This window comes from Paenibacillus aurantius (genome assembly GCF_032268605.1).
GTDB lineage: Bacteria > Bacillota > Bacilli > Paenibacillales > NBRC-103111 > Paenibacillus_AO > Paenibacillus_AO aurantius.
This window is the reverse complement of record NZ_CP130318.1, coordinates 1,140,238-1,197,908: the sequence shown is the minus strand read 5'-3', so window position 1 is coordinate 1,197,908 and position 57,671 is coordinate 1,140,238. Positions and strand designations below refer to the sequence as shown.

The following is a 57,671-nucleotide window of genomic DNA, read 5'->3' as shown; positions in this document are numbered from 1 at the left end:
TTTTCATAAGTGACCCGCCGAAGATCCTGAAGCGTTGCTTTCACGCTAACATTTCGGCTGTAAGCTGTATCAATCAGTTCTGATACATAAAGCGGAAGACGCGGCTTATCCTTTGGTGTATATTGCAGAATCTCGTAGGCAGGCCCGTCCACCATCACGATTCTTCCATTCAGCGTGTTTTTGGGGTCCCGCAAATATGGCTCCAGCAATTTAAACCAGCCCTTATGCTGTGTCACGCGTTTTCCGATCAGCAGAACCTGTGTTTTCCCCCCGGTTGTCAACGCCATGAAAGTTTTGTCGTCTTCATCCCTTGATTTTCGCAGCGTCGTCGCCGGTGATGTATACTCTTCCTCCTTGATTTTCGCCTCTTGGCTGAAAACCGGGCTGGATGTCGAAAATATCAAGTTATTTTCTTCATCGAGATCGATGCCAACCAGAAGCGATAAGGACAAGTTTTCGATATTGATTTTGTCCTTGCACCCTGCAGTCAACAATGTCAGAGCCACCAATCCGATGAGCATCCTCCTCATCCGGCTCTCCACCTCCTGTATTTTTCAAAGCCCGAGGCATAGACAAGCAGCAGAACCGGCAACACGTACAGGACGACCATCCCGGCGTTGCTAAGCAATGTTACCCATTGGTCAGCTTGGTTCCATGTTGGCTTAACCACATAGGCACATCCGATAGCCACTATAAAATAAATGAACGTGTGCGAGCTGTGATCCTGCTTTCTTAGCAAGTGACAGGTGGAGAAAACCGTACAATAAATGTATGCACTCCATGCCCTGGACACCACAAACAAATAAATGGCTAGGAAAATCATGTCGACCCGTTCCAGAAAACGAAATTCGATTGTCTTGAGCAAGCTCAACACCGGTTGGTTCAAAGACGTGATTCCGTCGGGAGTGTAAAAAACGAAACAAATGACTGTGACGTACAAATATAGAAGTATCGTTAAGGTGTTAGCGATCAATAAGCCATGAACGGCGTATTGCTTCTTTTTCAGAAATGGGTAAACAAAAAAGAGAATTTCATTTCCGGCAAAAGCAAACACCGTCTTCTTCACTCCTGTTATAATGGGTTCCCAACCTTCCTTGAACAATGGAAGCAGATGGATCCAATGTCCGTACTCCAGTGTTAGCAGAAAGATTAATGGTGTCAACAGCATCATGTAGAAGACCAACTCGGCGTATCGAGCTAGCACGCGTAATCCGTGACGAACGATAAGATAACCTGGAATGGCAAACAGAAGCACAATCCAATATTCCGGCGTCTTTGGCAAAAACCATGCTTTGATGAAGAGCATCGAATTGGCTATAATCACCCAGCCATAAGAAGCAAAATAGGCGATTAAAGGAAGGAGAAACAGTTTTCCGAGCCATTTACCGAACAAGTATTTGAATAAGTCCGGCAAAGTAAAATCCGGATACTTTCGGAGCGTCAGCAGGATGATCCAGCCAGACGCAAAATTGATAATCCCCCCAAATAGGATGACTATCCACCCATCCGTTCCGCTCTTTTCAGCGAGCACCCTTGGGAGTGATAACATCCCAGTGCCCACTTGAGCTCCCTGGATCAGAAAAATGTACTGCATCAGGGTGATCTCATTCAACGCATATTTTTTCATGAATCGTCCCCCTTCGGCCGTTTTCTGCCAAATCGCATGTCCTGAATCGGTCTGGCGCTTTTGGGACGATTGAACATGTTCCATAAAGGAAGCCGTATAAATGTATCTTTCATATCTGACAGGCGAAAAGGAGCCAATGGGCTTCCGTAAGGGGTCCCGAGCGATTCCAGAGCAACCAGATGCGCAACCAGGGCCATGAAACCGATAACGATTCCGATGAACCCGAACATTGAAGCTATGAACATCATCGGAAAACGAAGCAGCCTGACAGAAGCCCCCATATCGTAACTGGGAAGAATGAAGGATGCGATTGCCGTCGATGCCACTACAATAACCATAATGTTGCTGACGACTCCTGCTTGTACAGCCGCCTGTCCCACGACAATCCCCCCTACGATGCCGATCGTTTGTCCAACTGGCGCAGGGAGCCGAATTCCAGCCTCTCTCATCATCTCCAATGTAACTTCCATCAGCATGGCTTCCAAAAGCGGAGGAAACGGTACTCTTGCTCTCGATTCGGCAATAGAAAGTAGCAATTGAAGGGGTATGACTTCGAAATTAAAGGAAATAACCGCAATGTAAATGGCTGGCAGTAGCAATGCGATCATAAAAGCGATAAAGCGAAGAAGGCGAATAAACGACGCGATTTGCCAGCGCGCGCTGTAATCGTCCACACTTTGGAAAAAGGCTGTAAAACCGGCTGGAGCAATGATCACGCTGGGAGAACGGTCAACGATAACAATGAAACGCCCTTGCAACAATTGGGATACTGCTGAATCCGGACGTTCCGTCGTAATTAACTGAGGGAATGGTGAGTACGGATTATCTTCAATATATTGGGCCAATTCCCCCGAATTGATCACCGCGTCCACATCTACTTTTTCGATTCTTGTTTCTAATTCCTGAAGTACTTCTGGATGGGCGACATCTCCCAGGTACATAATCCAGATTTTAGATTTCCCACGTCGGCCTACCGTATGTTCCACGATACGGAGTTCCTTATCCGGAATATATCGTCGTAGGAGAGCGATATTTTGCATTCCGGTTTCCACAAATCCTTGATGCGCGCCTTTAAGCGAGCTTTCCAACTGCGGATCTTCGATGGCGCGCTGGGGCCAACCTTGCGTATCGTAAATCCATGCCTGCTGCCGACCCTCAATGAACAGCGCACTTTCTCCAAAGAGAATGGCGTTTTCCACATCGACCCATGCCGAAATCGTACGGACCCCGCCGATTGTAGGTACCGGAAAGCCTTGCTTCACATCTGGAGTACCGTACATCATCGGGCGCAGAATATTGTTGTTTACTGAGTTTTTATCCGTCAAACCGTCAAGATACAAAAGAGCAGCCGGTGTCTTCTGCGGACCTGTGACAAAACGGTAAATGACCAAATCAGGTGATGCCGGGAATAATCGTTTGGCTTCCTCGATATTTTGAGACAAATCTTGATTGAGTGAATGGCTTTCCACAGTTTGATTCCTCGGTTGGCTCAATTTTTTGGGGTATTCCCTTTGGGAATAACGTTTTCCTTTAAAGAGTCTGCCGAATAAAAACATGAGTAACTATCCTCCATTGCACAATGGCTCCTTATCCTAATTATTGGTATCAAATGTTATTTTAAACGTCCCTTCCCTGAGTAATTGGACATACTTTCAAGTAAACGGGAGATGACCAATTATGCAAGAAGCCTATGATAGAGTAGTGAAAGAGCTAGCGAAAGACTTGCCGCTTTATCGAAGACATCCAAGGAAAGCTGCGTGACCTGTACGGGATTGAAGTTTCCCCCATTATGGTCAGTAAAATCACGGACAATTCAAGGTCCGCCAGGACAGCCGAATCGCCAGCAAAGCGGCTTACAGCGTCATGGGGATCAATCTTGCGGGGCAGAAGGATAGATTGGGCATCTGGATTGGAGAGAATGAAAGTGTCAGCTTTTGGCTGAATGTATGGACGGAGCTGAATAATCGTGGAGTGGAAGACAGCCTCATTGCCTGCAAGGATGGGTTAACGGGCTTTTTCGAGGCGGTGCTGAGCGTATTTCCTGGAACGGAAATGCAATGGAGGCTAAAACGAAGACAGCCTATCCGACAGATGATGCCCTTCGCAAAATCATCTACTTAGCGACATGGAAGCCATAATAAGCCTAGGCCTGCTGATCAATTTATCAGCAGGCCTTATTCCTTCGAAGGTTCTCATAATTACATATTGAACACCATTTTGCTGGAGCAAACATGGACTCTTTCTTAGAACTTGGACCAATTGGCTTCGTTTTACTTCTGATTATAGCGGTCCTCCTCTTATGTCATGGTATCACAAAAAGTGGACAGCTCTTTTTACCATTCTGGTAAGCGGGGATAGACAAGATCAGTAATAAGTTTCGTAGAAACTATGATTTTTGAGAGGGAGAATTATGACTAAAAAACAGGTATTGATTAGGGGTATCCTTCTCATTGCGATTTTAGATAGTGCAGTACTACAAAGTGTTAATGCTGAGCGGCTAAAATGCAAGGTTGAAATGCAGCGCCAAAGACGGAATTCAAATATACATCCATTTTGGTATTCTGTTTTTAATGGTCCCCCATGGCTCCGGTTTGTTCACTCCCCGGCATGCTGATCTCTCTTTTCGTCGCTTCTTTGTACGGCAATGTTGTGATAATCGTCGCTCCGACGAGGAGAATTCCGCATAAGATGACCCGAACCGATGCAGCATGGCCCAACAGGAAATAATCCAGCACGGCTGTCGCAGCAGGCTCCAGGCAGAACAGAATGGATACCGTCACCGGCGGCAGCCGGCGTTGGCCGAAGACCTGCAGCAAATTGGCCGCAACAGAGACAAAAGCAACCATATACAAGACTCCTGCCATCGTCATCGGCTGGGCCAGCAAGGGCCGCAGAGCCAAGCCGCCCGGATGGAACCAGGCATAGACAAGGGCCGTCACGGTAAAATAAACGGCACAACCCGCCACGGCAAGGAAGGACACCTGGATAACCGATGCCCGTTCCGTCAGGAGCATCCGATTGGTAATAACGATGGAGTAAGCATAGCCGAGCATACCGACGAAGGCGAGACCGTCTCCCAGCTGCAGGGCGCTGTCCTTCGGTTCCACCAGCAGCGCGATGCCTGTAAGCGCAAGGACAATCGCCCATTTTTCAACGCGAACCGGCTTGTCCCCGTCATGGAGCCATCTCAGCAGCGGAACGACCCCGATGATCAAGCTGTTGATGACTACCACTCTGGTCGGGGTCGTATACTGCACCGCATAGATGGAGAATAAGCTCAGAACAAAATTGGCCAATCCGTAGGGCAGCAGCCCGATCCTCCAAAGCGAAAATGGAATTTTCTTTATCGAACGATGGAAGCAAACGGAATAGAGGACCGCCACGGCGGCATACCTCCAAAATTGGAAGAGCACCTGGGGATACTCCGTTGCTGCCGCTTTCATGACGATATAGGACAGGGCCCAAATCAACACTGCGCCAAGCAAAGCCGAATAACCGATCAATCTACACCCCTTGCCCGCCGTTACGGCAGCCTTTAATGAAAAGTGCGTGAGAGCAGCCGCAGTAAGTCATCATCTTTTAGCAGCCTCGTCCTTCCGTCAAGCCGGAACGTATCCGTCTCATTATAATAATGGGCATCCGCCAGGCTGGTATTCATGTAGCTTATCTTCATTTCATAGGGACCCGGGATCGAATAGGCGCTGCACTCTTTTCTTCGTCTCACGGCCTCTCCCATAACCCCCCCGATTTCCGCGTAGACCCGTTTAGGCGCCTTAAGCAGTCCGGAATGCCGGCCTGTCGCTTTTTTGGTCTCATAGGTAAACACCGAACCCAGCTGGCGCTTCGCTTCGGCACAGGTTTTATCGTCACCGGAAACAAAAATGACCGGGACCCCGTGCAGCCCAAACAGAAGGGCTTCAAAGCCGATTTCGCCGATTGGCGCACCATTGAGCTCGAGGCCATAAATGTCGGCAAAGCTCCAGGAATGATCCAGTATGGCCTCCTGGGTACCCGCCATGGCGTGATACCCGATCAGCACGGCCCCGTCGAAGGTGGCATCCAAACCGGGGAAACGATTGGCCATTACCGCCGGACCCAGGACATAGGATGCCGAGGGATGCAGGCGGTCATATAAGAAGTTTAAGCCGGTGGCGTGAGCATCCTTGACGATGATCTCCTCCGCTCCTGCTTGGACTAAGGCTTCGACTACGGCGTTAACTTCATCGGTGAGCAGCTGCCGCGATTCCGGGTACAACAGCTCTCCCCGTGTCGTTTGTTCCTTGTAAGCGATTCCCGCTATTCCTTCCATATCTACACTGACGTAAATTTTCATCCTTCCCATCCTTCCTGCCTAATCGTTATGTACCTAGAGTGACACAGGTTCGACCCCTTCACCATTAGAGAGAATTGTCTTTTGCCGAGTCAATTCATTCCTGATGAATCCCCCCATTGTGCAAAGGAATAAGGCGGAATATGATTCCTATAAGCCCAGCAAAACATGGGCAAGACATGGGCAAGACAAGGAGACAAGACATGAAGCTGCTAATCCTGTCCGATGTACACAGCAATGTCGGTTCGCTGGAAGCGATTATCCGGAAGGAAAAGGATTCCGATCTGATTTACTGCGCCGGAGATTTGGTGGATGTCGGCTTCTATCCGCAGGAAGTCATCGATTGTGTTCGGGAAAACAAAATCATTTCCGTCAAAGGAAATCATGATGAACTCGTCATCCAAACGTTTCGCAGTGGCAAGCATCTCGAAGATCTTCCGGATGACCAGCTTACGTGGCCGATTGTCAACGCCAGAAAGATAAAGGAGTCCTCTATCGCTTATTTGGAAACCTTACCGAAGCAAATCGATTTTCAGCTCGATGAAGTCTCTTACAGCTTGCAGCATCTCTACAAAGGCTATGAAACGATCGGCAGCTTACAGGAGTTTATGGGCTTTTGGAATCAACAAACCAAAGAGCATCGCCCCAAGAAGAGGTTGATTTTCGGTCATACGCACATCCCTTCCGTCACCTATCTAAGTAACGACTGCTTATGGATGAATCCGGGCAGCGTAGGGTATAACCGTCCCGAAGATCCTTCTCTTGCGGCTCATTATATTACGATAACGAACGGTACGATTGAGCTAAAACAGGTGGAGCACGAAAATCGAATTGGGCGGTCGGAGCTGAGCCGTCTTTTTGCTGAGCGGTATTATGGGAGCCGGGGATGAAAGGGTAATCGTGAAAAGGGCCGTTTCCGAAGCAGCTGCCTGCTTTGCGGAACGGCCCTTTTTTCTCGCTTTTTACTTCTTGAGGGTTTTCAATGTCTCCTGATAAATGTCGGTGACGTCTTTGTTTTGTTTATCCAGCCCTTTAGCCTTCAAGGTCTTCTCCAGATCCGCCCAGATGCCGTCCAGCTTAGACGCATCCTTCTCAAGAATGAACTTCGGCAGCGCTTTGCCCCACTCCGCAATGGCTTCCGTATTGAATTTCTTGATGTCGTCCGTCCATTTGATCGTCGATTCTGCGAATCCGTAGTCCTTCTCCGTTCCCTTGACCAGAAGATCAGCCGGTGTTTTCGCGCCGTATTTCGCAAGCGTTTCAACGGAAACGGCATTCATGTTTTTGGAAATCCAGCTTTGTGAGCTCTGCCACATGGCATAATCGCCATCCGACAAAGTAAATCCGGAAGCATAATTGGTCGATAGAGGACGTGCATAACCCATACCCAAATCTTCCCAGAAGGTATCCGGCTTGTTCTTATATTCGTTAACCAGCCAATCCGTCACGACCCGTTTGCCGTTTTCCACTTTATAGTATTTTCCTTCGATTCCCCATCCCACTAGGATCTGGTTCTCCAATTTGTACATATCGTCGTAGAATTGAATGATGCGTACCGGGTCCTTGGCGTTCTTCGTAATCGACAGCCACATGTCCCCGCCCCTGCTAGGGTTCGTGCTAGGCTTCACGATCAATTTTGTTTTTCCGGGAGCGACGATATCAAACGACACGTAGGTACGGTCCACCATATTGTTTTTTTCCAGGGAGCCGTTGCAGTTTCCGCCTCCGCCGAAGATAACGAGCACGCGGCCTTGGTTGCATTTCGTCGTAAACTGCTCCTGCGTTTGGACCAGGGATTCGGGATCGAAAAGTCCTTCCGCATTCACTTTGTTGAAAAATTTAAAGAGGTCGGTATAGCCGGGCTCAAAGAAACGAAGACGCGCGTTGTTCTGATCGTCGACGAAGTATTGAGCGGTCGTTGGCAAGCCTGCATAAGAACGGGCAGCGGTATCGAATACATTATACAGCTGGTTAGCGGCTCCATAGTTGGAGAATCCGATCGTCTTGCCGCCTCCGATCTCCGGATATTTCTTCATATAATTGGCGACGAGATTGCGGACGTCATCCAGTGTCTTGATGGGAGGATAGCCCGCATCCTTCAGGACAGCCGATTGAATGGCAATCCATCCCGCTTGGTTGAGATTTTCGACCTTCTTCGTTGGAGGCTGGAGAAGCCCGTAAATCTTTCCGTCCGGCTGCTGTAAGATGGACAGGTCGTTATTGAAGGCCTTCATGATGTTGGGGGCGTGCTCCTTGATCAGCGGGGTCAGATCGAGAACGGCTTTCGCCGTAATGTAGGACTGCAGCGTGTTATCGTGGATATTGATGACTTCCGGATAGTCGTTTGCGGCAAGCCAAACGTTCATTTTGGTACGGAAATCGCCGGTAATGACATCCCACTTGATGGTGGCGCCGGTACGCTTCGTAATTTCCTGGGCCACTTCATTGTTCCAGTTGATCTTCGGATTGTCCGTGTTCATCGTGAAAGTAAAGGGCGTTTTGGCAGGCGGTCCCGATGCCGTAGGGGCGCTGGAAGGAGACGGTGAATTCGACGGGGCTGCATCCTTCGAACACGCGGTAGCCATTAAGCTTCCGGTCAATAACACAGCGGCTAACAGATTGATTTTTTTTCTTTTTAGCATTCGTCTGTGACCTCCGATTCTTTATCGTTCCATTTATTTCAGACTGTCTCCGCGTAAGGCCGGTTGACGGAGCAGCCGTGAAATCAATCCTTCATAGCCCCTAAGGTCAGGCCCTTAACGAAATATTTTTGCAGGAAAGGATAAACGAACAAAATGGGGAGCGTGACAAGAATGGTCAGGGTGGCCTTGATCGTCATAGGTGAAATGATTCGAGGGCCATTGTTATCTCCGGAATCGGAAGAATTGGTCTCGACGGTTTGAATCATTTTTTGCAATTCATACTGCAGGACCGCCAGCTTCTCGTTGCGGCTGTTGTACAAGTAATTATCGAACCAAGAATTCCATTCGTTTACGGCGACATAGAGGGCTACGGTTGCGACGACCGGCAGGCTGATTCTTAAAATGATCAGGGTGTAAATCCGGAAATCATTCGCTCCGTCAATATAGGCGGATTCCACCAGCCCTTCGGGCAGCTGCTCGAAAAATGTCCTCATAACAAAAATGTAGAAGGCGCTTACAATGCCCGGAACAATATACACCGCGAATGTATTCATTAGCCCGAGGCTCTTGATCAGTAAGTAAGTGGGGATTAGGCCTCCGCTGACATAAATGGTGATCACGAGTATGAAGCTGAACAGTTTCCGAAAGATAAAATCCCTCCGGCTGAGGACGTAAGCAAGCATTCCGCAGCAGAATACGGACAGCACGGTTTGAATCACGGTACGGAGCACGGAGTTGATCGTCGCTCTCACCAGCTTATCGTTCTGGAACACATAGAGGTAGTTCTCGAGAGTAAATTTACGCGGCAGCAGATAAAGGCCGCCTTTTAAGGCATCCGTCGTTTCGTTCAGCGACAGGACCAGCAGATAAAGAAAGGGGTATACGGTAGAGATGGCCGCCACAGTCAGAAGCGCGTATAACAAGGCATCGAAGATCCGTTCTCCCGCGGTTCGGTGTTGAAGCATAGTCGAGATCTCTCCAATCTTTAAAAGAGGTTGGCTTGGTATCTGCGGGCGATCGCATTGACGATCAGGACCAAGGTAAGGCTGACGACCGAGTTGAAGATCCCGACTGCCGTACCGAAGGAAAAGTCGCCTTCGTTAAGCCCCAGCCGTAACGCGAGGATCGAGATCACCTCGGAATATTCCGCATTGATGACGTTCCCGAGCAGGAACTGCGATTCGAAGCCGCCGGTCATCAGGTTGCCGATGGACAGGATCAATAGCAGGATCACGGTAGGCATAATGCAGGGAATGATAATGTACTTCACGCGCTGCCAACGGCTTGCTCCATCCACCTGCGCCGCATCGTATAAGCTCGGGTCGATTCCCGCGATGGCCGCCAGATAGATGATCGCCCCCCAGCCGAAGCCTTTCCAGGAGAGAATAATCGTATGCAGCACCCAAAACCATGTCGCTTTCCCGAAGAAGAAGATCCCTTCTTCCGCCCAACCCCACTTGATGAGCAATTCATTGACGAGGCCGTTGTCCGGGGACAACAGCATGACGAATATATTCGCCACGACGACCATGGAAACGAAGTGAGGCAGATACGTCATCGTCTGGACGATGCGGACGAATGTTTTGCTCCTCAGTTCGCTCAGCACGACGGCTAGTCCTATGGAGGATAAAGTTCCTACTAATAGCTGCATGGTGTTCATGGCAAAGTTGTTGCGGAGAGCCTTGATAAAATCGTCATGTCCGAGCAAAGTTCGGAAATGCTCCAATCCTACCCATTTAGCTTCCCACAGGCTTTGTCCGATATTATAGTCCTTGAACGCCATCAGCCATCCCCACAGGGGGACGAACTGGAACAGCGCAAGGTGCAGCATGATCGGAACGGACATCCACAGCAGGATATGCTGTTTCCTTACCCGTTTCCAGAACCGAGATCCCCGCACCGCTGTTATATTCGTGCTGGGCCTCATCGTTTCCATGTCCGTCATGGTATTTGTCTTCACTTCCGATTCGCCTCCGTCCTGTTTGTCATCATTATATCTCCTCCCCACGCCCACTTTGTACCTCTCAAAGTTATTCTTTACTGGGTGATTATTAAACTTTGCCGTTTTCCGCTTACGCAAAGGATTACAGAACAAACCGGGATCCGTATAATACGGGTAAAGGGGGGCGAGCTAATGAAAGCGGGAAGGTTTGGAATTATCGGCTGCCAGCATCCGCATATCGGAAATTTTATTAGCGGGATGCTGAAGCTGGGGTATACTTGCGCAGGCATTTATGAGCAGGAAAATGGGGAGCTTGCCGGAAAGCTGTCGGAGACTTATGGGGTACCGCTTGTATCCGACCCTGAATCTCTGCTATCCTCACCGGAGGTTGAAGTGATCGGATGTGCTTCGATCAACGCGGAGAAGATCGATGTCATCGAGTGGTGTGAGAAGCACGGCAAGCACGTAATGGTCGACAAGCCGGTCGTGACGACCGACGAAGGCCTTTCCCGGCTGAAGGGCGTCATGGATCGGGGGCGCATCCAGATCGGCATGCTGGTCGCGGGCCGTTTCAGTCCGCTCCTATATTCCCTGAAGAAGCGGATTGACGCGGGGGAGCTGGGCCGTCTTCTCTCGATTACAACGCGCAAGCCCCACCGCCTCCATCCCGCCAGCCGTCCGGCCTGGCATTTTTCCAAAGAACGGAACGGCGGCATTATCATCGATCTGCTCATTCACGACATGGATTTGCTTCGTTATTTGACGGGCAGGGAGATTTCGGATCTGGAAGGCTTTATCGCGAAAAACGGGTTTCCGGAGTACCCGGATTTTTACGATTCGGCCGGGGTTCAGGTGTATATGGAGGGTGGTATTGCCGCCCAGTTGTATGCCGACTGGTATACAGCCGGCAGCAGCTGGACATGGGGCGACTGCCGAATTTTCGTAACCGGCACCAAGGGGAGTGCGGAGCTTAGGCTTTCGGGTGACCCGCTTATAGCGAAGGAAGGGTTGCTGCTGCTGGTGACGGATACGCAGGCTCTGCACAGGGTCGTGCCCGAATCGCCGCCCGTCACGATCCTGGAGGATTTTATGGGCAGGCTTCAAGGACATCCCGCCTTACAGACGCATGAGGATATTCTCAAAGCCTCCCAAGCCGTTATTCGTGCGGATCGGCAGGCCAAAGTCATCAACCGTACGGCACCGCTTTAAAGCATATGGCTTACCCAACAAAGTTACCGGATAAGGCACTAGGATGATCCCGGGCAACGTCGGGGGGAATCACCGTTTGGCTGTTATTCTTTTACGTTCGCTTTCGATCTTGTCCAAAAAGTCTACCGCACAGTCCACCGTCAAATCGAGCAAGCGGCGGCCTTTGTCCGCTGTCGCTTCTTGCGGAAAGCCCCAGTATCCGTCTGCTGTCATTTCCGTCACGTCGAAATAATCCATAAAATCCTGCGGCACCGCGGTAGGCTCCTCCTCCGGAATGATATCTTTAACATGTTCCGGGCAAAGATAGAGCATAAGGGACGTTTCCTTCTCTCCGGCATGCAGGTCGCCCTGCACATGCTTGGCAATCTCATGCAGCCGGTTCAACGCGATAGTGGACGGGATCAGGATCAACTCCATCTCTTCGCCTCTCTCCCGGAAATCCCGGTTAAGCTGGCGGATCGTGGGCTTCAGGATCCAGTTGCCGCCGTGTCCGCTGAAGAGGACCAACCGCTTAAAGCCCGTATACCGGAGCGATTCCGCTATGTCCCGGATAACCAACGCTAAGGTATCCGCTTTCAGATACACCGTTCCCTTGCTCTCTCTATGCTCGATCGATGAGGAAATGCTCACGCAGGGCAAGAGATAAGCATCCAGCCTTTCCGCCAGGCGGGACGCGATTTCCTCTGCAATGATCGCATCGGTCCCCACCGGCAGATGGCTGCCGTGCTGCTCGATCGCCCCAACCGGCAGCACCGCCGTAAAGCACTCTTTCGTTTGAAAATCCATTCTGGTGCTGAACATATTCAACATTTTGTAACCCCTCCCTTTTCCAAAGGAACTTATGGATGCGCCTCCAAGTAATTTATCGCTATCGCGGCAAGCAGGGCCGAACCGAACGGCATGGCGCTTTCATCAAGATCAAATAACGGATGATGCAGGGGATAGGCGGTCTCTTCCCCGCCGCAGACGCCCAAACGAAACATAACGGATGGCACTTGCTGCGCGACAAAGGCAAAGTCTTCCCCTCCCATGGTAGGGTTAATCAAATCCCAGCTTTCCGAACCCATGACCTGCCCGGCTGTTCTGGTAAAAAGCTCGTACATGGAATCATCATTCACCACGATCGGATAACCCTCCCGCAGCTCAAGCTCGTATCCGGCACCGAACGCTTCCGTAACTCCCTTGACAATGGCTTCAACCTTTACCCTCATCTGCTCCCGGAGCTTGGGGTTCAGCGTCCGGACGGTGCCGAGAAGCTCAACCTCCGACGCTATGGCATTTACCGCATGCCCGCCGTTAATCTTGCCGATCGTGACCACGGCCGAATCGAGCGGGTCCACCTGCCGGCTGACAATTTGCTGAAGCGCGGTAATCACTTGAGCCGCGATCGGAATCGAATCTACCGTATGATGGGGACCCGCCGCATGTCCGCCTTTTCCGATAATTTTGATCCGGAGGGAGTCGGTGGCCGCCCAAGCCGGTCCCTTGGAGACGGTTATTTTGCCGACGGGGCAAAAAGGCGAGACGTGAAGCGCAGCGGCCGCATCGACCTTCGGATCCTGCAGGACACCGTCCTCCACCATCGCTTTCGCTCCAGCTCCTCCTTCTTCGGCAGGCTGAAACATAAACTTGACATTGCCTCTCGGCAAGCCCCTCTCCGCCAGGAGCTTGGCCGCCCCCATCAGCATAGCCGTATGGGCATCGTGTCCGCAAAGATGCGCTTTTCCCTGTACGGTCGAACGATAAAGCACCGGTTTGCCGTCGGGGATCGGCAAGGCATCCATATCCGCCCGCAGCAGGAAGGTGGGTCCCGGTTCCTGACCGCGCAAAAGTCCGACTACCCCCGTCTTCCCGATTCCCGTACGGGTCTCCAAGCCCAAGCTTCGGAGGTGATCGACGACAATGCCTGCAGTCCGATGCTCCTCATAACCCAATTCCGGATTACGGTGAAAATCCCTTCTCCACTCCGTCAGCTGCCCGAGCCAGGATCTAGACGTTTCCAACAAGCGGTTATTATCCAACGCAGTTCCTCCTTCATTCTTTCCCCATCGCTGAGATTCCTTATAAATGCGGATTACGCCTCCAACTTATCATATATTGTAATAGTTAACTATGTTTTCTAATTGACCAGCGTAAGGATTTAACTTGCGTACCCGTGGGACCCGGATCCCGGGAGCAAAAAAAGTATGAATATAAAAACACAAAACCCGGCTAATAAACGCCGGGTTTTGTTAGGAAGATGCCATTTGCAGGTAGAGAAATCAACTCAGACCCGCTTTCGTTAATCCAAATGCCGCATCAGCAGAACCCGGCACCGTCTGGAAGGCGACGTTAACGCGGTTCCAGGCATTGATCGCCATGATGGAGAAGGTCAAATCCGAAATTTCTTTCTCCGACAACTCCCTGCGAACACGATCATAAAGGTCATCGGACACCCCATGCTCGGGTATTTTTGTCAAGATCTCGGTCCATTCCAACGCGGCTCGTTCCCGCGGGCTAAACAGAGGCGATTCCCGCCAAATCGAGATATGGTAGAGGCGCAGCTCGCTCTCCCCATGGATCTTGGCCTCTTTCACGTGCATATCCAGGCAGAATCCGCACCCGTTGATCTGCGATGCCCGGATATGAACAAGAAGACGAATCTTCTCCTCTATCGCACTATTCTTCTCGGCGCTGCTGAATTCCATCAGCTTCTTAAAAAATTCCGGGGATTGCTGCATATAATTTAGACGTTGTGTCATGAACCGCACCTCTTTGTACTAGGATAAGGCGTTTGGCCTTTCAAAGATATAACGACGCTCCGATGGATTCTGTGACAATCACGCTCTACGGTGTTTCTTTATGCTGCCGATTATCCATAAAATCAAAGGGATCCCTATGTAGACAACCGGGTAGAAGAAGCCGATAAGCAGCATGTTCTTGAGCGTATTGGAAATCCGGATGTTGTGCGGGCTGTAGATGACGAACGCCAGCCAGATGACCGCTATGATGCAGCCGATCAGCTTCCAATTTTTGAAGCCGGTCCACTCGGATAACCCGTAACTTAGGATAAACAAGCATACCGATACTTTTATAAAGGCCCCGAAAATCCAAAGCGGAATGTAAAAAGCATCGATATTCTGAACGAAATTCAGGATGGATACAAACTTCGTCATGGAATACACGGGGTAGACCATTTCAGCGGCAAGATTCGGTCCGGTAACAAAAAGAACAACCAGTGTGGCCAATACGCCCCACCCCATCGCAACCGCCGTTCCCCATAGGATCGCACGCGAGACCGTTTGCTTGTTCTCGGCGAAAAAGAACAGCATGAGAATGATCGAAGGATCGACCATATAATTAAACGATCGAAAAGCGCCCTCCAGAATAGAAAACCACCCGGAGTCGGCATAAACAGGCAAAATCCTCTTCATATCCATGTCTTGAGGATTCAGAAACAGCTGCACATACAGCACGGTCACGAAAAAGGGGCCGATGATTTCCGCGCAGCGGCTGATGGCCGTAATTCCCCCTTTATACACCGCATAAGCAACGAGAACGATCAAACAGAATAAGATGACGAACATTGGCGTGTTATGAAGGATAACCAAATTATGGAAATCCGCTGTTCCTTTTGCTAAAAAGGACATTTGCATGAACCAATGCAGAAAATACACGGTGACGATGATTTTGCCGAGCAAGGTTCCCAATAGATCCTTCATGAAACCGACTAACGTTTTTTCCTTGTTCTGCTTGCATACCCGGAGAATGAGCCAGGTAACGGCCATCATGATCATGCTCCCCAGCAGAATGGAAATCCAACTATCCTGGTGAGCTTTCTCAGCGGCTAATTTGATGGGAAGATAGGAAAACATGATCATGGAGGAGATGCTAATCATCCAGAACATCTGATAACCGCTTACTTTCACCCGGCATCCCTTCCTCTCCGTATTCATTTCAAAGGTGCGCCGCTCACTCCGGTGGATCGGAGCAGAATATCCGCTTTGACGCTAACGTCTATATTCTTAAATTTTTCATCCCAATCGTCTTCCTGGGATTTCCACCAATAAGGGTTTTGGCGATGAAGGTACTCGCCGATGCCGAATACATCTGGCCCCCACCGCTGGACTTTATCTATCGTACCCTGCAATTCCTTTTGGATTTGCTCGTTAATTCCCTTCTGAAGCTCGACCATGTTATCGGCCTCGGACATGTCCCGTTGGGATGAATTTTCCAGAAGGTAAGCCTGCGCCTTCACGGTTAAAACGATGCGTTTCGGATCCTGGCCGGCAGCGGAGGAAATCCGGCGGTGAAGTTGGGTTAAACGCAGCGATACTATGCCATTTTTCCATGGGACCGTTGCCCCATGATAGGTGCCTTTTCCCATCATCCAGAGGGCTCCGGAGCCTTCCTCGACATCCAATAATCCTTTGATTTTAAGATTATGGTCCAAAACGGCGAAACCGGATAAGAGGGCAGTCGGATCGGTTTTTTTAGGGCTCCTCTTCAAACTTTCGATTTGGAGGACCGGGATCAGAGGCCGGCTCCCTTTCAAGAAGCTATCGATAAGGAATTGCCTCGAGGAGAACCCGCTCATCCCGTTAATCTGCAGCTCTTTTGCAGCGCCTATGCTGGAGAGAGATTCTATGGGATGCTTAAGCATGATGAACTCCTTGGCGCTGCTTCCTTTAATCAGGACGATGATGTCCCTCAGATTGTTGGCAGGATCCCGGAACAGTTTATCGAACAGTTTTCTTACGTCGTTCCGCCGGAAATACTCTTCGCTGATCGCGATTATGCTGCGATGGTTCGTAATCAATCGGCGGGACATTTTAAACTGGATTTTCTGAGTGGCTTGGAAAACATCCTGGCCTGTGGCGGACATGACGAGAAAAGGATTCGAATTGCCGGAGCCTCCTCCCTTAGACGGGCCTTCCAGCTGAGAAGGGATAACGATCTGATGGCTGACTTCAATCATCCCGTCCTCGCCATGATCAATCGCCGTCCCCAAGACGCCAGCCAGTTGATTCGGTTCGACAAAATCCGTGCAGCCGGAGGAAATAAGCGCAAGGGTAAGAGAGACGCAAGCCAGGAGGACGAATCGGATCATGTCTGACGCTCTTTCTTATTCCGGCCATTCTTGATCCAGAAGGGATAGCGGATGATCAGGTCTCTAAACCGTTTGCCGTCGAACGGGGCTATCGGGCTCATAAACGGCTTACCGAAGGATTCGAGCATGACGAGGTGAATCATTAAGAAGATCATGCCTAACGCAAAGCCCATGAAGCCGAGCAGGGCCGAAATGAACAGCAGAAGGTACCGGATGATTCGAAAGGGAAGGGCAGCGCTATATCTCGGGATCGTGTAAGCCGCGATGCCCGTTAAGGATATGACGATGATGATCGGCGTCGATATGATGCCGGCTTCGACGGCGGCTTGTCCGATTATCAGCGCTCCAATGATGCTGACGACCGAACCGAGCTGAGTGGGAAGATGAACGCCGGCTTCTTGCAAACCGTCGAATATGATCATCATTAGAAAGACTTCGATTACGGTCGGAAACGGCGAGCTTTGCCTCGCGGCCGCGATACTGAGCATGAGCGTGCTGGGGATCATCTCCGGATGGAAGGTCGTCAGTGCTACGTACAAAGCAGGCAGGGAGAAAGAGATGAAGGTCATCAGGTATCGGATGAACCGGGTTAAAATGACGAATACAAATCTCTCGAAATAGTCGTCCGCCGATTGAAGACCTGACCAGAAGGTAATGGGAAGAATAAGGGCAAAGGGGGTTCCGTTCGTAAGGAGAGCGACTTTTCCCTCTAGTAAACAGGCGGTCACGATATCCGGACGTTCGGTATTCTGGATTTGCGAGAAGATGGAGAAAGGGCGGTTCTCGAGCCATTCTTCGATATAGGCGGAATCGATGACACCGTCTAATTCGATCTCGCCGAGCTTTTTCCTTACTTCCGATAATACTTTCTCGTCCGCAAGGCCCTGCATGTAAGTAAGAACCACTTCGGTCTGCGTGTATTTGCCTATCGTATAAGACTCCATCTTTAGATGCGGGTGAAGGATCCTTCGTCTAATGAGCGACGTATTCGTCCGGATATTCTCGACGAAACCTTCCTTGGATCCGCGCAAGGTCGATTCTTTTTTCGGTTCTTCGATGCTTCTCTTCTCATAGCCTTGGACCTGCAGGAGGAGCGCAGAAGCTTCGCCATCTACCAATATTCCCAAACTTCCTTGCAGGATATGATGGACCAGGTCTTCGAGGGATTCATCCTTTTTTACATTCGTTAAAGGAAGCCATTCGCGGCTGAACATCCCGGCAAGAGACTGCATTCGGTCCAGGCCCTGCGGTAACCCGCTATAAAGAAGCGGTTTAAGAATGTTGCTCTCTACGCTTTGCAGTTGAGTCATTCCATCAAGATAGACAATCAACAATAGGGTTTCATCCTCTAAAATAAAAGAGCGGAATACCACGTCCGAGCAACTTTCGAATTGGTTTCGGAGATAGGCTTCATTAGCTTTAATACTCGTGCTTATGGAACTCATGGATGGTCACCCCCTTGGTGGATATTATGAACGGTGCGGGGGGATCTTATCCTATGCGGTTTTTGCTTGTCCTTGTCACAAAACCGTCCCTATTCTCGTTTTATTACTAGCGGAAATTGGCGAAAAATTAAAAAAAGAATGGAAGGGAATAGATGCAGGAGCTGTATACGAAGTATAAGAGGCTGTTGTTCAAGCTCGCCTATCAACTGACCGGATCGGTATCGGATGCGGAGGATGTTGTTCAGGATGTATTTCTAAAGGTCTACGACGTGCCGGAAGATAAATTGGCTGAACCGAAAGCTTATCTGTGTAAAATGGTCACGAACCGCTGCCGGGATTTATACAAATCGGCGCGTAAGAGGCGGGAGGAATATTTTGGGGAATGGCTTCCGGAGCCCTTCTTAAGTTCGAATGAGGATTCGATGGAATCGGTCGTCCGGGACGATCTCTTGTCTTATGCCATGATCGCTCTCTTAGAGCGGCTGACCCCATCGGAACGGGCCGTTTTTGTTCTTCGTGAGGCGTTGGGTTTTGATTATCAGGAGATCGCCACACTCGTTGAGAAAAGCGAAGCGAATTGCCGCAAGCTCTTCAGCCGTGCGCATGCCAAGATGGGGCTTACCTCCGAGGATCTGGTTCATCGGGAGTCAGCTGACTATGAGTGGGTCTATGGCTTCTTAGCCGCACTCAAACAAGGGAACATGAATCAACTCTTATCCATGCTTGATCAGGAGGTTATACTAGTCTCCGATGGAGGAGGCAAAGTCCAAGCCGCCATCAATCCGATCATAACGCCGGATCGTGTGGCACGGTTTCTTCTTGGTCCGATCCGCCAGGTTTCTACCACGGATGAAGCTGCGGTTAAAGTCGTTGAAATAAATGGGCAACCCGGAATTATTCTTTCATCCCGTAAGGGCGTTGATTCGGTGTTGATGCTTCATGTCGAGGGCCATTTGATTCGTAACTTATACATTGTCCGAAACCCCGATAAACTGAGTCATGTCATCAAATAAAATTTATTTCCCGGCTTTATCCGAAGCGCCGCTGCCCGTTACGCCCGACCCGGTCATGGTGGATGGACCGGAGCTTCCTCCCTGGGCCGCCCCGGGGCCCACGCTGAGATTCGGCAGCGAGACGTTCGGAGGCAGCGTCCCTCCTACGGGATTGCCTTTGTTGTCCATGTAGTACATTGGGGTATCCCCGACGACGAGCACGTACGAGATGGGAAGCTCGGTCTCGACGATCTCCGGCTCCGCATCGAATGGGATGATGATCGTAACCTCCGCGATGATCCGGATGTATACCTCCACCAGCACCATGTTGATTCCTACATTTTGCGAGCGCGTGTTAAGATCGACCTTGGCCGCCCCGGCCGGCACCAGCCGGATTGGAATATCCGGCCCGAACGAGGCGAGAATGGCGCTGTTCATCGCCTGCCCCAAGGGAATGTGCTCAGGCATGGCTTTGAGGTTGGCCAGCGTGCTGTTGACGCGGTTAACCGTATCGGCTGTTATCTTCACATGCTCGGCATAATTCAGCATGAAGCCGGCCGTCTTGCCGGCATTGTCCGTTCTCCACTCGATGAGCTTGTCGAATTGGGTTCCCTGGGCAATATGATCCGTAATGGCCGAGTTGATCGATTGGGTGGCGAGCTGCTTCAGCCGGATTTTGGCCAGGTTCATGAGCGGCGGCTTCAGGTTCTTCTCGATGTAGATGAAGGATTGAAGCGACACCAGCAGAAGGATCACCAGCGTGATGAAAATATTCCGCTTTATGCTTTTGGAGCGCGGCCGGCTTTTCCACCTCCGCTTGACCAGTGTCATGAACGGCCTCCCTCCTTGGCTCGCCGATGGGCACCATCGTCCTCTTGATCACTTTATGCTTGCCCCGCCCAAAAAAGACGGCCCTTCGCTCCTCACCCGTTGCCGGTGCAGCAAAAAGAGACGTCCCTACGGACGCCTCTCTTCCCCACTCTCAAGCTTGTGGCTTATTCCAGAAAGTCCCGGATCTGCTTGCTGCGGCTCGGATGCCGGAGCTTCCGCAAAGCCTTCGCTTCAATCTGGCGGATTCTCTCCCGCGTGACACCGAACACCTTGCCTACTTCCTCCAGCGTCCGGGCTCTTCCATCGTTCAAGCCGTAGCGGAGACGGAGAACGTTCTCCTCCCGCTCGGTCAGCGTATCCAGCACATCCTCCAGCTGCTCCTTGAGCTGGCTCGATACGGCCATATCCGCCGGGGCCGACACTTCCTGGTCCTCGATAAAATCGCCCAGAAGCGAATCCGGCTCTTCGCCGACCGGAGTGTGCAGCGACACCGGCTCCATGACCAGCTTCATGAGCTCCCGCACCTTATCCGGCCCGGTCTCCATGGCGGCGGCAATCTCCTCGACACTTGGCTCCCTGCCGAGGTCCTGGTGAAGCTGGCGGGAAACGCGCGAGAACTTGTTGACCGTCTCCACCATGTGGACGGGGAGCCGGATGGTCCGGGCCTGATCCGCAATGGCGCGGGTAATGGCCTGGCGGATCCACCAGGTGGCATAGGTGCTGAACTTGAAGCCTTTGTCGGGGTCGAATTTATCGACGGCCCTCATCAGCCCCATGTTGCCCTCCTGAATGAGGTCCAGAAGCAGCATTCCCCTGCCCACATAGCGGCGGGCAATGCTGACGACCAGCCGGAGGTTGGCTTCCGCCAGCCGGTTTTTGGCCGCCTCGTCCCCCTGCTGAACCCGGGTCGCGAGCTCCAGCTCTTCTTCAGCTGAAAGCAGCTGCACCCGGCCAATCTCCTTCAAATATAGACGAACGGGGTCGTCTACCTTAAGATCCTTAAAGGAAGGCAAGTCCTGCTCCTCTTGGTTATCGAAAGAGCTGACGGAACGCGGGGCTTCCTCTCCCCGTACATCCCGTTCCCGATCGGTTTCCGTTTCCATTCTTCCGACCTCCCTTAAGTTGGTTTCCGTTAGAATAGCCTAGTTGACATCCACCCGCCATTATGATATAATTAATTATGTATGAATCATTATGGATAAGATGAACGTGACAGCTTTTATCTTATCATTTTCTTCGCCATTCTGCAACTCCTTTCCTGCTTTTTATTCCTCTATCTTTTTAACCATTTGACCTTCCTATGCTCACCCTCTAGCAGCCTGCCTGCTCGGGTGGGCTTTTTTGATAGGCTCCGTGCTCCGTTCAAGCTAGGCCAGAATCAGCAAAGCCGAGACGCCCGCCTACGGCGGAGCGCTCCTTTCACCTGAAGCATCTCTCCTCCGCCGAGCCATCCGGTTAGGAAGAAGCGGGAACGGGAAGCCTGTAGATATATGCTTGGGGAGGGGTAAGCCATGCCGCTTCAGAACCCGGACAAGATCGAGAAAATCGGAGGATTCTTCAAGAAAGTCTCCGCCACCAACCGGGAATATATCGAATACTGGACTCACGAGACTCTCTTTAAGTGGGATTTCTGGCTGTCGTGGAGCTTTGCCCTGATCCCTTGGGCACTCTGGTTCCGCTTCCGCAAAAAGGACAGCACTGGAAGACTTCTGCTTGGCGGCTTTATGGCTCTGATCATTTCCTCCTGGTTTGATTTTATCGGAGTGGAATACGGACTTTGGTACTATACGGGACTTGCCATTCCCACCATCCCTAGCTACGTCCCTTGGGATTTCTGCCTGATTCCGGTCATGATCATGTTCTTCATGCAGGTCAAGCCTGATTCTTCCCCTCTTCTGAAGGCCGTCCTTTTCGCGGGAATCAGCGCCTTTGCCGGGGAGGCTTTATTCCAATGGCTCGGCTTCTACCAGCCTCTCCACTGGCGGAGCTGGTGGTCCTTCTTCATTTACATTCTTCTTTACGGGGTCTGCCACAGGATTACCCGGCTGCGCACGTTCGAGAAGCTTTAGATACAGCCCAATAAAAATAGGAATGGCCCCCTAGTGCCTTATCCGTAAATAAAGTTACTGGATAAGGCACTGGACCATTCCCGTTGGCCTTCCGGCACTCGGTTAGACTTCTTTCCCCGTTTCCTTCAGTATGCGCATGGCGTTCAAGACGGCCAGCAGCGTAACGCCGACATCCGAGAAGACGGCCTCCCACATGGTGGCGAACCCCAACGCCCCCAGCAGCAGGAAAATCCCCTTCACCCCTAAAGCGAACCCGATATTTTGCCATACGATCCGCCGCGTCTTCCGGGCGATGCGAAGGGCGGCGAGCAGCTTCGACGGCTCGTCGGTCATCAGGACGATATCCGCGGCTTCGATGGCGGCATCCGAGCCGAGCCCTCCCATGGCGACGCCGATATCCGCCCTCGCCAGAACGGGAGTATCGTTAATCCCGTCGCCGACAAAGATCACTTTGTCCTTCCCGGATTTCTGCTTATCCAGCTTCTCGATTTCCTCCACCTTATGTTGGGGGAGCAGCTCGGCATGGACTTCGTCCAGCCCGAGCCGGCGGCCCACCGCCTCTGCCGTGGCCCGGGCATCGCCGGTCAGCATAACCGTCCGGCGAATGCCGTAACGCTTGAGAGCCCGGATGGCTTCCGCCGCATTCTCCTTCACTTCATCCGAAATGACGATATACCCGGCGTAAGCTTGATCGATGGCCACGTGAACCAAGGTTCCGGTATCTTCCGGGGGCGCAAAGGCAACGCCTTCTCTTTCCATCAGCTTCGCGTTGCCGGCGAGCACCTCTTTTCCGCCTACGCTTACCTGAATCCCGTGTCCCGGGATTTCGTTATACCCGCTCATCCGGTTCCCGTCCAAAGCTTTGCCGTAAGCTTGGCGGATCGATTCCGCAATAGGATGGGTCGAGTGGGCCTCCGCGTAAGCGGCGTATTCGAGGAGCTCCTCCGGGGAGAAGGATCCGGACGGCTTAAGGGCCGTCACTTGAAAGACCCCTTTGGTAAGCGTCCCCGTCTTGTCAAAGACGACGTAAGCCGCGTCGTTCAACGCTTCGAGATAGCTGCCGCCCTTCACAAGCACCCCTGCCCGGGAAGCGGCTCCGATTCCGCCGAAAAATCCGAGAGGAATGGAAATAACCAAGGCGCACGGACAAGAAATAACGAGAAAGATCAAGGCCCGGTAAAGCCAGTCGCCAAAGGTCGCTCCTTCCACCAGCAGGGGAGGAAGCACAGCGAGCAGCACGGCGATCCCGACCACCGCGGGCGTGTAGGTACGGGCAAACCGGGTGATGAAATTCTCCGTAGGGGCTTTCCGGCTGCTGGCCTCGCGGACCAACTCGAGAATTTTGGAAACGGTCGATTCCCCGTACCCCTTCGTGACCTCTACGGTCAAGAGCCCGTTCTTGTTGATGGACCCGCTCAGCACCGGATCGCCTTCCGCTACCTCCCTCGGCACGGATTCGCCCGTCAGGGCGGACGTATCCAGCTGGGAGCTTCCCTCCCGCACGATGCCGTCAAGCGGCACCTTCTCACCCGGCTTGATGAGCAGGCGGTCTCCGATCTGAACCTGCTCGGGTTTTACACGCTTCGTTTCACTGCCGGCAAGCAGATTGGCATAGTCCGGACGGATGTCCATCAAGGACTGAATCGACCGGCGGGACCGGTTAACGGCCAGTCCCTGGAACCATTCGCCCGCCTGGTAGAACAGCATAACGGCTACCCCTTCGGCGTACTGCCCGATGGCAAAGGCCCCGATCGTCGCGAGAGCCATCAGGAAATTCTCATCAAACACCTGACCCCTCACCAGGTTGCGGACCGCCTGCAGGACAACCGTTCCCCCAACCGTGACATAGGCGAGCAGGAACAGGCCGAGCTCCGGCAGCCCGGAGACCGGAGCGAACACCCCAACTGCGGTGAGGATCAGGCCAATCGCGATCCGAATCAGCAGCACCCGGCTGCCGCCGGCTCCGTGATCGTGGGAATGCCCATGCTCTCCGTGGTCATGCGAACGCCCCTCTTCCTCCCGGGCATGGGCATGACCGGCGTGATCAGCGTGGCCATGCTCATCCCGGCCCGCTTTCTGTACCCGGATGTGAGGCTCCAGGGAGCGGATCTTCCGGACGGCTTCCTCCCGAACGGCATCCTCCTGTCCCGCCGGGCTTTCCAGTCTCATCGTGCGGGACAGGAAATCGACGGAGCAGGAGGTCACCCCCGGGATGCCGCTCACTCCCCTTTCCAGCTTCTGCGCACAGTTGGCGCAGTCCAAGCCCAGGAGAAGAAGCTCCTGCTTATGCGTTTGCTGCTGCCCGTTCGAACGGCTCATGCTTGTCATCCCCTTAACAAATGAGCATTTATTCATATATTTGGTATCCCCATTATATTCAACCCGGAAAAGGAATGTCAATGTGACCGGCCCGGCCCAACGAAAAAAAGGCCCCTTAACCTGGGGGAAGCCACCCAGCAGATTGGGGCCGATTGCTAAGAACGCAGCGGGGAACGAGCGACTCTGTGCAGCGGAATTTGGAGATTTCCGTACTGAGGAGCAGTCAGGAACCAGGTTAAGCATCCCGGTTCCCCTTCAGCCAATGATCCAAAAACCGGTAAGCCAGCAGGCGAATCTCTTCCGGAAAGTCATGGCTTCCCGATCCCAGAATCGACCGGAACCGCTCCTCCCGACCCAACCAGCGATACAGCTTCGAAAGCTCCAGCATCCCTTCTCCAACGGCTTTCCAGTGAGGGAAGATGTGGTCCTCCTGTCCGGCGTAGTGAAAGGACGGCACGGGCGCGCACAGAGCAACAATTTCATGAAATTCGAACGGGACGCGGTCCACATGCAAATCCGCCGCAATTTTGGGAATATGCGTATAGGGATAAGCCCGGTACGTCCAATGATCGGGCTCCGGATCATTCGTAAACGGGCTGAAGCCGCAGCTGGATACAACGGCTCGGACCCGCCGGTCCATGCCCGCGAGGAAATACGAGTTATAGCCGCCGAACGAATGTCCGATGGCCCCGATCGCCTTAGGATTCACGTAATCGAGGGAGCACAAGACGTCCAGACCCTGCATATGGTCCGAGATGTTTTTGGCGACAATGGTCCATTCCGGGTATTGCTCATAAAAAGGACCGGTGTGAAAAGCGGGATACCCGGGGGAGATCCGTTCGCCGGCAGTCAGGGCATCCGGAGCGAGCACCACGTAGCCGCGCTGCACCAATTCGAGCGCATACCTCCGGTTTTCCCTTCCCGTCGGCAAGGCAATGTCGTCTTTCCCCTGATCAATCGTGGGATGAAGAGCGAGGACGGCGGGATAGCCGTCTGCCATGGTGGTACCTGCGGGACGGGTAGCCTCCAACTTGTCCGGAAGGAGGAGATACGCCGTTATCCGATCCCCGAGGGCGGCGCTGTAGGAGATATGAAGCTGGGTATAGCCGGCCCGTTTGCTGCTGGAATGCACCCGCAGATCGACAGCCGGTCTTGCCGGCAGCCCGCCGATATAATCGAGCCATACCGCACGAATATGCGACAGCTTTTCGCTCCACTGTTCTTCCTTCTCGATCCCCTGCAAAAGTGGCGGAAGGCCGGACCGGTTCAATTCCGATAAAACATAAGCCATCTGATATTCCTTCTTTCCGGAACAGGGCAGGGCTTTCTCCAATCCGCCATGGCCTTTTGAAGAATGCCTTGTCCCTTATTTGTCTTTCAGGATCAGCCCTTCACCGAGCCAATTAAGGCTCCCTGCTCAAAATGCTTTTGAATAAACGGATAGACGATGATGACCGGAAGGCAGCCGAGTAGAATGACAGCGTATTTCAAGGATTCCAGCATGACCTTGGGTCCAAATCCGGAAGCCTCCAGTACATCCCCCGCTTGCCCCACGACGACCAGATTGCGGAGCATGAGCTGCAGCGGAAACAGGCTTTCGTCCCGGAGCAGCACCAGGGCGCCGGAAAAATTGTTCCAGATATCCACGACATAAAACAATCCGATCGTCAGCAGCACCGGCTTGGAAAGCGGGATCACAATGGACGTCAGCACCCGGAAATCCGATAAGCCGTCGATCCGCCCCGACTCCTCCACTTCTTTCGGCAGGCCTTGGAAGAACGTCCTCATGATGATCAAATAGTAGGTGTTCAGCGCATTGGGCAGCACAATGGCCCAGATCGTATTGAGGATCCCGTACGCTTTCATCACCAGGTAGAAGGGGATCAATCCGCCGAAAAACATAATCGTAAATACGATGAACAGCATGAACGGCGTGCGGAAAATAAGATTGGGGCGCGACAACGAATAAGCTCCCATGATGGTAATCGACATGGAAATGCAGGTGCCCAGGACGACGTAAAATATGGTGTTCCGGTAACCGGTCCACAGCCTCTTATCGCTGAACACGGCATTCACCGCATCCCATTGCAGCCCTTTCGGCCAAATGCTGACTTCGTTGCGTACGACGTATTGCGGCGAACTAAGCGCCACCGACGCCATATGGACGAAGGGAAACAGACAAGCTATGGCGACGAGCAGCAGCAGCAGAAAGTTGACGACATCGAAAATTCCAATCCCTCGGAGTCTTACCATAAGCTGGTTTCCCCCAATCTCCGGCTGATTTTGTTGGACCCGTAGATGAACAGCATCGTCACGACGGCGATGGACAGATCAATGGCAGCGGCGTAGCTGAAGCTTCCGCTCAAGATGCCGATCCGGTACACATAAGTCGAAATGATGTCGGACGTATCCCGGTTCGCCGCATTGCCGAGCAGGAAAGCCTTGTCGAGCTCCACGGAGACGATCCCGCCGATATGCAGAATAAACATGATCACCGTGGTGGGAATAAGACCGGGGATCGTCACGTGCAGCGTTTGCCTCCATCTATTCGCACCGTCGATTTTGGCGGCTTCGTACAGCTGGGTATCGATGGAGGCGAGCGCGGCGAGGAAAATAATCGTGCCGTACCCGGCGTACTGCCATATATCCGAGCCGATATAGATCGTTCGAAACCAGGCCGCGTCCTGCAGAAATAAAACAGGTTTAAAGCCGAGCGATTGGATCGCCTTGTTGATCCAGCCGGTGCTCGGCGACAAGAGCATGAGCATGAGGCTGGAAACGACGACGCTGGATAGGAAATAGGGCATGTAACTAACGGTCTGGACGAACCTTCTGAACCTTTTCCAGCGCATTTCATGAAACAGGATCGCCAAGATGATCGGCGCCGGGAACGAAAAGATAAAACGGTACAACCCGAGCAGGAGCGTATTGCGGATGATGATCCAGGCGTCCGGATTATGGACAAACGTCCGGTAATGCTTAAGCCCGACCCACGGGCTGTGCCACACGCCTTTGAACAGATTGTAATCCATGAAGGAAACCACGATTCCGAACATGGGGACGTATCGGAAGAGGATGAAATAAAGCAGCGCGGGAGCGAGCAGCAGCAGATAGACCCTGTCCCGCTTTACCCCTCGTAGAACCGATGAGCGTTTCAAATCCACATCTCCTTCCGGAAAAAATCCGGGCCCTGCGCGCTTACGCTGAACAAGGCCCGAGCTTTCCTTATTTCGTATTGGCGTTTTGGCGGTCAAGCGCCTTTTGGTAGGTGGTCATGATGTTTGACAGGCCGTGGCTTTTCAGTTCGCCCACAAATTTATCCCAGTCGGCCATCGGTCTGCCGCCGTTGATGAACTTGCTCACTTCGCCTGTCCAGAACTTCCAAATCTGGTCGTTGTCCGGCGAGACCGCAGCCGTTTCGTTCGGTGTCAGGGACGGCCTCGTATAAGCGACGGGGAACCGGTATTTCGGAGCTTCGACGTACGCCTCCCTTTCGCTTTCCTTGACCAGCGACAGCCAGGCATTGAAGTCGAACAAGCCGTAAGTGGCAGCCGTTTGAATGCCGGAAACGATGCGGAGATCGTTCGGTTCCTTATAAGTGCTGTTGAATACACGTTTGCCGTTGACGACGGAATAGGTTTCGCCTTCCTTACCCCAGCTTTGAATATCCTTGCCTTTTTCCGAGAACAGGTAATCCAGAAGGCGGAAGGCGGCATCCTTGTTTTTCGAGGTCGAAGCGACCGCCAGGCCGTAGCCCTCCTGGCCGGCTTTAGGCAGATAAGGCTTGCTGCCGCTGCCAATGGGAGGAACCATGAATTTAAGATGACCCTCCGGCATCTGGTTGTTCATGATTTCCAGCTGCCCGATAAACTGAACGGTGACGAAGGACTTGTTCGTCGTAATGAACTGCGTCCACGCCTTATAGTCCATCGTAAGCCAGTCCGGAGGCATCAAGCCTTCTTCCTGGAATTTGTGCAGCCAGTCCACCAGCATCTTGGCCCCCGGTTCCTGCAAGCCGAATTTCACTTTGGCCGGATCGGCCGGGTCCGGGTAAACCTCCGGATAGAAGCCGAAAGTCGGCCCAAACGTATTCAGCGTGTCCATTCCATGGCGGAAAACAAACGGATAGCTGCCCGGGTACAAGGCCTTGAGCTTCTTGGCCGTCTCATAAAGATCCTCCCATGTTTTGGGAGGCGTCAGGTTGTTTTTCTGGAAAATATCGTCGCGGTAGAACCAGATCATCTGGCTGCCTTCCCCCGCACCGGAATTATAGAGGTTGAAGATCTCCCCTGTCGGGGCCGTGACCCGGGCCTTCTCTTCGGGATTTTTGTCCAGGAACGCCTTCACGTTCGGCATCTTGCTCATATTCTTGGACAGGTCCTCGAATGCCCCCTGAGGGCCGAACTTCTGAACATCACTCTGGAAAACGGAGATCATATCGGGCATATCTCCGGAGGAGATGGCAAGCGCCAGCGACTCGGGGCCCGTTTGCAATTCCTGCTTCACCTTGATGTTCGTTTGTTCCTCCACCCATTTCCACACGCCCCAGTCAGCCTTCGGCGGCCAGGAGGTGTTGTTTTCCGTCAAGATGCGGAGGGTGGCGGGAGGCGCGCTCTTTGGTGTGGCGCTTGCGTCGGCCGACGGGCCGGGAGACGAACTGGTCGAAGACTCCTCATTTTTGCTGCATGCGCTTACAAGCAAAACAATAGAAATCGCTGTAAGCCATGCCAACTTGCCTCTTTTCATGTCGTTACCCCATCCTTTGTTGTGTATTTAAGGGAAGATGCACCACTCAAGCCCGAAGCCTCTCCCTCGCCTGGTTTTCATTGTAACCAGCTTGCCCACGGCGGGAAATAAGCCGTTGTTTTTATTAGTGGTCTGTTTTTCGGATACCTGAAAATCGTATTACCAATATGGAAAACAGCCCATACCCTTTCCCTGATAAGCAAAAAAGACGGCAGAGCCCGCACCAATCGGCGCGTCTGCCGTCGTTTACCTTTCGGGATCGGCCTGTCTGCTTTTCCGGTAATCGCTCGGTCGGAGTCCCGTAAATCTCTTGAACATCCGATTAAAGGAAGTGATGTTGCGGTACCCTACCGCCTCCGCCACCTCCTGGATCTTTAACCTGCTGTCCAAGAGGAGGGAGGCGGCTTTTTGGGTCCGGGTTTCGTTGACATAGTCCACGATGTTCATGCCCGTTTTTTCCTTAAAGTAAGTGGACAGATACCCGCTGCTGAGATTCAGCTTCTCGGCCAGCGAATCCAAAGAGATCTCTTCCGCCAAGTGGTCGCGGACATAATCCATGACGAAACTAGTGACCGCGTCCTTTCGTTCCGTTTTCTCTTCGATCGCCTCGCAGGTTACCATCAGCCATTCGAGAATCAGCCGCTCCAATTCCGTTTCCGTGACGCAGTGGCTGATCTTTTCTTCCGCGTCGGCCAGAATGCCGTTCACCTTAGACTCGCTGATCTTCGAGGAAGACGCCACTTGGCGAATCCGGTCTGCCATCGATTCGGCAAACCGCTGCCAAGCCGCCGCAGGCATCTCCTTGCCGCGCCAGGAGGAGAAAATCCCTCCGATCAGAAGCTGCAGGGATTCCCGATTCCCCTCCTTCAGATTCGCCCGGAAGTGAATATCCTGTTCCGGCGTCATGCCCAAAGCCGTCGGCGCCTGCGAACTCGAAGCGATGATCTGCGTTTCATCGATCAGTTGGCGTTCCCCCACCCGCTCCAGTACCTCTTTGTAAGCCTCGTTAACTTGGCGGTAATGCTCAAACACGGAAGTGACCGTGATCGTGATGATGCCGGTGTCCCTGTCCTGATCGAACACCGCCTTCATTTCGCCGAGCAAGCCCTCCAGCTCCTCCGTCCGATGGAGGAACACCAGACTTAGAATCTGGTTATATTCGAGCTGGAACGTGAGAGCGTCCGGGAATGGCCGGCTCAGCTTGTCTTCAATGAACACCCTGATGTAGTACATCCACCTCTGGAACAAGCCGGGCGAGCGCAGCGCATCCTTCCTTTCCACCACATGAAAAAGCAGGAAAACAAAAGGCCTGTCCGAAAAAACAAGCTTGGCGGCGTCGTTCTCGTTAACGCGGATGTCCTTTAACAGATGGATAACCGACCACTGCTTCTGCAGCCTTTTCTTGTCGACCAGCTGCCGGCCGATCATATCGAATTCTTCGATATTGGAACGGAAAGAATCCGCATCCCCGGCCCCGCGAATCGAATCGATCAACTTCTTGAACGGATTGTGGATTCGCGCCGCCAGGAGAAGGGAGATCAAGACGCTGAATACGACCACAACCGCGATCACGATAACCATCGCCAAATTAAGCCGCGTCTGATTCGCCATCACCGTCTCGGGTACCCGGGTTAGGTACGTCATCCCGCTGGCCGCCGCCGTCATGTGGAAGTGGTATTGACCGTCCCGGACGAACTCGCTTCCTTCATGGGATTTCAAACTATCAAAAGGTAGAACATCCGCGAATGCCGACCGCCGGTAGATGGTCTGACCGTCCCCATCGTAGATCGTGAAATCCTCGTTGATCGACTGGTGGAAAGCCTCGTACATTTTGCTGGCGTTCAGGAAGACCACCATATAAAAATCATGATTGTCCACCCGTTTGAACACGAGCGGGATCAGCTCTCCGGTATCGGATTGCCGGCTTCTGAAAATGCCGGTATAGAAGGAAGCGGCGGGAAACAAGCGGTTGGTGTAGGCAGCGTCAAACTGCTTGTTCCAGAAATCAAGGGGGTATGGCTCGCTCGTCAGAAAGACGGTAAACATCGTCTCCGCTTTCGTACTTGTGTCCTTCTCCAGCACGAAACGATTCTTGGAATAAAAGACGATGTTCTCAATGAACAAGTTGGGATTGGCTACCCAAGACTGAATGTCCTTCATCACGTCGGCAAAGCTGGTATAGCGGGAATCGCGTTCCAATTGCTGTACCCTGTCGCTGAAATAGAACAGGTACATCTGCCTCTTGATCATTTCCAAATGTTTCTCATAATTCTCTGTTGTATTATGGAGCATCAGCGAATTGTATTTAACGATTTCATGCCTCACGCTGCTTTTAGATACGGAAACGGCATACGAAGTCAGGGAAACGAGCAGGACAATGATAAAAAAGAAGCTCAAAACCAATCTCATAAACAGCGTGTTCGACTTGGCCCGCAGGAAACGCAAGGATCGTATTCCGTTCATGCTCATATCCCCCAACGAAAGCTGTAAAGATTGATTATCGTGTTCTATTTACGCCGCCTTATGGATGGGAAATATGCTGGTACGTTTGCAGAAAGATCTGCTCCACGTGTTCGTCCTCCAGGGAATAATAGACCGTTTTCCCTTCCTTGCGCCGTTTAACGATCCGCAAATTCCGCAAATAGCGAAGCTGGTGGGAGATCGCCGACTGCCCCATATCGAGCACACGGGAGAGATCATGAACGCACAGCTCCTTCTGGGCGAGCGCATAGATCATTTTGACACGGGTAGGGTCTCCGAGAGCCTTGAACAATTGGGCCATTTCCTCGGCTGTCCCGTTGTCCACGAGCGATGCCTTGATCCGTTCGCTTTCCTGGCCGGAGCCTTCACAGGTCTTCTCGCATTCTTCCCGTTCGGTCTGTACCATAAGTCGCCCCTCCCTTCCTCTTCATAGGAAACCCATTTTATCCGATCATATCAAAAACCTTCCGGAAATTGAAGCCCTTCCCGGTCGCCGTCCGGCTCCAGCAGCCCCTTCTCCAGGCAGATCGCAACAGCCAGTGTCTTGACGCTTTTCCCGAATTGGATATGAATCTGTTCGTCGTTAAGCTGAACAATCGTGCCACGTCCGAACACCCGGTGCTTAACCGCCATCCCCGGGCCTAGCTCCTCCCTCTTTCGAATGGCGTTAGGGTTATGCGGGATCTGGGCCTTCGTCACGTTTCGACTTCCAGCCATTTTGCCGTTTGCGGACAAATCCGAGCCCACCGAACTGGGGATTGGATTCGGTTTTGGCGGATAAACAAGATCCCGGACCTCCGTAACAAAGACGGATTCCTTGACCTCTTTCCCGTCTCTTTTTCGGTACCCGATCAGCTCCAGGTGCTTCCTCGCCCGTGTCATCCCCACATAGAACAGGCGGGTGGCTTCCTCCATAAGGTCGGCACTTCCCTTGTCATCGGAGGAGGGAACCGTCCCATCCACCAGGTCGATCATATAGACCCGCTGGAATTCAAGCCCCTTGGAGCTGTGAAAGGTAGAGAGCGTTACCGCATTCTGGCCTTTGCGGCCCCTCGCCGTCTTCACTGCCGCTTCCAGATGCTTCAGCCGATCGGCAAAGTCCTCCATCGTAGGCAGGGTATCGGCGATCTCCTCCAGCGTGTTAAGGATTCCGATCAAATACTCTTTCCGGAAGCCGAGCCTCTCGCATATTTTCTCCAGCGCCTTCTCGTAGCCTAACCGGGACCGGATGACCCGGATGGCATGGCGCGGCGGCATACCGTTCATTTCCCTAAACGTTTCTTTGCAGGCTTGCAGCTGCTTGATCTGGTAGTCCTGCAAGGGGACATAATTCAGGAGATTATCAAACACCGATTCCTTGTTATCGATCCCTTTGACAGCGGCCATCTGCTGCTTGCTTAGATACCCGTTCATTTTCAAATGGATTTTCTCGACCAGCTCAGGACGCTTATCGGTAAAGGTTATCCGCATAAAATTCAGAATATCCTCCACGACCCAGTGGGAGAAGAACCGGTTGTCGGCATCCTTCAAATAAAAGGGAATGCCCGCCCGGTCAAATTCGTTGAGTAAAGCGATCGAGGAGGAGTGGTTGCGGTACAGAACCGCCGCTTCCGATAACTGCTCGAGCTTTTGAATTTCCCGGACCAGGTATTTGGCCTGGTAGACATAATCGGCAAAGGACTTGAGCTTAATCGGCTGATCCGGCGGATTATGGGTAAACATGTTCTTGCCGTACCGTTGTTTGTTCCTCTTGATAAACTGATTGGCCGCCACCACAATCTCCCGGGAGGACCGGTAATTCTGCTCCATGTACAAGACGGCGGCATCCGGATAAGCTTGCCTGAAGTTCAGAAGGTAGGACGGCTCCGCCCCGCGCCAGCTGTAGATGGACTGGTCGTCATCCGCCACCACGCAGAGATTCCGATGCTCCCGCACCAGCTTCTCGATAATGGCATGCTGAACGAGGGAAGTATCCTGGCTCTCGTCCGTCAGGACGTAATCAAACCGCCCTTGATCCCTCCGTAGAAGCTCCCGGTCCCCTGCCAGAGCCTGCTCCGCTATCGTCAGCATATCGTCATAATCGATTAGCAGCTTTCGGTGCCCCGACCGCTTGTATTCCTCATACGCCTGCAAAATGTTAACGGCCTGAGGAACTTCCGTTTTAATCGTTGACCAACGGTCAGGAGGTATCATTTTATTTTTTATAAAGCTGATGTAGGTGGTCAGCTCCTCCATCTGGTCATCGGTTATCGTTTCTCCGACAAGGGAATGGAACAAATGGCGCAGAATGATTCTCTTATGCAGCGGAAGCTCGCTTGAATCGAATGTCTCCTGCTCTCCCTTTTCCAGGTCGCCTTCAATGATTTGATAAGAAGTCCCCGTTCTCCTAAAATGATTCCTAACCACCTCGAAGGCATAGCTGTGAATCGTGGAGAAATCCACGGGCGGAAGGTGGGGAAAAAACCGCTTGAAGCGCTCTTTCATATCGTTCGCCGAAGCGCGGCTGAACGTAACCGCCTTGATTCTCGTGGGATTTACGCCTTTCTCTTCGATCAGATAGCCGATCCGCATAATAATCGTCGTCGTCTTGCCCGACCCCGGGGACGCCAGCAAGAGCAGAGGGCCTTCCGTCAGGAGTACCGCCTTCTTCTGCACCTCGTTTAACGTAACGCCGAGCTCGTTCGTCTTGCTTGTAAAGAAATCTTCCTTAAGCTTCATACCTATTCCCTTTCTACCATTTAAAAAAGACTGGAGCAGGTCCGGAGGAGGCTCCGGCCTTATCGGCCGTATACCTGTTTCATCACCGTACTGAACAATTGGGCAGGTTCTCTGCCGCCGCCATTCGATAAATAATGCTCGCGATCCGTGATATCAAAGCCTATGTGAATGGCCGTTGCCAGCTCGCTGGTGTACCCCACAAACCACGCATCTTTGTTTGCTTCGGGACCGAGGCCGGGCGCCTGCGTGGTTCCCGTTTTCCCGGCTGCAGGTTTGCCGAAATCCGCACTGCGGCCTGTCCCGAACGGCTCGGTTATCACCCCTTGCAGCATGGCGGACATGGTATCCGCTGTTTCTGGTTTCATTATGTTTTGACGCATTGGTTCTTGTTTTAGAATTGTTTGACCGTTCCGGTCTTTAATCTCGATAATGGCGTGAGCTCCCGTTACGGTCCCGTGATTGGCAAACGCAGGGTAAGCCTGGGCCAGCTGCACAGCGCTTACCCCTTTCGTCAGCCCTCCCAGCGCGATGGATAACCCTTTGTCTTTGGGATCCAGCTTTATTCCGGCGGCTTCCACGTAACGCGCCCCAGCCTGGATACCGGCATCATTAAGCAGATAGACCGCCGGAACATTTAAAGACCGCGCTAACGCCTCATACAACGTTACTTTACCATAATACTTATCGCCATAATTTTGGGGTGCATAGCCATGGACAAATGTCATCGGCTCATCGCTGATTAGATCGTTCGGCTTCCAACCTTTTGTTTCGATTGCTGGAACATATGCCGCTATAGGCTTCAGAGCGGATCCGGGCTGGAAGCTTGCCGTTGCATGATTTACCCCTTTCGGCTGATACTGCCTTCCCCCATACAATGCCGCGATGGCGCCGGTTTCCGGTTTCAGGGCTGCGATTCCAACGTCAACGCCCCGATCCTTCCTGTCATCCGGGAACGGGTGAGAGGCCACCGCCCGATCCATCGCCTTTTGCACCGCCGGGTCAAATCCTGTATAGATTCGGTAACCGCCGCTTAAGAGTTGCTTTTCCTCTATGTGCAGCAGGTCACCCGCTTCTTTCAAAACATAATCCACATAAGCCGGATATCGGTTCGAATCAGGCTGCTCTGAAACAAGCTTCACTTCAACATGCTGCGCATCCCATTCCTGCTGCTCGGTGATGACGCCATTCTCTCTCATCAGGCTTAAGACAGTATTGCGGCGCTGTAGGGCTTTATCTATATCATGCCGCGGCGAATAAGCGGAAGGAGCTTTCGGTAAACCCGCTAGCAAAGCGGCTTCCGAAATGGAGAGATGCTGCAGGTCTTTGCCGAAATAGGCTTTGGCAGCGGTTTTTACACCGTATGCCCCCTCACCAAAATAAATAAGGTTAACGTACATCTCCAGTATTTGCTCTTTACTATAATGCTTCTCCAATTCAATGGCGATAGCCATCTCGTTGAGCTTCCTTCCTACGGTTTTTTCCTGGGTGAGAAAGGCATTTTTAGCGACCTGCTGTGTGATGGTGCTGGCTCCTTCACGCAAGCTTTGTGAGGCCGCGTCCTTATAAATCGCCCGGAAAATCCCCTGAGGATCCACCCCCGCATGCTCATAAAACCGCTTATCTTCGGTAATCAGGAACCCTCTGATCAGATACTCCGGCATTTCGCTAAGCTTCGCGTACTCCCGATTCTCTTGGTTATACAGCTGGTCCACTTCATGGCCCTGCGCATCCACTATCACCGTGTTTACCGGGATGCTCACTTTCGTTACGTCCATGCTGTTTTCAAATGAGAGAGGGTTGGCGCATCCGGAAAGGAGAACCATGACGAGACTAAATAGAAATAAGGAATGAATTTGTTTTTTCATCGGGAATCCTTTCTCCGTTGCACCGAATTCTCCTTCAGTTTATCATTTTCCAGCATTTCGAGACAGTAAAGCAAGGCAGATTGCGGAGACGCGCAATCTGCCCTGCTCTGTTAGATTATATCGAAGCTCTTCTTTCAACATCCCGGTATTTCTTATGGCACATGGCTTGCAAACGATACCATGAGTGTCGTATTGTTGATGCCCGGCAAATAATGGCGCTGCATCGGGACGGCGGCAACCGCCCCCCCAAGCCAAGAGCAATACCACGACAATGGTCAGAATAGCCGCACGCTGCATCACAGCCTCCATCCATTTCTTCATCAAAAGCATCTCCTCTATTTCTCTTCATCCAAAAAGACTTTTACTGATAATGGAAACTTAGAATCATGTTTGCCTCTTTCTTTGTTGTGGGGTACGAATAAAAGACTGTGATTATTATCAAATTGTTCATACGAATTAAAAATTTGCATCAGTTTCGCCCTATTTTATATACATTGAAAAGCCTTATACCGGCGCTCGGTATAAGGCTTTTGCGTGCTTATTGGGTTAATCTCTTTGCCGATGAATGACTTCGTCCTCTCCGGCAATCTTGTTCCCCCCCTACTTTATGGTAACCAGTTCATCCCCGTGCACCTTGGATCTTACACGTGTGGCTACTCTACTTAATTAACCGTGTCTTGCATCCTTAGAGGTTTGTACTTGCCAGAGGGCCATCGCTTCCGATGGAATAGAGCCATCGCGAGAAGCATCGCCAGAATTCCGATCAGCACGGGTTTCAGGATGAGCATCGATGAGATCCATAACCCTTTTAACCGCAAGTTCTCGCCCCGGTACTCCAATCGTCTTGCCGCATACTTGGCTGTCATGACGTCTGTATGCTTGGCCAGATCCTTCAGGACGGGCTCGAAGACGAAGCTTTCGGGGGAGTCCGCGTTCAAGAACGAGATCTCCGAATCCGGCTTGCGCTCCTTCCAGGCGGCAAGGGCTTGCAACGACGTTTCCCTGGCATCCACTCCGGTCACGAGCATCCGTTTGAAGGCCGGCGCAGAGTGGAATTCGGCGCTTGGGGCCAAATAGAGGCCATGCTTGGTCGCGATGAGCTCCTTGGACTGTGCTGTCGGGACCAACCGCACCCTGCCGGTGGCGGCGTAGGTGTCGAACAGCGTGATCAAGGACAATTCGTCCATCCCATCGTAAAGCAGAACGCCGGCTTTTTCTTTTTTCCAGGCAAAGGCGTAATTCAAGAGAATGAGGGCATCACTCGGCTGCAGCCGATACTGCTCCGCTTCGGGGTGGTCGACGAAGGTGTAGGTCGGATAGCGCATGGCATCCGCCAGCCGCTTGGCCGTACCGCTTCCCGCGAATCTGGAGATGACATGGAGCGAAGCGTCGATCCCAGCGCTCAGTCCCGCCGAGTTGACGATGTTGCCATTCTCCACGTAACGCTGTCCCCGGATCCACTCGACTTGAGGATATTTCTCCTCGACTCTCCCGATATCCCCCCAGTGTGTAGTTGCGCTCTTGCCGTTCAGCAAGCCGGTGCTCGCAAGATTCTCAGCCCCGTTGCAGATGGACAAAAGGATAGTCTCCGGCCCGGAATGATTCCGAATGTAATCGTTGACTTCTTTCTGATCCGGCGCCGATCCTGGAGGGATGAACGGAATGACGACAACATCCGGCTTCTTGCCCAGTACATCATCCAACTCCTTGTAAGAATAGTGAGGCATGACGTTGAGGCCTCCCGTCAAAGTAGTGAGCTGCTTCTTTGGAGCGACAGCGTAGACGTTAAAAGCCTCGGAGGAGGCGAATAACTCGTAGGGAGCAACGAAGTCGATGGCTTCCGTTTGCTCGCCGCCCAACATCACGGCCACCGTCGGCTTAAGCGGATCGTAGACTTGCGGAATGGCATTTACGGCCATAGCCGCAGACGGCGAAGAGGAGGGACCGGCCGTTCTGGCTGGCAGATAAATGCCGGCAGCCCCGGCAAGCACGGGTGTCAGCACCAGAGTCAAGCCATAAGCGGTCAAGCGCAACCATTTTTTCATGAGTATTCTCCTTTTTTGCCCGGAGGCTTTCTTCCTATCTAGCATAACTGCCCCCTCTTAGCTGCCGATGAACACCAACGGAAAAAAATCTCAACAAATGTGAAAATAAAATAAACAGAGTAAACAAAAAAAGACCCCGATGCCGCTATCGGCGTCGAGGTAGTAAGAAGAAAATAAGCTTGAAATCAAGGCTTAAACCGGTACCCTGCTCCCCAGATCGTCTCAATGTACTGGGGATTGGCCCGGTCGGACTCGATCTTCTCACGCAGCTTGCGAATGTGCACGGTCACCGTGTTCAAATCTCCCAGGGCGTCCGCCCCCCAGATCCGCTCGAAAAGCTCTTCCTTGCTGTAGACGCGGTTCGGATTGGACACCAGGAATGAGAGTAAATCGAATTCCTTCGTGGTAAAGGGCACCTCCTCGTCCTGGACGTACACCCTCCTGGACAGCTTCTCGAGCCGGAGACCGCGGATGCATAATGCCTCGTCCTTGGGTTCCGCACTGTTCAACAGCCGCTCGTAACGGGAGATATGCGCCTTGACCCGGGCCACCATTTCGTTTGGGCTGAAGGGCTTGACCATGTAATCATCGGCGCCCAGTCCAAGGCCACGCACTTTGTCGATGTCCTCTTTGCGGGCTGTCACGAAGATGATCGGGGTGTTCTTCTCCCTCCGAATTTTGCGGCAGATCTCGAATCCGCCCATTTGGGGGAGCATCTCGTCGAGTAGGATCAAGTCATAGGAACGGGTTAGGGCACGGTTAAGACCCGTATCCCCCCTATGCTCGACGTCGACCTCATAACCATTCATCTCCAGGAAGTCCCGCTCCAGATCCGCGATGCTTGGTTCGTCTTCAATGATGAGTATCCTATGCATGACGCCCCGCCTTTCGGAATCGGATATGGATGCTCGTCCCGCTTCCCGGCTGGCTCGACGCCTGCAGGTGCGCGCCATGCTCCTCTAGGATTTCCCGGACGATGGCCAAGCCCAGTCCGCTGCCTCCCGTCTGGGAGTTCCTCGAGCGGTCGGTACGGTAAAAACTTTCAAAAATATGAGGCAGCTCTTCCGCCGCTATGCCCTGCCCGTTGTCTTCGATTTCAAGCAGGGCCCATTCGCCTTCTTCCTTCAGCCGTATGGCGATCCGCCCTTTTTCTTTATCCATATATTTGATGGCATTGTCCAGCAAATTGATCACAGCCCTCTTCAATTTTTCCCGATCTGCCGAGACCGTCACAGGCCCGGCGGGCGGAAGCTCCAGCTCCAGGGAGATGGCCCCCCCTCCGAGCATGAAGTCCATTTCCTCACCACAGTCGGTCAAGAAAGCCCTTAGGTCCACGTTCTCGAATTGAAAGGGTACTTTGCCCAAGTCCAGCTTGGAAAACAGGAATAATTCGTCGATCAGGGCGTCCATATCTTTGGCTTTAGTCTGAATGGTCTTCATGTATCGTTCTTGCTTGTCGGGCGAATCGGCAACTCCACTCGACATGCCTTCCACATAGCCTAGAATACTGGTGATGGGCGTCTTCAGGTCATGCGAGATGCTCGAAAGGAGCATCTTGCGGTTCTCCTCGTACTGCAGCTGCGTTTCCTTGGCTTTCTTCAGCTGTTCCCTCATCTCGTCGAACGTCCGGAACAATCCTCCGATCTCGTCGTGCCCTAAACGGACCGCGGAATCGAACTTGCCCTGCCCGATCCGGTTTGCCGCAGCCCGCAGCTTCTGCAGGGGCTTAACGATGATCCGGAAGACGGCGTAGGTCAGGATGCCGTTGCCGAGAAACAGGATGCCGAGCAAGGACGCCAGCAGGAGCACGGAATATTTACCGAGGAAGACGGACAAAGGCCCGATGTCGGTCAGGAAATAGACGGTCCCTCGGCTTGCATCTCCATAAGGAAAGTCGAAATCGTCGAAGAGGTAGAAAGCGCCGGCGAAACTGGCCGATGGCTGAAAGAAACGGAAAGCGTCATGGACACCGGCTTCCCCGAGCGCAGGCGAGACGTAGGCGATCTCTCCGTTTCTGAGCAGGACGAAGCCCATGTTGACGGCCTTCAGCCGGCTGTTCCAGGCTTCGGTCCGGGAAGGCTCCCCTAGAAACCCGTCGGGGTCCTTCAGCGCACTTGCTATCATCTCAGCGTGAACCGCTTCTTCCTGCTTCAAGATGGCCTTAAATGGATTGCGGCCATGACTGAAATCGAGGTGATAACGGGAGACGAGATCCCCCGCGAACGCTTGGACGAGCAGCAGAGCAGCAGCTCCCAAGAGAATTAGGGGTGTTATAGAAAGGAGAAGATAGGATATAATTAGGCGACCCCGTATGGACATTGGCTTCCCTCTATTTCTTATGGTGTGAACGAGCCCTGCCGTCGGGCCTGCTCTCGATTTCAGGGAAGCATTGTCCTCCCCATATCAGAATGGTCTGGTCTGGAAAAACGTAAAAATAAAAAGAATTCCTCGGCAGCTCGCGGTGTGGGTTTCTCGCACCCGATAGTGCACCCATTGTGGCATAAACAGACTGCGAACGATTGTTTGACCGTTACTACCGGGGAACGAATACGAACAGCGCAATGGAAGGCAGTGGACTCGGCATGGCGGCGTCATCGCGATGGGCGGTCGAATTGAAGTCGCATCCGAGCTTGTCTATGGCACCGTAATCAGCGTCATTTGGGATAAATGGGATTACTTTCCAATAGGTGCTGCGCGGGGAACCTTATCATAAGGTATAGCGCTGGAGCCACTGGATTTCCTACGTAGAGAACCCGGTCGCCACCGGGGAAGAGTATGTCATATTTGGGTTCTTTATGTTCTTTATTTCATTTCGCCTTCTTGTCAACTCTTCAAACGCATTCCCTTTGCTTTCCCCGAGATTTGACACACTAAAAGCGATGGATCGGTTCCAACGCTGTTCTCTCGTGCCCGTTAACGTAATGATCTGGTTCGGCTCTAATTCATGTTTTTCAACGTAAAAAGGTTCATCCAGCTGCTAAAGCTGTCGTATGAACCTGTTCTCGATATATTAATATCCCATTTCCTTTAATATTTTGGATAATGTGCGCAAACGCTCGCCGATCATTTCATCATCGTCGCTCAGCGCCTGGCTGAACAGCTTAATGTCTTCATTAATTCTTTCATTGTCTGTACAAATGGCTACGGTCATGGCATCCCCTTGCAAACCAACCCGGTCGATAACGGGTTTTTGCAGGTCATACAAATCTTCGTAACGATAGGCTTCGCGAAAATGTTCCAGAGACCGACAAATTAGAATGGACAAATCCAGAACACGATGGAGAGGCAATTCCTCCGATTGTCTAGACCATTTTTCCCCCGTGTATCTCCATACCTTCGCCGAAATATCGACCTTACCTCTATCGTTCCACTGGGCCAATCCCAGGGAAAGACCTTTCGCGTCCGTGTTCCCGGCCGTTCGTCCATCAATCTTTTCATAATTTTCCGAGACGACAACAGGTTTATGTTTTAATGTTGTAGGTATTTTCATCTTTATTCCCTCTTTCCTTTCACTCATTAACTAATTTACTAAACAATGGTTTCATCTTAGCTTGGATGTTTCCGCGAGTCAAATCCGTTTTGCTTTCGGCAAAAGTCATCTCGCCTATGTCAGTTAAAGGCTTGTTCCACATAACGAAATAACACCTCGCCTTCCGCCGTCAGCCTTACTCCTTTTAACGTTCTGAAGAAGAGCTGTCCTCCCAGCTTCCCCTCCAGCTGCTTGAGGATATGGCTTACGCTTACGGCTGTTGAGTGATATACAACCGTTGCGGTCAACGCTTGCTTATTGGTCGTGATATTCCTTTCCTCCTTCCTTGGCGCTACGTGTTCGCAAACTATGCGGGGAAACGGGGAGACCGTTGGGTATGAGAAATGGTACAAGAAAACCGTCAGGGAACGAGTTGCCCTGACGGTTTTTTCTGCTTTTTCGATTGTGCTAGCAATCCCATTCTCTGCGCGTTTGGGTATTGTGAAAGGCATTTCTTGATCAAAAAATGGATTAGTGAATAACAAAATTTTAAAACGACTTGACCGACGAGAAAATCCAAGATATGATCATTCAGTAATTTAGTAAATTACTTAGCTAGTAAAAAGAATAGAGGGGATGAAATGAAAATACCTGCAATGTTAAAACATAAGGCTATTGTTGTATCGGAGAACTATGGGAAGGTTGATGGCTGATTGGCCAGAAGCACGGACCCGAAATGCCTTTCCCTGGGAGTGGCCCGTTGTTCAGCCAGGCTTTGAGCGATGATGATGAAATGATTAGCGAACGCCTGCGAGCGTTATCCAAAATTTTAAACGATATGGGGTATTAAAATGTTTGCGAATCGATATGTTCGAACGATTATCCTCTCCCGGGTGCTGCTGCAGCTGGGAATATGGATTCGGAATTATGCCGTCCTTCTGTATGTTTCCGAATTGACGCATAATAATCCGGTTGATGTATCACTGATTTCGGTTGCGGAATTTGCACCGATCTTTTTATTAGGCCTGATTGGCGGGACCTTTGCCGACCGTTGGCGACCGAAGAGAACCATGGTATGGAGCGATTTATTGTCTGGCTTGTCCGTCGTAGCCGTGCTGCTGGCGGTTATGAATGGCGGCTGGGTTGCCCTTCTGATCGGATCCTTTGTCTCTGCCAGCTTGTCGCAATTTTCTCAGCCTTCGGCGATGAAACTGTATAAGCGGCATGTGCCCGCTGAACAATTGCAGGGTGTCATGGCGATGTCTCAAACGCTGGTCGCTATCTTTATGGTGCTGGGGCCGGTCATCGGTACCTTTATATTTATTAAATTTGGTATTCACGTATCTCTGTTTTTGACGGCAGTGATGTTCCTTGGTTCTTCCTTCATTTTATTGACCCTCCCTCAAGATGGGGAGGAACCGAAGCCGGGAAAAGCCGGCGGCTTCATCAAGGAGTTGACGGATGGTCTACGTTATATTGGCTCTAATAAGTCCTTAAGAACGCTGAGTATGACATTCTCGGCAATCGGATTGGCATCTGGCTTGACTCAACCGCTTCAAATTTTCCTTGTCATCGAGAATTTAGGACGGGATAAACAATTTTTGCAATGGCTCGTGATGGCCAATGGGGCAGCCATGCTGGTAGGCGGAGTCGCCATAATCGCTGTCGCCAAGAAGTTGAAGCCACAGTTATTGCTGTTGGTCGGTTTACTTGCCAATGCAATCTGTACGGTTGGTATGGGTGCGTCACATCAAATCTGGCTGACCATCGTTCTGCTCGTGATCAGCGGATTGTTCTACCCTTGTATTCAAGGCGGAATTCAGACGCTTCTTGTGCGAAATACCGAAGGGGCGTTTATTGGCCGGGTATCAGGAGCAATTATGCCTATTTTTATGGGGATGATGGTGGTCGGCATGTTCATCTCCGGCTATCTAAAAGATACGTTCTCCTTATCAGGGGTATTTACTGCGAGTGGTGTGTTTGTGGTTATCGGAGCGCTTTTGCTGCTGCCTATTGTGATTAATAAGAGTAGTAAAGCCGAGGCAGGTCCTGCAGCATGACGGGCAAGGAGGAGAAAAAATAATGCAAGAACAAAAATATTATTTGTCACCTGAGAGACAATTAACAGATATAGAAGAAAAGCTGGTCTGGAAAAAGCCGATATCTCATAAGACCAGTGAGGAAGAACGACGCATTAGTCAAGAAGTAAAGCGGAATTGGAACCGCGGGGAAATGAAAATTGCCAACATTCTGTTAGAAGGGAATGCCGGTTCCGGCAAAACCCAATTAGCGAAAGCATTATCAGCTAGTTTTGGTTTGCCCTATACGAAAGTGACCTGCTTTGCGGATATGGATAAATCGGATATTATTGGAGCTATTTTGCCGGTCATTTCTTCTGAACAATTAGAGAAACTGGACCCTGTACTGCAAAGCGTTCTCAAAGCTCTAGATGAAAACAATGGTTTTCAAAGCACGACAGGAATTTTAATGGAAGCATTGGGGCTTACGCAGGTGCAAGCAGCCTTAAAGATGAAGCAATTGTTGAAGCTTGCTGTGGAGCAGACTAACGGTGAAGCCGTGGAGTACCGCTTTTACCCATCGGAGATCGTCAGAGCCTATCAAAAAGGGTATCTTCTCGAAATTCAAGAACCTAACGTGATTCGGGATGCTGCGGTACTCATGGCATTAAACTCTGCGCTCGAACTGGATGGAAGCATAAATCTTCCTACTGAGATTATTCGCAGACATCCGGATTTCATCGCAGTCATAACAACCAATCGCAGTTATGTAGGGGCGAGGCCGCTCAATGAAGCGTTGCGGGACAGAGTCCAACACTCGGAGAAGATGGATTTGCCTACCAAAGAAGTCATGGTCGAACGGGTGAAAGTTAAAACCGGCTATCAGGATGAAAAGGTGCTGAGCGTGTTAGCAGATACGATTAAGATTTTGGATACAACAGCGCGGGCCAATGCGATCAAGGGTGTGGCGGGCATGCGTTCCTTTTTTTACTGGACAGATGCCATTGCAGGAGGAGCCTCCGCCAAAGAATCTCTGTATCATAAGGTCATTTATAAAATAACCACGGATTCAGAGGAAATCAGAATTTTGGAGGAAGCACTTGAAAAGCACGGTCTGATTACCAATTTAGAAGCCGTGACGAGTGAGGTAAAAAAAAACGAGAATCCCGCGATGATGCCATAGAAATCAAGTCATGGGGGGATATAGGCACCACTGCCGATGATAATGAGAACATGGAAGATGAAAAAGCGGCCGCCCTAAAAAAGTCTGCGGATAGTGAAGAAAGCTCTTCCCGTGTATCCGATGACTCAACTGACATGAGAATTACGGATACCGGAGAGGATGGCCCTCCTCGATATCATCAGGCCAACCCCGAATCCATGTCGGAAGAGGCAAAACAACAAGAGCGTGATTTTCGTAAAAAGCTTAACCACGCCGCAAGAGAGATAGTGTCCGATTCCATTCACGAAAGAGTAAAGCTCATCGTCCATCGTCCAGATTACGATCAGCAACTCCAAGCGGAATATATTCGTCTAAGCAAGGAGCTTATGCCGGTTGTCCAGGAAATTGCACGAAAGACCCATCCGCTTCTGGAACATGAGACGTCTTCCGAATTTGGGCGAAATCGTTATTATGGTAGTAAGTTTCAAGCGGACAGCGTGGCTTACAAGGATTATAGGTATTTTTTCAAAAAACGGCCTCCATCCGAATCTCCTTCCCTTGTGGTTGCCATAAGAGTTGATGAATCTGCATCGATGTCCGCTTTTGGGAGATTGGAAGCAGCCAAACGGGCAGTCATTGCGGTATATGAATTTTGTCAACTATGCGATATACCTGTATTAATCTATGGCGATACGGCAGATGTTTCTAAAATGGAACAAATGTCGATCTTTGCTTATGCTGACTTCGATAAACCGGATGCTAACGATCGATTCAGGCTAATGCGGATTAAGGCTCGGAGCAATAATCGAGATGGAATGGCCCTGAGAATTATGGGGGAACGGTTAGCTGTTTCACCAGAGCAGACCAAGTTGTTGATTAGCATCAGTGATGGACAGCCCAAAGCAATAGACAATTATACGGGAAGATATGCCGTCACAGATATGCAGCAGACAATCGAGGAATATGAACGGAAAGGCATTACCTTTCTCGCTGCTGCAATCGGCCAAGATAAGGATGTCATTAGTGAGATATATGGTCATGAAAGATTTTTGGACATTACGAATTTACGTGAGTTCCCTGCAAAGTTAGTTCGGATTATTGCTCGATATATGTAATTGTCATGAATGTTCATGAGCTAGAATGAGGAGGGAATTACAATGGATATGAATAAGCGGAGGATTCTGCTTGGGGAATTCAATCAGATCAAGACATATATGGGCGTCGCCCAAATTAAAAACGAAGTCAATGGGAAAATCTTTATCGACAGCTATCCCAATTTAAAAAACAAATGGTTCACTCTGCAGATGCAGCTGAATCAAGGAAGATTCGCAAATGCCCAGTTGCAAAAAGATTGGAAGGGATTCGGAGCGGATGCGTTCACTTATGAGGTGCTGCAACAGAAGGAAACCGATAAGATCACGGATATGCGCTGGGAGCAGAAACAAATCTTGAAGTTATGGCTTCAAAAGTTACAGCCCTACGGAGACAAGGGATATAATAAGCCTCCAAAGGATTGAATGAACTACAGATTAATTTATATTAAAGGCCCGTCAATGGATTCCTTGTCGGGTTTTGATTGACTAGGTGAAATTGCCGTCTCGAAAGATAAAAGGAGGCTATATAAAATGCTAATAGAAATATTTGTAGGTTTATTACTTGGAATTGTGCTGGTCTTATTAGTACGTAAGTATAAGCAAGAAGGTTGGCTTTATTCTGCCGTTTTGGTCTCACTCCCTCTTATTTATGTTACTTACGCTCTCGTCATTGGGGATTTTAGCACAGCAGTTAAGGAACTCCTGGTTGGAGGCCCTTTTCTCATCGGTGGATTCTGGTGCTTGATGTTCCGGGTTCCCATGTCAGCCAGAATTACCGGGATACTCTGGTTAATGCATGCGTTATTTGATGTCGCACACGGGCTCTTATTCGTCAATCATGGGGTTCCAGAATGGTATCCGTTGTTCTGTGGGGCAGTTGACACTGTGATAGGATCATATTTAGTCTTATCCAAAATCTTCGCCCGCCGATTGATTTAGCTTTCCCCGCCCGACCTAAGTCTAAGTCCAGCTATGGCCCTAGGTCTGTTTTTGCAAAGACAGGAATTCCATATAATTCTAATGTGTTACGAAATAGATATCAGACCTTCTTACTAAATCAGATGAGGATGTGTTAATGGTATGTGGAAGTGGATCCGAAAAGGAATGCTTGGTTTACTGGCATTCGTTATGATTGTGATGGCAGTCGGTTATGTATACCAAAGGGTAGGACTGCGGCAAGATAGGAAGGCTTATCAACCCGTAGGGAAGCTGTATGAGATATCGGGACATAAAATGCACCTGTATACCGCAGGCGAGGGCGATACGACGGTGGTGATGGCCTCCGGTTGGGGAACGAGCAGCCCCTATGCCAGCTTTTATCCTTTATATGCAGGGTTAGTCTCGCATACCAAGATTGCGGTCTACGATCGATTTGGCTATGGATTCAGCGATGTCTCCGGTATACCGCGTAATGTTAACACCATTACAGACGAAATGCATGAGCTGTTCCAAAAGTCGGAGCTGAAACCGCCTTACATATTGGTTGGCCACTCGCTCGGCTCACTTGAAGTAATCCGTTATGCGCAGCGATTTCCCGATGAGGTTAAAGCAATCCTGCTCGAAGAGGGGGGGAGTCCCGAATTTTACTCCACGAACCCAGAGATGATCTACGTCTCGACCATTGCCAATGTTCTTCGCCAAGTAGGCGTGGCGCGGCTTCTCACGCATACGTCAACCTTCCTGAAGGGGACTGCACCCGGTGTGCCGGAGACGATTAAGGAGATGGATCGTATGGCCGTCGCAGCCAAGCTCGGCAACCGCGATATGGCCGATGAGCGGCGACAAATGAATAAAAATGCGGCGATCGTGCTCGAGGCAAAAAAGACTCTCTCGATTCCCCTTATCGTTCTTACTGCGGATGGATTCGGAAAATTGAATATGGACAGCGCTTGGCGCGACTCCCAAGCTGTCCTGCCTGCCTGGTCTACGCTTGGTAAGCAGATCATTGTTAAGGATGCCGATCATTACATCCATAACTTCCAGCCGGACTTTATGGTGAGCGAAATACTGAAGTTGGTCGAACGTTAATTACGCCTGTTCTTCTTTAAACGAGGGATCCCTTCAAGGATCGCCTCGTTTTTCTATTACTTATTATAAGTTTTATGAGGCGGTCCTTTTTAATCCGCAACGCGATTAAACAGTTGTATGGGCCGCTCATACAGATTCGCGCTCCACCCTTGCCCGTCGAATCGGCCGTGAGATGTCAGCCCCTGTGTGCAAGGTAGTATCGGTTCAACGATGGATTATCGGCCATGCAGTCCAGCCTAGCCAGGACTTGCCCTTGTTCGCAATACGCGATTCCGCCCAATCGAGCAGTCGGGCCCCTATGCCCCTGCCCTTGTATTTTCTCGCCACAACAAGTCTAAGTATGTAAGCCGCATACGTATGGAACTGCTCCCCCCAAATCATTTCAAATTCCCATTGAATCGAGAAGCATCCCGCCGGCTCATGGTCCAAAAAGGCGAGGTACACTTCCTGGAAACAGTTGCTTAAAAAATGGTTATGCACTCTTTAAGCTTACTCTCTGGAGTGTAAACGATTCCCTGTGGAAGTTGGGCAATCAAAGTGAAACTTTCTTCCTAGTTCGTTCAAGGTATCGGCCGACGGCTTAGTTTTGCCTTGTTCCATTTCAATCAATCTGCCTGAGAGATCCCAACAGCATCTGCAAAGGAAATTAGATTGAGCTTACGTTGTTGTACGGAAATTTTTTACCTTCTGCCCAATCGAGTCCATCTAGGTCCACAGCAACAAGAATGTATATTCTGATATTTGTTTTCGAATGGTGTTCTAAAACCACACCACTACTAGGTAAACCCCTTGATTCTCTAAGGAATAACAAGACTTACCTTGTGACAAAAAACGTTCCAACTAGTGATAAGGTGAATTACAACTCACATACTCCTGCGTTTCAGGTCACTTATAATGCCGCTGCCGCATGGCCTCGTACAGCACGATACCGGCGGCCATGGCCGCGTTCAGCGATTCGGCCCGTCCCCGCATCGGAATCGAGATCCGGCGGCTTACATGGGCTTCCGCCTCGGAGGAAACCCCGCTGCCCTCGTTGCCGATCACGAACCAGGTCGCCTGGGTAAGATCGGCCGTGTAGCACGTATCCTCCGCCTGCATGCCGGTGCTCAGCACCTGGACGCCGGCCTTGCCCGCCTCGGCGAGCAGCTCCGGCAGATCGGCCTCCACGACCGGCAGGTGAAACAACGAGCCCATGGTCGACCGGATGGTCTTCGGGTTGTATACATCGACCGTGCCGCGGCCGAGAATCACGGCGGTGGCCCCGGCCGCGTCGGCGGTCCGGATGATCGTGCCGAGATTGCCCGGGTCCTGGATGCCGTCGACGGCCACCACCAGAGCGTCCCTCCCGGTCAGGGAGTCGGTCCGCGGGGCGTCCGGCTTCGCGGCTATGCCCAGCACCCCCTGGGGAGTCTGGGTGTCGGAGCACTTGGCAAGTACGGCCTGGCTCACGCCGATCACTTCCTCAGCCGAGGTGAGGCGGCTCTCCACCTCTTTCGGCAGCCCTTTGTCGAGCGAATAAAGAATCGTCTCCACGGCGATGCCGGACCGGAGGGCTTCCTCGACCAGATGGACCCCTTCCAAAAGAAACTTCCCCTGGCGGTCGCGCCCGCGCTTGACCAGCAGCTCGGTCCACTGCTTGACCCGGGGGTTCTGAACCGATGTTATGTCTTGTGCCATTTTGGTTTACTCCGAATATGTTTTTTCGAATTTGATCAAATCTTCATTGCGGCCCACCACGACGAGAATATCCGTCGGCTTGATCAGCGCGTTGGCATCCGGCGTAATGTCCATGTCGTGCCCGTTTTTGATCGCCATGACGTTGCACTGGTGACGGGCCCGGATTTCGAGCTCCTTCAAGCTCTTGCCGACCAGCCGGCCGGTGGCCCGGATTTCTACGATGCTGTAGTTGTCCGAAAGCTCGATGTAATCGAGAATGTTCGGCGAAATGAGGCTGTGGGCCACCCGCTGCCCCATATCCCGCTCGGGATAGATGACCTTGTCCGCCCCCGTCTTGGTCAGCACCTTTCCGTGCAGCTCGTTCTTGGCCTTGACGATTAGGGTCGGCACCCCGATGTCCTTCAGAATCAAGGTCGTCAGAATGCTGGCCTGGACGTTCTCCCCGATCGCCACTACGACAACGTCGAAATTGCGGATGCCGATGGCCTTAAGGGCATCCTCGTCGGTGGAGTCGGCCTGCACGCAGTGGGTGACGATGGCGCTCATTTCCTGAACCCGCACCGCGTCGGAATCGACGGCCAGCACTTCATAGCCTACCTTGGTGAGCTCCTTCGCCACACTGGAGCCGAACCGGCCGAGCCCGATTACGGCGAATGTTTTCTTCATAGACCCGCCCTCCCGCCATACGGTTTCTTTCCATTTTGTCCATTATAGCACAGCCCATCCCCTTTAGCCCAAAGGGTGCATATAAGACGGCGGAGCAGAGCATAGTAAAGCAAGGAACCAAGAAACGGAGGATGAACCGCATGATGTTGAGCTTGCGTCAAGCGATCGTGAAACGGGTGGAAGGGAAGAATGCCGAGGAGCTGCGGGAAGTGATCGAGGACTCGATCCGCGGGGACGAGAAGGCCCTTCCGGGACTCGGCGTGCTTTTCGAATTTATTTGGGAGAACACCTCCCCTGAAACACGGGATGAGCTGGTCCAGAACTTGATGAAGGGGCTGCCCGAGGCTCCCGCTGCCACTTCCTAGTGCCTTAGCCGGTCACTTGGCCGGAACAAGGGAGCCCTCGCCGCATAAAAAAAGACCTTCCGGTTCCCCGGAATCGACAAAAATATCCCCTTTCGCATCGGCGAAAGGGGATATTCCTTTTAGTCCACCAGATGGCGGGGCAGGCCCATGGGCAGAAGCTCAGGAGCCTCGCAGGTGCTCTGCATGATATAGTGCCGGCCCTCGCTTGAGGCATCATGGAAGCCGTGCATGGCTTCCAGCACATGATAGGCGAGCTCGCCGTTTGCCCGGTGCGGCCGGCCGGCCTTAATGGCATGAGCCATGTCAGCCACGCCGACTCCGCGGGCATTCTCCGCGAACCCGTGCGACAGCGGCATCTCGCTCCACTCCTGCGAGCCCTTGCGCTTCAGCCGGACCGGCCCGCCGAAAGTATTCGGATCGGGGACCAGCAGCGTCCCCTCGCTCCCGTAGACCTCGATGCGGGGGAGCGTGTGTCCCCCGGGGACGTCGAAGCTTGTGAGGATCGTGCCCACCGTCCCGCTGTGGAAGTCCATAATGCCGGCCACGTGGGTCGGAACCTCCACCTCGATCTTCTCCCCGAATTTCGGCTTGCTCGTGATCGTCCGCTCCGGGAAGGAAATGCGGGCCGAGCCGGTAATGCGCTGAATCGGGCCGAGCATGGCCACAAGCGCCGTCAAGTAATAGGGACCCATATCAAACATCGGGCCGCCGCCCTGCTTGTAATAGAAGTCCGGAGCCGGATGCCACGACTCGTGACCACCCCCGGCCATGAAGGCTGTGGCTCCGACCGGCGTGCCGATCCAGCCGTCCCGGATGAGCTTGATGCTCGTCTGGATTCCGCCGCCCAGGAACGTATCGGGCGCGGATCCGACCCGCAGCCCCTTCTCGGCGGCCAGCTTCAGAATACGCTGCCCTTCTTCGCGGGTAACCGCAAGCGGCTTCTCCACGTATACATGCTTGCCCGCCTCCAGCGCCTGGAGGCACACCTCGGCGTGCGCCTGGGGGATCGTCAGGTTGATGACGATCTCGATCTCGGGATCAGCGAGAAGCTCCGCCACCGAACAGCCTTTGGCAATGCCATGCTCCTCTGCCTTGGCCTTCGCCCGCTCCACATCGAGGTCGGCGCAGGCGACCAGCTCCAGAATGTCAAAGGTGGCGGCGTTCTTGAAATAAATGCCGCTTATGTTTCCGCAGCCGATAATGCCCAGTTTGACTTTGTCCATGAGTCCTTCGTTCCTCCTATTGGGTACTATTTCGCGGCCCAGACCATCCCGCGGCGCATCATTTCCAGCGTTTCAGGCATCGCGACGATGTCCGCCTGGTGACCAAGCGAATTGTAGTAAACCTTGCCTTGTCCATAGGTTTTCGTCCAGGCCACCGGCATCTCGGTATCTCCGAAATCCGTTACCGCCAGCACCCGGATGCCCGGGTCCACATGCATGTAATACTGCTCGGAAACGACCTCGAAGTCCTTCATTCCCTGAACGAGCGGATCGTTCGGCTCCTTGATGCGCACGGTGTAGCGGATCCCGTCACCGCCCGGATGGGCTACCCACTGGCCGCCGACCATGAACTGGTATTCGGTTTCGTTGCGGAACGAATCGCCCATGCCCCCGTGGCAGCCGGCGATCCCGGTACCGTTGCGCACGGCTTCAAGCAGAGGGGTCAGCTGCTCCTTGGTGATCTGGCCCATGGTCCAGACCGGTACGATCAGATCGGTTCTAAGCAGCTTCTCCGCATCGAGAAAAGCATCCAGCGTATCGGATACTTCGACCTCGAACTGTTCCTCCCGGAGAACGCCGGCGAGAAGCTCCGCCACTTCCTTCGGCTGATGGCCGGACCATCCGCCCTGTACGATTAATGCGCTTTTCATATTGGTTTACCCCTTTCGGCTTTACATTTCGGTTAGCTTCACCCAGCGGCGTTCGTCGATGGAGCGTTCCACCGCCGCGAGCACGGCCTGGCACTGAACGCCGTCCCGGAAATTCGGAACGGGCTGGCGGTCTTCACCCAGAGCCCGCATGAATTCGAGCAGCTCGTGGGTAAACGTTTGGCCGTAGCCGATCGTATGGCCGGGCGGCCACCAGGCCTCGCTGTAAGCATGAGCGGGATCGGTCGCCAGAACGCGGCGGAAGCCCTGAACGTCCTCGGCATCGTCCGTGAAGTAAACTTCCAGCTCGTTCATGCGTTCAAAATCGAATTTCACACTGCCCTTGCTGCCGTTGATCTCGAAAGCGTTCGTGCAGCGGTGTCCGGGGGCAAAGCGGGTCGCCTCGAAGCTGCCGAGAGCCCCGTCCGCGAACCGGGCCAGGAACAGCGTGGCGTCGTCCACCGTCACGGGAGCCTTCGGGGCGTCCTTGCTCCCCTTGGCGCTCAGCCCTGTCATCGAATCGGCCGTGGGCCGCTCCTTGACGAACGTTTCGCTCATGCCGATCACCTCCTCCATCTCCCCGACCAGGAAGTGAGCCAGATCGATCAGATGGGCGCCCAGGTCGCCATGCGAGCCGGAGCCGGCAATCTCCTTCTGCAGCCTCCAGACAAGCGGGAAGTCCGGATCGACGATCCAATCCTGGAGGAACCAGGCGCGGAAGTGATGAATCCGGCCGAGTCTCCCTTCGGAGACAAGCTTCTTCGCCAGCTGGACGGCCGGAGCGAACCGGTAGTTGAAGCCGACCATATGCTTGACGCCGGCTTCTTCCACCGCCTTCAGCATCTCCCGCGAATCCTCAAGCGTAAGAGCAAGCGGCTTCTCGCAGAAGATATGCTTGCCGGCCTTCGCGGCTGCGAGCGCAATCTCCTTGTGCGCGTTGCTCGGGGCGTTGATATCGACGAGCTCGATCTCCGGGTCCGCGAGCAGCTCGCGCCAGTCGGTCACATGCGCCTCCCAGCCGAACTGATCCGCTGCCTGGCTGACGCCGTCGCGGTCACGGCCGCAAATCGTTTTCATGACGGGCTTGACCGCATCCGGAAAAAACATCGGGATGTCGCGGTAAGCCTGGCTGTGGGCCTTGCCCATGAACTTGTAGCCGACCATTCCCACCTTAACCTTCTTCACTCGATACACAACCTTTCTACGGTTCAGAGTGTAATGCATGCAGTGCCTTTTCGGGTAATGCGGATAAGGCACTATTCCCGGCTGCGGAGAATGCTGGATTCCCGAATCACGAGCCGGGTCGCCAGCTGCTCCCGAAAAACGGCTCCCGGCTCGCCCTGGTCGAGCACCTGGAGAAGCCGGTCCGCAGCAAGCCGCCCCATCTCATAGAACGGGACGTGCACGGAGGTGAGGGGCGGCTCGGTCATCCGGGCGGCGTCGGAATCGTCGCACCCGGCAATCGCCACATCGGTGCCGGTTTCGAGGCCGAGTGCCCGCAGTCCCTGCATGAGGCCCACCGCCATACGGTCGTTGGCGGCAAAGACCCCATCGACTCGCTCCCGTTCGCGGTAAACCGCCTGGGCCGCCTGTTCCCCGCTCCGGCGGCTGTAATTGCCGCCGAGCTGAAGCAGGGCGTCCGGGTCGAGTCCCGCTTCCGTCACCGCTTGGCGGTAGCCTGTCAGCCGGTCCCGGCTGTTGGAGTATTCCGGCGAGCCGTTCAAGAAAGCCACCCTCCGGCAGCCGCCTGCGATCAGGTGCTTCACGGCTTCGTAGCTGCCGCTCGCGTGATCGGCATCGACCTCGTTAAACTCCTCGTCCGGGAACCGCTGGTTGACGAGGCAGAAGGGCAGCCTGTGAGCGGCAAGGCGCTGAAGGGCTTTCCTTTCCTCCGGAAGATCGGACGCCCCGAGAATGACGCAGGCGTCCACCTTCTGGGATTGATACCACGTCGTATAATCAGCCGGTGCGCCGGGCGTTCGGAACAGAAGAAGAAGATCATACCCGTGCTCCCGGACCGCTTCCCCGATTCCGCTTAGAATTTCCGAGAAATAATAGGTGGAGAACAGGTGTACCTTGGGAACATAGGGCAGAACGACTCCCAGGTTTCCGCTCCGGCGGCGCGCAAAGCTCCGGGCTATGGCGTTCGGGATATAATTCAGTTCTTTGGCCGCGGAAAGCACCCTTTCCTTCGTCTCTTCCCGAATCGGACCCACCCTGTTAAGAACCCGGGAGACGGTCGCTTCGGAAACGCCGGCTAGATCGGCCACTTCCTTGCGGGTAACCATGCTGCTTCCCTACTTTACCATCGATTATGTACGCGCGTTCATTTTACATTCTGATGTACACGCGTTCATTTTCTCAGAGCCCTCTTTTTTTGTCAATCCTTTTGTTGGGAGCGCTGTCCTATAGGCCAAAGCAAAAAGACCGGCCCTGTTTAGGCCGGCCGTCGTCTTGTCCTCCGTCCGAACGTCAGTCCTTTCGGAGGCAGGGTTACAACCGCTTATAAGCTTTGGCGTACCGGTAAATCCGCCGGAAGATTTCCTTGTCTTTTAATGTGCGGAAAATGTATGGATCCGGCCGCGTGTTGACTTCAAGAATCCAGGGACGCACCTTTCCGTCCAGCGCCACGTCGAGTCCGACTTCCTTCACCCCGGGAAACCGGCTCCCCATCCGTCTGCCCACCCGGACCCCCAGCTCCTCAAGCTCGCGGATCTGCTCTTTCTTGCGGCTTGGCGACAGATAGGGGGTCAGCAGCTTCTCCACGGGCTTCAGCTGCCCTCCGCTGTGATAATTCGTGACGATCCTCTTCGGATGCGCTACCCGTCCGATGATGCCGGTCGTTTCCCACTTTTGATCCAGGTTGGTCTGGACCATGACCCGGAGGTCGAACGGACGCTTATTGTAAGTAAGCATCGGAATCCCTTTTTGGGCGAGATACTTCCTGCCCTTGATCACCTTGCGGAGGGCGTCGTACAGTTCGCCGTATACGCGGAAATGGTAGATCTTTTCCCCCGCCTGGTACTTGTACTTATGCCGGCGGCCTTCCCTTCTCTCCACCCTCATGACTCCCTTGCCTTGCAGACCCGAATCGGGCTTGACATAGACGGTACCGTAACGCACCAGCATATCATGCAGCGAAGATCTGGTCATCTTGACGGTCGCCGGAATGTAATCCCTTATCGCCGGATCCGGCAGAAGGGCTTCCGTCTTCCTCCACTTACTGGCTACATACCTGCTCAACACAATCTTCCCCCTTGTTCCTTGGCTTGATGAGTTAAGAATGGCTGCGGTACAGCTCGGCCAACCGTTCCGCCGTCCGCTTCCAAGGAAAACGGAGGAGGATATCTTCCCTTGCCTTCTGCCCAAGCTGCTTGGCGAAGACGGGATCCTTGAAGAGCTTCTTCAGCTGCCGGCTGAAGCCCTTGGGGCTCCGGTAATCGCGGACCAGCAGTCCGTTCTTCTTGTGGCGGACGATTTCCTTGATTCCGCCCATGCCGGAGGCGACGATCGGCAGTCCCGTGGCCATCGCCTCCACGTTGACGAGCCCGAAGGCCTCATGCTTCTGGGAGGGACAGACGAAGCAGTCCGCCCCCCAGTAAAGCTCATGCATGTCGGGATGCGGGACCTGACCGGCGAAACGGGCGGAGACCCCGAGCTTATGGCTCAGCCGCCGCATGGAGCGGGCGTAAGCGGAATCGGCCGTGCCCGCCACGAGAAGCCCGACCTTCCGGCGGGAGCCCATCCGGCGGACGGCGCGGATGAGCACATCGACTCCTTTGCGAGGGATGATCCGGCCGGCATAGGCCACGACAAACTTGCGGCCGAGCCGGTACCGCTTGCGCACCCTGCTCCGTTCCCTGTCCGTGGGCGGCCGGAACCGGTCGCTGTCCACCCCCAAGTGGACATAGCGGATGGAAGGCCGCAGACCGGGAAATCTGCGGGTGAGCTTTTTCTTGAGGGAGGCGCTGTTGCCTACAATCAGATCGGCCTTCTCCAAATCCTTCTGCACGCGTTTCTTGCTCACATACGTCAGGGAATGGAGGAACACGGATACGGGCGTTTGGGGGAAGCTCCTCTTCACCATAGGCAGAAAACGGGGGCGGTTGTCCACCTGAATCCAGTCGAATTCCTTGCCTTCCATATACGCGATGACATTCGACAGGTACGCCATCGGGTCTCCGGAGGGAACGCGGATGATGGTTAATTCCCCTTCCGTTGTGGTGCCGTTCAGTCTGGAGGACGTACGGCTGATCAAGGTGACTTTATGCTCCTTGGCGAGCTCCTTAGCGACAGCCAGCATGCAAATCTCCACCGAGCCTCCCCGGGAAGGAACCGGTAAGGTTTCCGGCGCAATCATGCAAATATGCATTTAGACACACCCTTAGCTCTTTGTACGGACGCCTCAATACCAACAGTTTATGACCCGGCTTGTATTTGGGAAGGGCCAATGGACAGGGGGATTCGCCGGATTGCAGGTGTTCGAAACTTCCCTCACGCCAAAAAGCCGTCCGGAAGCCCGGTTTCGGGCTTGGGACGGCTTTCTTACGGTATGGGGGCGGGTTCGCCTTTCTCAAGCGGATCCCTTCCCGGATGGCAGGCGAAGCTGCAGGCGGCCTCCGCTAAACGGGGTCCGAATCGAGCTTGCCATGCGCCCTGCGCTGGGCGGCTAAGCCTTGGCCGGTTCCAAACGGGCCATATCCGGCCTGTATTCCACATACGTCGGGTTATGGCCGCAAATCATCAGTCCTTGTCCCCAGTTGACATGGACGTTCTTCTCCGGAAGATCCATCGGATCCCGGAACTGATACAGCACGTTGCGCCTCGTCCGGGAGCTCCGGTTGACGTTCGAGCCGTGAACGGTCAAATAGTTAAAGAAGAGCACGTCTCCCGCCTCCGCCGGACAAGGGGTTCCCATCGAGATGGGGTATTCCTTGTGGCTTAAGAAATGCGAGCCTACATGAGGCATCGG

55 protein-coding genes and 2 pseudogenes (2 of these 57 only partly in view) are annotated in these 57,671 nt (G+C 52.7%); 16 read left to right on the top strand and 41 right to left on the bottom strand.

The window, feature by feature from the left end; genetic code table 11:
* The 3 genes in view from MJA45_RS05870 to MJA45_RS05860 are tightly spaced (each overlapping or abutting the next) and all read right to left on the bottom strand, a layout consistent with a single transcriptional unit that may run on beyond the window.
* A protein-coding gene (locus MJA45_RS05870) for a Ger(x)C family spore germination protein (protein WP_315606334.1) crosses the window boundary here: on the bottom strand, window positions 1-530 show its 5' end (the start). 580 nt of this gene lie to the left of the window's left edge; the window shows 530 of its 1,110 coding nt (coding positions 1-530); it begins with the start codon at window positions 528-530; its stop codon lies beyond the left edge, outside the window.
* Window positions 527-1,627, bottom strand: a complete 1,101-nt coding sequence (locus MJA45_RS05865) for a GerAB/ArcD/ProY family transporter (protein WP_315606333.1) — start codon at window positions 1,625-1,627, stop codon at window positions 527-529. Before MJA45_RS05865 ends, MJA45_RS05870 begins: the two co-directional genes overlap by 4 nt.
* A complete protein-coding gene (locus MJA45_RS05860) occupies window positions 1,624-3,183 on the bottom strand; it encodes a spore germination protein (RefSeq protein WP_315606332.1) in 1,560 nt (519 codons plus the stop codon). The genes MJA45_RS05865 and MJA45_RS05860 overlap by 4 nt, the downstream gene beginning before the upstream one ends.
* Before the next feature lie 182 nt (window positions 3,184-3,365).
* Here MJA45_RS05860 and MJA45_RS05855 point away from each other — a divergent pair.
* Window positions 3,366-3,685, top strand: a pseudogene (locus tag MJA45_RS05855) (transposase); the annotation flags it as partial.
* A gap of 509 nt (window positions 3,686-4,194) precedes the next feature.
* Here the strand turns inward: MJA45_RS05855 and MJA45_RS05850 are convergent.
* Together MJA45_RS05850 and MJA45_RS05845 are read right to left on the bottom strand one after the other, a co-directional pair.
* Window positions 4,195-5,130, bottom strand: a complete 936-nt coding sequence (locus MJA45_RS05850) for a DMT family transporter (RefSeq protein WP_315606331.1) — start codon at window positions 5,128-5,130, stop codon at window positions 4,195-4,197.
* Between the two features lie 32 nt (window positions 5,131-5,162).
* Window positions 5,163-5,960: a M55 family metallopeptidase gene (locus MJA45_RS05845; RefSeq protein ID WP_315606330.1), complete on the bottom strand. Its 798-nt coding sequence runs from the start codon at window positions 5,958-5,960 to the stop codon at window positions 5,163-5,165.
* A 200-nt stretch (window positions 5,961-6,160) separates the two neighbouring features.
* Between MJA45_RS05845 and MJA45_RS05840 the strand changes: the two genes are divergently transcribed.
* Window positions 6,161-6,847: a metallophosphoesterase family protein gene (locus tag MJA45_RS05840; protein WP_315606329.1), complete on the top strand. Its 687-nt coding sequence runs from the start codon at window positions 6,161-6,163 to the stop codon at window positions 6,845-6,847.
* Window positions 6,848-6,919: 72 nt separating this feature from the next.
* Here MJA45_RS05840 and MJA45_RS05835 read toward each other — a convergent pair whose 3' ends face one another.
* The 3 genes from MJA45_RS05835 to MJA45_RS05825 form a co-directional block, all read right to left on the bottom strand.
* Window positions 6,920-8,599, bottom strand: a complete 1,680-nt coding sequence (locus MJA45_RS05835) for a type 2 periplasmic-binding domain-containing protein (protein ID WP_315606328.1) — start codon at window positions 8,597-8,599, stop codon at window positions 6,920-6,922.
* 83 nt (window positions 8,600-8,682) lie between these two features.
* Window positions 8,683-9,564, bottom strand: coding sequence for a carbohydrate ABC transporter permease (locus MJA45_RS05830; RefSeq protein WP_315606327.1), 882 nt, complete (start codon window positions 9,562-9,564; stop codon window positions 8,683-8,685).
* 20 nt (window positions 9,565-9,584) lie between these two features.
* Window positions 9,585-10,559 carry an ABC transporter permease gene (locus MJA45_RS05825; RefSeq protein WP_315606326.1) on the bottom strand — a complete coding sequence of 325 codons (975 nt, stop codon included), beginning with the start codon at window positions 10,557-10,559 and terminating at the stop codon, window positions 9,585-9,587.
* Between the two features lie 174 nt (window positions 10,560-10,733).
* On the opposite strand from MJA45_RS05825, the gene MJA45_RS05820 reads away from it, so the two are divergent.
* Window positions 10,734-11,750, top strand: coding sequence for a Gfo/Idh/MocA family protein (locus tag MJA45_RS05820; protein WP_315606325.1), 1,017 nt, complete (start codon window positions 10,734-10,736; stop codon window positions 11,748-11,750).
* A gap of 69 nt (window positions 11,751-11,819) precedes the next feature.
* Here MJA45_RS05820 and MJA45_RS05815 read toward each other — a convergent pair whose 3' ends face one another.
* The 6 genes from MJA45_RS05815 to MJA45_RS05790 form a co-directional block, all read right to left on the bottom strand.
* Window positions 11,820-12,536, bottom strand: a complete 717-nt coding sequence (locus MJA45_RS05815) for a creatininase family protein (protein ID WP_315606324.1) — start codon at window positions 12,534-12,536, stop codon at window positions 11,820-11,822.
* Between the two features lie 53 nt (window positions 12,537-12,589).
* Window positions 12,590-13,771, bottom strand: coding sequence for a M20 metallopeptidase family protein (locus tag MJA45_RS05810; protein ID WP_315606323.1), 1,182 nt, complete (start codon window positions 13,769-13,771; stop codon window positions 12,590-12,592).
* A gap of 240 nt (window positions 13,772-14,011) precedes the next feature.
* Window positions 14,012-14,491 carry a carboxymuconolactone decarboxylase family protein gene (locus MJA45_RS05805; protein WP_315606322.1) on the bottom strand — a complete coding sequence of 160 codons (480 nt, stop codon included), beginning with the start codon at window positions 14,489-14,491 and terminating at the stop codon, window positions 14,012-14,014.
* A 78-nt stretch (window positions 14,492-14,569) separates the two neighbouring features.
* The gene (locus MJA45_RS05800; protein WP_407083110.1) at window positions 14,570-15,685 is read right to left on the bottom strand and encodes a GerAB/ArcD/ProY family transporter; all 1,116 of its coding nucleotides are present in this window, start codon (window positions 15,683-15,685) and stop codon (window positions 14,570-14,572) included.
* Window positions 15,682-16,839 (bottom strand): Ger(x)C family spore germination protein, encoded by a 1,158-nt coding sequence (locus tag MJA45_RS05795; protein ID WP_315606320.1) that lies wholly within the window; start codon window positions 16,837-16,839, stop codon window positions 15,682-15,684. Before MJA45_RS05795 ends, MJA45_RS05800 begins: the two co-directional genes overlap by 4 nt.
* Window positions 16,836-18,284, bottom strand: a complete 1,449-nt coding sequence (locus MJA45_RS05790) for a spore germination protein (protein WP_315606319.1) — start codon at window positions 18,282-18,284, stop codon at window positions 16,836-16,838. Before MJA45_RS05790 ends, MJA45_RS05795 begins: the two co-directional genes overlap by 4 nt.
* Between MJA45_RS05790 and MJA45_RS05785 the strand changes: the two genes are divergently transcribed.
* Window positions 18,274-18,462, top strand: a complete 189-nt coding sequence (locus MJA45_RS05785) for a hypothetical protein (protein WP_315608129.1) — start codon at window positions 18,274-18,276, stop codon at window positions 18,460-18,462. The two genes, MJA45_RS05790 and MJA45_RS05785, sit on opposite strands and share 11 nt — an antisense overlap.
* Window positions 18,437-19,297, top strand: a complete 861-nt coding sequence (locus MJA45_RS05780; protein ID WP_315606318.1) for an RNA polymerase sigma-70 factor — start codon at window positions 18,437-18,439, stop codon at window positions 19,295-19,297. Before MJA45_RS05785 ends, MJA45_RS05780 begins: the two co-directional genes overlap by 26 nt.
* Before the next feature lie 3 nt (window positions 19,298-19,300).
* On the opposite strand, the gene yunB is transcribed toward MJA45_RS05780, so the two are convergent.
* Both yunB and rpoD read right to left on the bottom strand, forming a co-directional pair.
* Window positions 19,301-20,107 (bottom strand): sporulation protein YunB, encoded by an 807-nt coding sequence (gene yunB / locus MJA45_RS05775; RefSeq protein ID WP_315606317.1) that lies wholly within the window; start codon window positions 20,105-20,107, stop codon window positions 19,301-19,303.
* Between the two features lie 164 nt (window positions 20,108-20,271).
* A pseudogene (gene rpoD / locus MJA45_RS05770) lies at window positions 20,272-21,099 on the bottom strand (RNA polymerase sigma factor RpoD); the annotation flags it as partial.
* 519 nt (window positions 21,100-21,618) lie between these two features.
* Here rpoD and MJA45_RS05765 point away from each other — a divergent pair.
* Window positions 21,619-22,176 (top strand): CBO0543 family protein, encoded by a 558-nt coding sequence (locus MJA45_RS05765; RefSeq protein WP_315606316.1) that lies wholly within the window; start codon window positions 21,619-21,621, stop codon window positions 22,174-22,176.
* Between the two features lie 102 nt (window positions 22,177-22,278).
* Here MJA45_RS05765 and MJA45_RS05760 read toward each other — a convergent pair whose 3' ends face one another.
* From MJA45_RS05760 to MJA45_RS05700, 13 genes are all read right to left on the bottom strand, one after another.
* Complete coding sequence (locus tag MJA45_RS05760) at window positions 22,279-24,495, bottom strand: heavy metal translocating P-type ATPase (RefSeq protein ID WP_315606315.1); 2,217 nt, start codon at window positions 24,493-24,495, stop codon at window positions 22,279-22,281.
* Between the two features lie 235 nt (window positions 24,496-24,730).
* Window positions 24,731-25,786, bottom strand: coding sequence for an alpha/beta hydrolase family protein (locus MJA45_RS05755; RefSeq protein WP_315606314.1), 1,056 nt, complete (start codon window positions 25,784-25,786; stop codon window positions 24,731-24,733).
* 92 nt (window positions 25,787-25,878) lie between these two features.
* Window positions 25,879-26,748, bottom strand: coding sequence for a carbohydrate ABC transporter permease (locus tag MJA45_RS05750; RefSeq protein WP_315606313.1), 870 nt, complete (start codon window positions 26,746-26,748; stop codon window positions 25,879-25,881).
* A complete protein-coding gene (locus tag MJA45_RS05745; RefSeq protein ID WP_315606312.1) occupies window positions 26,742-27,659 on the bottom strand; it encodes an ABC transporter permease in 918 nt (305 codons plus the stop codon). The genes MJA45_RS05750 and MJA45_RS05745 overlap by 7 nt, the downstream gene beginning before the upstream one ends.
* A gap of 61 nt (window positions 27,660-27,720) precedes the next feature.
* Complete coding sequence (locus MJA45_RS05740) at window positions 27,721-29,196, bottom strand: extracellular solute-binding protein (RefSeq protein ID WP_315606311.1); 1,476 nt, start codon at window positions 29,194-29,196, stop codon at window positions 27,721-27,723.
* A 291-nt stretch (window positions 29,197-29,487) separates the two neighbouring features.
* Window positions 29,488-31,704, bottom strand: coding sequence for a helix-turn-helix domain-containing protein (locus MJA45_RS05735; RefSeq protein ID WP_315606310.1), 2,217 nt, complete (start codon window positions 31,702-31,704; stop codon window positions 29,488-29,490).
* 58 nt (window positions 31,705-31,762) lie between these two features.
* A complete protein-coding gene (locus MJA45_RS05730; RefSeq protein WP_315606309.1) occupies window positions 31,763-32,128 on the bottom strand; it encodes an ArsR/SmtB family transcription factor in 366 nt (121 codons plus the stop codon).
* Between the two features lie 50 nt (window positions 32,129-32,178).
* Window positions 32,179-34,440, bottom strand: coding sequence for an ATP-dependent helicase (locus MJA45_RS05725; protein ID WP_315606308.1), 2,262 nt, complete (start codon window positions 34,438-34,440; stop codon window positions 32,179-32,181).
* Between the two features lie 59 nt (window positions 34,441-34,499).
* The gene (locus MJA45_RS05720) at window positions 34,500-36,305 is read right to left on the bottom strand and encodes a transglycosylase domain-containing protein (RefSeq protein ID WP_315606307.1); all 1,806 of its coding nucleotides are present in this window, start codon (window positions 36,303-36,305) and stop codon (window positions 34,500-34,502) included.
* Between the two features lie 42 nt (window positions 36,306-36,347).
* Window positions 36,348-36,626 carry a hypothetical protein gene (locus MJA45_RS05715; RefSeq protein WP_315606306.1) on the bottom strand — a complete coding sequence of 93 codons (279 nt, stop codon included), beginning with the start codon at window positions 36,624-36,626 and terminating at the stop codon, window positions 36,348-36,350.
* Between the two features lie 341 nt (window positions 36,627-36,967).
* The gene (locus MJA45_RS05710; protein ID WP_315606305.1) at window positions 36,968-38,350 is read right to left on the bottom strand and encodes a DJ-1/PfpI family protein; all 1,383 of its coding nucleotides are present in this window, start codon (window positions 38,348-38,350) and stop codon (window positions 36,968-36,970) included.
* A 185-nt stretch (window positions 38,351-38,535) separates the two neighbouring features.
* Window positions 38,536-39,225: a response regulator transcription factor gene (locus MJA45_RS05705; RefSeq protein ID WP_315606304.1), complete on the bottom strand. Its 690-nt coding sequence runs from the start codon at window positions 39,223-39,225 to the stop codon at window positions 38,536-38,538.
* Window positions 39,218-40,606 (bottom strand): sensor histidine kinase, encoded by a 1,389-nt coding sequence (locus tag MJA45_RS05700; RefSeq protein ID WP_315606303.1) that lies wholly within the window; start codon window positions 40,604-40,606, stop codon window positions 39,218-39,220. Before MJA45_RS05700 ends, MJA45_RS05705 begins: the two co-directional genes overlap by 8 nt.
* Before the next feature lie 263 nt (window positions 40,607-40,869).
* On the opposite strand from MJA45_RS05700, the gene MJA45_RS05695 reads away from it, so the two are divergent.
* Window positions 40,870-40,998 carry an ATP-binding protein gene (locus MJA45_RS05695; protein ID WP_315606302.1) on the top strand — a complete coding sequence of 43 codons (129 nt, stop codon included), beginning with the start codon at window positions 40,870-40,872 and terminating at the stop codon, window positions 40,996-40,998.
* A 362-nt stretch (window positions 40,999-41,360) separates the two neighbouring features.
* Here the strand turns inward: MJA45_RS05695 and MJA45_RS05690 are convergent, their stop codons facing one another.
* Both MJA45_RS05690 and MJA45_RS05685 read right to left on the bottom strand, forming a co-directional pair.
* Window positions 41,361-41,840, bottom strand: coding sequence for a DUF6530 family protein (locus MJA45_RS05690; RefSeq protein ID WP_315606301.1), 480 nt, complete (start codon window positions 41,838-41,840; stop codon window positions 41,361-41,363).
* Window positions 41,841-41,959: 119 nt separating this feature from the next.
* Window positions 41,960-42,127: a LysR family transcriptional regulator gene (locus tag MJA45_RS05685; RefSeq protein WP_315606300.1), complete on the bottom strand. Its 168-nt coding sequence runs from the start codon at window positions 42,125-42,127 to the stop codon at window positions 41,960-41,962.
* 428 nt (window positions 42,128-42,555) lie between these two features.
* Between MJA45_RS05685 and MJA45_RS28625 the strand changes: the two genes are divergently transcribed.
* The 7 genes from MJA45_RS28625 to MJA45_RS05650 all read left to right on the top strand — a co-directional run bounded on the left by MJA45_RS28625 (window position 42,556) and on the right by MJA45_RS05650 (window position 48,121).
* Window positions 42,556-42,669 carry a DUF6530 family protein gene (locus tag MJA45_RS28625; protein ID WP_407083109.1) on the top strand — a complete coding sequence of 38 codons (114 nt, stop codon included), beginning with the start codon at window positions 42,556-42,558 and terminating at the stop codon, window positions 42,667-42,669.
* 1 nt (window position 42,670) lies between these two features.
* On the top strand, window positions 42,671-43,879 hold the full coding sequence (locus tag MJA45_RS05675; RefSeq protein WP_315606299.1) for an MFS transporter: 1,209 nt from the start codon (window positions 42,671-42,673) through the stop codon (window positions 43,877-43,879).
* A 22-nt stretch (window positions 43,880-43,901) separates the two neighbouring features.
* Complete coding sequence (locus tag MJA45_RS05670; RefSeq protein WP_407083108.1) at window positions 43,902-45,020, top strand: AAA family ATPase; 1,119 nt, start codon at window positions 43,902-43,904, stop codon at window positions 45,018-45,020.
* Window positions 45,021-45,070: 50 nt separating this feature from the next.
* Window positions 45,071-46,114, top strand: a complete 1,044-nt coding sequence (locus MJA45_RS05665) for a vWA domain-containing protein (protein ID WP_315606298.1) — start codon at window positions 45,071-45,073, stop codon at window positions 46,112-46,114.
* Between the two features lie 42 nt (window positions 46,115-46,156).
* Window positions 46,157-46,516: a GIY-YIG nuclease family protein gene (locus tag MJA45_RS05660; RefSeq protein ID WP_315606297.1), complete on the top strand. Its 360-nt coding sequence runs from the start codon at window positions 46,157-46,159 to the stop codon at window positions 46,514-46,516.
* 108 nt (window positions 46,517-46,624) lie between these two features.
* Window positions 46,625-47,032: a hypothetical protein gene (locus tag MJA45_RS05655; RefSeq protein WP_315606296.1), complete on the top strand. Its 408-nt coding sequence runs from the start codon at window positions 46,625-46,627 to the stop codon at window positions 47,030-47,032.
* Between the two features lie 141 nt (window positions 47,033-47,173).
* Window positions 47,174-48,121 carry an alpha/beta hydrolase gene (locus MJA45_RS05650; protein ID WP_315606295.1) on the top strand — a complete coding sequence of 316 codons (948 nt, stop codon included), beginning with the start codon at window positions 47,174-47,176 and terminating at the stop codon, window positions 48,119-48,121.
* 204 nt (window positions 48,122-48,325) lie between these two features.
* Here MJA45_RS05650 and MJA45_RS28620 read toward each other — a convergent pair whose 3' ends face one another.
* From MJA45_RS28620 to MJA45_RS05640, 3 genes are all read right to left on the bottom strand, one after another.
* Window positions 48,326-48,565: a GNAT family N-acetyltransferase gene (locus MJA45_RS28620; RefSeq protein WP_407083144.1), complete on the bottom strand. Its 240-nt coding sequence runs from the start codon at window positions 48,563-48,565 to the stop codon at window positions 48,326-48,328.
* Between the two features lie 441 nt (window positions 48,566-49,006).
* On the bottom strand, window positions 49,007-49,798 hold the full coding sequence (locus MJA45_RS05645; protein ID WP_315606294.1) for a TrmH family RNA methyltransferase: 792 nt from the start codon (window positions 49,796-49,798) through the stop codon (window positions 49,007-49,009).
* Window positions 49,799-49,804: 6 nt separating this feature from the next.
* The gene (locus MJA45_RS05640) at window positions 49,805-50,464 is read right to left on the bottom strand and encodes a potassium channel family protein (protein ID WP_315606293.1); all 660 of its coding nucleotides are present in this window, start codon (window positions 50,462-50,464) and stop codon (window positions 49,805-49,807) included.
* Window positions 50,465-50,604: 140 nt separating this feature from the next.
* On the opposite strand from MJA45_RS05640, the gene sspI reads away from it, so the two are divergent.
* Window positions 50,605-50,829 carry a small acid-soluble spore protein SspI gene (sspI, locus tag MJA45_RS05635; RefSeq protein WP_315606292.1) on the top strand — a complete coding sequence of 75 codons (225 nt, stop codon included), beginning with the start codon at window positions 50,605-50,607 and terminating at the stop codon, window positions 50,827-50,829.
* 119 nt (window positions 50,830-50,948) lie between these two features.
* Here sspI and MJA45_RS05630 read toward each other — a convergent pair whose 3' ends face one another.
* The 6 genes from MJA45_RS05630 to MJA45_RS05605 all read right to left on the bottom strand — a co-directional run bounded on the left by MJA45_RS05630 (window position 50,949) and on the right by MJA45_RS05605 (window position 57,071).
* Window positions 50,949-52,052 (bottom strand): Gfo/Idh/MocA family protein, encoded by a 1,104-nt coding sequence (locus MJA45_RS05630; protein ID WP_315606291.1) that lies wholly within the window; start codon window positions 52,050-52,052, stop codon window positions 50,949-50,951.
* A 26-nt stretch (window positions 52,053-52,078) separates the two neighbouring features.
* A complete protein-coding gene (locus MJA45_RS05625) occupies window positions 52,079-52,702 on the bottom strand; it encodes a ThuA domain-containing protein (RefSeq protein ID WP_315606290.1) in 624 nt (207 codons plus the stop codon).
* 21 nt (window positions 52,703-52,723) lie between these two features.
* Window positions 52,724-53,884, bottom strand: a complete 1,161-nt coding sequence (locus tag MJA45_RS05620; protein WP_315606289.1) for a Gfo/Idh/MocA family protein — start codon at window positions 53,882-53,884, stop codon at window positions 52,724-52,726.
* Window positions 53,885-53,955: 71 nt separating this feature from the next.
* Window positions 53,956-54,987 carry a LacI family DNA-binding transcriptional regulator gene (locus MJA45_RS05615; protein ID WP_315606288.1) on the bottom strand — a complete coding sequence of 344 codons (1,032 nt, stop codon included), beginning with the start codon at window positions 54,985-54,987 and terminating at the stop codon, window positions 53,956-53,958.
* Window positions 54,988-55,192: 205 nt separating this feature from the next.
* Entirely contained in the window at window positions 55,193-55,945 is a 753-nt protein-coding gene (locus MJA45_RS05610) for a YheC/YheD family protein (protein ID WP_315606287.1), read from the bottom strand.
* A 31-nt stretch (window positions 55,946-55,976) separates the two neighbouring features.
* On the bottom strand, window positions 55,977-57,071 hold the full coding sequence (locus tag MJA45_RS05605; RefSeq protein ID WP_315606286.1) for a glycosyltransferase family 4 protein: 1,095 nt from the start codon (window positions 57,069-57,071) through the stop codon (window positions 55,977-55,979).
* A gap of 100 nt (window positions 57,072-57,171) precedes the next feature.
* Between MJA45_RS05605 and MJA45_RS05600 the strand changes: the two genes are divergently transcribed.
* Window positions 57,172-57,372 (top strand): hypothetical protein, encoded by a 201-nt coding sequence (locus tag MJA45_RS05600; protein WP_315606285.1) that lies wholly within the window; start codon window positions 57,172-57,174, stop codon window positions 57,370-57,372.
* Here the strand turns inward: MJA45_RS05600 and MJA45_RS05595 are convergent.
* Window positions 57,369-57,671, bottom strand: the end of a protein-coding gene (locus MJA45_RS05595; RefSeq protein WP_315606284.1) for a phytanoyl-CoA dioxygenase family protein. It continues 486 nt past the right edge of the window; only the last 303 of its 789 coding nucleotides appear in the window; its start codon lies off the right edge, out of view; its stop codon occupies window positions 57,369-57,371. The two genes, MJA45_RS05600 and MJA45_RS05595, sit on opposite strands and share 4 nt — an antisense overlap.

Coding starts and splice junctions, on each gene's coding strand:
- MJA45_RS05865 (WP_315606333.1), bottom strand. CDS start 1,627: ATGAAAAAATATGCGTTGAATGAGATCACCCTGATGCAGTACATTTTT.
- MJA45_RS05860 (WP_315606332.1), bottom strand. CDS start 3,183: ATGTTTTTATTCGGCAGACTCTTTAAAGGAAAACGTTATTCCCAAAGG.
- MJA45_RS05845 (WP_315606330.1), bottom strand. CDS start 5,960: ATGAAAATTTACGTCAGTGTAGATATGGAAGGAATAGCGGGAATCGCT.
- MJA45_RS05840 (WP_315606329.1), top strand. CDS start 6,161: ATGAAGCTGCTAATCCTGTCCGATGTACACAGCAATGTCGGTTCGCTG.
- MJA45_RS05835 (WP_315606328.1), bottom strand. CDS start 8,599: ATGCTAAAAAGAAAAAAAATCAATCTGTTAGCCGCTGTGTTATTGACC.
- MJA45_RS05830 (WP_315606327.1), bottom strand. CDS start 9,564: ATGCTTCAACACCGAACCGCGGGAGAACGGATCTTCGATGCCTTGTTA.
- MJA45_RS05820 (WP_315606325.1), top strand. CDS start 10,734: ATGAAAGCGGGAAGGTTTGGAATTATCGGCTGCCAGCATCCGCATATC.
- MJA45_RS05815 (WP_315606324.1), bottom strand. CDS start 12,536: ATGGATTTTCAAACGAAAGAGTGCTTTACGGCGGTGCTGCCGGTTGGG.
- MJA45_RS05805 (WP_315606322.1), bottom strand. CDS start 14,491: ATGACACAACGTCTAAATTATATGCAGCAATCCCCGGAATTTTTTAAG.
- MJA45_RS05800 (WP_407083110.1), bottom strand. CDS start 15,685: ATGAATACGGAGAGGAAGGGATGCCGGGTGAAAGTAAGCGGTTATCAG.
- MJA45_RS05795 (WP_315606320.1), bottom strand. CDS start 16,839: ATGATCCGATTCGTCCTCCTGGCTTGCGTCTCTCTTACCCTTGCGCTT.
- MJA45_RS05785 (WP_315608129.1), top strand. CDS start 18,274: ATGGAACTCATGGATGGTCACCCCCTTGGTGGATATTATGAACGGTGC.
- MJA45_RS05790 (WP_315606319.1), bottom strand. CDS start 18,284: ATGAGTTCCATAAGCACGAGTATTAAAGCTAATGAAGCCTATCTCCGA.
- MJA45_RS05780 (WP_315606318.1), top strand. CDS start 18,437: ATGCAGGAGCTGTATACGAAGTATAAGAGGCTGTTGTTCAAGCTCGCC.
- yunB (WP_315606317.1), bottom strand. CDS start 20,107: ATGACACTGGTCAAGCGGAGGTGGAAAAGCCGGCCGCGCTCCAAAAGC.
- MJA45_RS05765 (WP_315606316.1), top strand. CDS start 21,619: ATGCCGCTTCAGAACCCGGACAAGATCGAGAAAATCGGAGGATTCTTC.
- MJA45_RS05760 (WP_315606315.1), bottom strand. CDS start 24,495: ATGAGCCGTTCGAACGGGCAGCAGCAAACGCATAAGCAGGAGCTTCTT.
- MJA45_RS05755 (WP_315606314.1), bottom strand. CDS start 25,786: ATGGCTTATGTTTTATCGGAATTGAACCGGTCCGGCCTTCCGCCACTT.
- MJA45_RS05750 (WP_315606313.1), bottom strand. CDS start 26,748: ATGGTAAGACTCCGAGGGATTGGAATTTTCGATGTCGTCAACTTTCTG.
- MJA45_RS05735 (WP_315606310.1), bottom strand. CDS start 31,704: ATGAACGGAATACGATCCTTGCGTTTCCTGCGGGCCAAGTCGAACACG.
- MJA45_RS05730 (WP_315606309.1), bottom strand. CDS start 32,128: ATGGTACAGACCGAACGGGAAGAATGCGAGAAGACCTGTGAAGGCTCC.
- MJA45_RS05725 (WP_315606308.1), bottom strand. CDS start 34,440: ATGAAGCTTAAGGAAGATTTCTTTACAAGCAAGACGAACGAGCTCGGC.
- MJA45_RS05720 (WP_315606307.1), bottom strand. CDS start 36,305: ATGAAAAAACAAATTCATTCCTTATTTCTATTTAGTCTCGTCATGGTT.
- MJA45_RS05715 (WP_315606306.1), bottom strand. CDS start 36,626: ATGAAGAAATGGATGGAGGCTGTGATGCAGCGTGCGGCTATTCTGACC.
- MJA45_RS05710 (WP_315606305.1), bottom strand. CDS start 38,350: ATGAAAAAATGGTTGCGCTTGACCGCTTATGGCTTGACTCTGGTGCTG.
- MJA45_RS05705 (WP_315606304.1), bottom strand. CDS start 39,225: ATGCATAGGATACTCATCATTGAAGACGAACCAAGCATCGCGGATCTG.
- MJA45_RS05690 (WP_315606301.1), bottom strand. CDS start 41,840: ATGAAAATACCTACAACATTAAAACATAAACCTGTTGTCGTCTCGGAA.
- MJA45_RS28625 (WP_407083109.1), top strand. CDS start 42,556: ATGCCTTTCCCTGGGAGTGGCCCGTTGTTCAGCCAGGCTTTGAGCGAT.
- MJA45_RS05675 (WP_315606299.1), top strand. CDS start 42,671: ATGTTTGCGAATCGATATGTTCGAACGATTATCCTCTCCCGGGTGCTG.
- MJA45_RS05670 (WP_407083108.1), top strand. CDS start 43,902: ATGCAAGAACAAAAATATTATTTGTCACCTGAGAGACAATTAACAGAT.
- MJA45_RS05665 (WP_315606298.1), top strand. CDS start 45,071: ATGGAAGATGAAAAAGCGGCCGCCCTAAAAAAGTCTGCGGATAGTGAA.
- MJA45_RS05660 (WP_315606297.1), top strand. CDS start 46,157: ATGGATATGAATAAGCGGAGGATTCTGCTTGGGGAATTCAATCAGATC.
- MJA45_RS05655 (WP_315606296.1), top strand. CDS start 46,625: ATGCTAATAGAAATATTTGTAGGTTTATTACTTGGAATTGTGCTGGTC.
- MJA45_RS05650 (WP_315606295.1), top strand. CDS start 47,174: ATGTGGAAGTGGATCCGAAAAGGAATGCTTGGTTTACTGGCATTCGTT.
- MJA45_RS05645 (WP_315606294.1), bottom strand. CDS start 49,798: ATGGCACAAGACATAACATCGGTTCAGAACCCCCGGGTCAAGCAGTGG.
- MJA45_RS05640 (WP_315606293.1), bottom strand. CDS start 50,464: ATGAAGAAAACATTCGCCGTAATCGGGCTCGGCCGGTTCGGCTCCAGT.
- sspI (WP_315606292.1), top strand. CDS start 50,605: ATGATGTTGAGCTTGCGTCAAGCGATCGTGAAACGGGTGGAAGGGAAG.
- MJA45_RS05630 (WP_315606291.1), bottom strand. CDS start 52,052: ATGGACAAAGTCAAACTGGGCATTATCGGCTGCGGAAACATAAGCGGC.
- MJA45_RS05625 (WP_315606290.1), bottom strand. CDS start 52,702: ATGAAAAGCGCATTAATCGTACAGGGCGGATGGTCCGGCCATCAGCCG.
- MJA45_RS05615 (WP_315606288.1), bottom strand. CDS start 54,987: ATGGTTACCCGCAAGGAAGTGGCCGATCTAGCCGGCGTTTCCGAAGCG.
- MJA45_RS05605 (WP_315606286.1), bottom strand. CDS start 57,071: ATGCATATTTGCATGATTGCGCCGGAAACCTTACCGGTTCCTTCCCGG.